Annotated in this window: 56 protein-coding genes, 1 tRNA gene, 1 pseudogene and 1 other annotated feature (1 of these 59 only partly in view); of the genes and pseudogenes, 26 read left to right on the top strand and 32 right to left on the bottom strand. The window is 64.2% G+C overall.

The features are described 5' to 3' along the window. Nucleotides 1-600, top strand: the 3' end of a protein-coding gene (locus tag EH199_RS12430; RefSeq protein WP_190287249.1) for a GMC family oxidoreductase. Its footprint begins 1,026 nt before the window's first position; 600 of the gene's 1,626 nt are visible here — the last part of the coding sequence; its start codon lies off the left edge, out of view; its stop codon occupies nt 598-600. Then, nucleotides 597-2,087, top strand: a complete 1,491-nt coding sequence (locus EH199_RS12425; protein WP_124809608.1) for an aldehyde dehydrogenase — start codon at nt 597-599, stop codon at nt 2,085-2,087. The genes EH199_RS12430 and EH199_RS12425 overlap by 4 nt, the downstream gene beginning before the upstream one ends. A 346-nt stretch (nt 2,088-2,433) precedes the next feature. On the opposite strand, the gene EH199_RS12420 is transcribed toward EH199_RS12425, so the two are convergent. The 4 genes from EH199_RS12420 to EH199_RS12405 form a co-directional block, all read right to left on the bottom strand. Further along, entirely contained in the window at nt 2,434-4,239 is a 1,806-nt protein-coding gene (locus EH199_RS12420; protein ID WP_124809607.1) for an acyl-CoA dehydrogenase C-terminal domain-containing protein, read from the bottom strand. Between the two features lie 10 nt (nt 4,240-4,249). Further along, nucleotides 4,250-4,732, bottom strand: a complete 483-nt coding sequence (locus EH199_RS12415) for a MerR family DNA-binding transcriptional regulator (protein WP_223806641.1) — start codon at nt 4,730-4,732, stop codon at nt 4,250-4,252. 26 nt (nt 4,733-4,758) lie between these two features. Further along, nucleotides 4,759-5,094 (bottom strand): phosphoribosyl-AMP cyclohydrolase, encoded by a 336-nt coding sequence (gene hisI / locus EH199_RS12410; protein ID WP_124809606.1) that lies wholly within the window; start codon nt 5,092-5,094, stop codon nt 4,759-4,761. A 403-nt stretch (nt 5,095-5,497) separates the two neighbouring features. Next, on the bottom strand, nt 5,498-6,298 hold the full coding sequence (locus EH199_RS12405; protein ID WP_124809605.1) for a ComF family protein: 801 nt from the start codon (nt 6,296-6,298) through the stop codon (nt 5,498-5,500). Nucleotides 6,299-6,363: 65 nt separating this feature from the next. Here EH199_RS12405 and EH199_RS12400 point away from each other — a divergent pair, with 65 nt between their 5' ends. Beyond that, nucleotides 6,364-7,170 carry a methyltransferase domain-containing protein gene (locus tag EH199_RS12400; RefSeq protein WP_223806639.1) on the top strand — a complete coding sequence of 269 codons (807 nt, stop codon included), beginning with the start codon at nt 6,364-6,366 and terminating at the stop codon, nt 7,168-7,170. Between the two features lie 105 nt (nt 7,171-7,275). Here EH199_RS12400 and ppdK read toward each other — a convergent pair whose 3' ends face one another. From ppdK to EH199_RS12385, 3 genes are all read right to left on the bottom strand, one after another. Next, on the bottom strand, nt 7,276-9,939 hold the full coding sequence (gene ppdK / locus EH199_RS12395; RefSeq protein ID WP_124809604.1) for a pyruvate, phosphate dikinase: 2,664 nt from the start codon (nt 9,937-9,939) through the stop codon (nt 7,276-7,278). Between the two features lie 78 nt (nt 9,940-10,017). After that, a complete protein-coding gene (gene glyS / locus EH199_RS12390) occupies nt 10,018-12,300 on the bottom strand; it encodes a glycine--tRNA ligase subunit beta (protein WP_124809603.1) in 2,283 nt (760 codons plus the stop codon). 93 nt (nt 12,301-12,393) lie between these two features. Beyond that, on the bottom strand, nt 12,394-13,311 hold the full coding sequence (locus EH199_RS12385) for a glycine--tRNA ligase subunit alpha (protein WP_124809602.1): 918 nt from the start codon (nt 13,309-13,311) through the stop codon (nt 12,394-12,396). A 129-nt stretch (nt 13,312-13,440) separates the two neighbouring features. Between EH199_RS12385 and EH199_RS12380 the strand changes: the two genes are divergently transcribed. From EH199_RS12380 to EH199_RS12360, 5 genes are all read left to right on the top strand, one after another. Then, nucleotides 13,441-14,409, top strand: a complete 969-nt coding sequence (locus EH199_RS12380; RefSeq protein WP_190287248.1) for a TraB/GumN family protein — start codon at nt 13,441-13,443, stop codon at nt 14,407-14,409. Next, on the top strand, nt 14,406-15,323 hold the full coding sequence (locus EH199_RS12375) for a TraB/GumN family protein (RefSeq protein WP_223806638.1): 918 nt from the start codon (nt 14,406-14,408) through the stop codon (nt 15,321-15,323). Before EH199_RS12380 ends, EH199_RS12375 begins: the two co-directional genes overlap by 4 nt. Nucleotides 15,324-15,479: 156 nt before the next feature. After that, on the top strand, nt 15,480-16,088 hold the full coding sequence (locus tag EH199_RS12370) for a 50S ribosomal protein L25/general stress protein Ctc (RefSeq protein WP_124809600.1): 609 nt from the start codon (nt 15,480-15,482) through the stop codon (nt 16,086-16,088). A gap of 179 nt (nt 16,089-16,267) precedes the next feature. Continuing rightward, a complete protein-coding gene (gene pth / locus EH199_RS12365; RefSeq protein WP_124809599.1) occupies nt 16,268-16,837 on the top strand; it encodes an aminoacyl-tRNA hydrolase in 570 nt (189 codons plus the stop codon). 163 nt (nt 16,838-17,000) lie between these two features. After that, a complete protein-coding gene (locus EH199_RS12360) occupies nt 17,001-17,393 on the top strand; it encodes a PEP-CTERM sorting domain-containing protein (protein WP_124809598.1) in 393 nt (130 codons plus the stop codon). A 107-nt stretch (nt 17,394-17,500) separates the two neighbouring features. Here EH199_RS12360 and EH199_RS12355 read toward each other — a convergent pair whose 3' ends face one another. Next, nucleotides 17,501-19,012: a tetratricopeptide repeat protein gene (locus EH199_RS12355; protein ID WP_124809597.1), complete on the bottom strand. Its 1,512-nt coding sequence runs from the start codon at nt 19,010-19,012 to the stop codon at nt 17,501-17,503. 133 nt (nt 19,013-19,145) lie between these two features. On the opposite strand from EH199_RS12355, the gene ychF reads away from it, so the two are divergent. Then, a complete protein-coding gene (gene ychF / locus EH199_RS12350) occupies nt 19,146-20,246 on the top strand; it encodes a redox-regulated ATPase YchF (protein WP_124809596.1) in 1,101 nt (366 codons plus the stop codon). A gap of 60 nt (nt 20,247-20,306) precedes the next feature. Further along, the gene (locus tag EH199_RS12345) at nt 20,307-20,771 is read left to right on the top strand and encodes a MaoC family dehydratase (protein ID WP_124809595.1); all 465 of its coding nucleotides are present in this window, start codon (nt 20,307-20,309) and stop codon (nt 20,769-20,771) included. A gap of 25 nt (nt 20,772-20,796) precedes the next feature. Here EH199_RS12345 and EH199_RS12340 read toward each other — a convergent pair whose 3' ends face one another. Together EH199_RS12340 and mutL are read right to left on the bottom strand one after the other, a co-directional pair. Further along, nucleotides 20,797-21,309: a hypothetical protein gene (locus EH199_RS12340; RefSeq protein WP_124809594.1), complete on the bottom strand. Its 513-nt coding sequence runs from the start codon at nt 21,307-21,309 to the stop codon at nt 20,797-20,799. Further along, the gene (gene mutL / locus EH199_RS12335; protein ID WP_124809593.1) at nt 21,309-23,159 is read right to left on the bottom strand and encodes a DNA mismatch repair endonuclease MutL; all 1,851 of its coding nucleotides are present in this window, start codon (nt 23,157-23,159) and stop codon (nt 21,309-21,311) included. Before mutL ends, EH199_RS12340 begins: the two co-directional genes overlap by 1 nt. A gap of 233 nt (nt 23,160-23,392) precedes the next feature. Here mutL and EH199_RS12330 point away from each other — a divergent pair, with 233 nt between their 5' ends. From EH199_RS12330 to EH199_RS12285, 10 genes and pseudogenes are all read left to right on the top strand, one after another. Continuing rightward, nucleotides 23,393-24,439, top strand: a complete 1,047-nt coding sequence (locus tag EH199_RS12330) for a rod shape-determining protein (protein ID WP_124809592.1) — start codon at nt 23,393-23,395, stop codon at nt 24,437-24,439. 82 nt (nt 24,440-24,521) lie between these two features. Then, entirely contained in the window at nt 24,522-25,430 is a 909-nt protein-coding gene (gene mreC, locus EH199_RS12325; RefSeq protein ID WP_124809591.1) for a rod shape-determining protein MreC, read from the top strand. A 7-nt stretch (nt 25,431-25,437) separates the two neighbouring features. Next, the gene (gene mreD, locus EH199_RS12320) at nt 25,438-25,989 is read left to right on the top strand and encodes a rod shape-determining protein MreD (RefSeq protein WP_124809590.1); all 552 of its coding nucleotides are present in this window, start codon (nt 25,438-25,440) and stop codon (nt 25,987-25,989) included. 23 nt (nt 25,990-26,012) lie between these two features. After that, complete coding sequence (gene mrdA, locus EH199_RS12315) at nt 26,013-28,097, top strand: penicillin-binding protein 2 (protein WP_124809647.1); 2,085 nt, start codon at nt 26,013-26,015, stop codon at nt 28,095-28,097. An 11-nt stretch (nt 28,098-28,108) separates the two neighbouring features. Then, the gene (rodA, locus tag EH199_RS12310; protein ID WP_124809589.1) at nt 28,109-29,224 is read left to right on the top strand and encodes a rod shape-determining protein RodA; all 1,116 of its coding nucleotides are present in this window, start codon (nt 28,109-28,111) and stop codon (nt 29,222-29,224) included. 66 nt (nt 29,225-29,290) lie between these two features. Then, nucleotides 29,291-29,366, top strand: a tRNA-Lys gene (locus EH199_RS12305). Nucleotides 29,367-29,875: 509 nt separating this feature from the next. Then, nucleotides 29,876-29,931 (top strand) — a sequence feature (sul1 is cis-regulatory element that is thought to sense ions involved in sulfur or methionine metabolism; They are found in Alphaproteobacteria). Between the two features lie 62 nt (nt 29,932-29,993). Next, on the top strand, nt 29,994-31,490 hold the full coding sequence (locus tag EH199_RS12300) for a SulP family inorganic anion transporter (protein ID WP_124809588.1): 1,497 nt from the start codon (nt 29,994-29,996) through the stop codon (nt 31,488-31,490). A gap of 215 nt (nt 31,491-31,705) precedes the next feature. After that, a complete protein-coding gene (locus tag EH199_RS12295) occupies nt 31,706-31,909 on the top strand; it encodes a hypothetical protein (protein WP_124809587.1) in 204 nt (67 codons plus the stop codon). Between the two features lie 267 nt (nt 31,910-32,176). Continuing rightward, a pseudogene (locus EH199_RS12290) lies at nt 32,177-32,338 on the top strand (sodium-independent anion transporter); the annotation flags it as partial. A gap of 39 nt (nt 32,339-32,377) precedes the next feature. Further along, nucleotides 32,378-33,178 carry a sulfite exporter TauE/SafE family protein gene (locus tag EH199_RS12285; RefSeq protein WP_124809586.1) on the top strand — a complete coding sequence of 267 codons (801 nt, stop codon included), beginning with the start codon at nt 32,378-32,380 and terminating at the stop codon, nt 33,176-33,178. Here the strand turns inward: EH199_RS12285 and EH199_RS12280 are convergent, their stop codons facing one another. The 9 genes from EH199_RS12280 to pal form a co-directional block, all read right to left on the bottom strand. Then, entirely contained in the window at nt 33,179-33,949 is a 771-nt protein-coding gene (locus tag EH199_RS12280; protein WP_124809585.1) for a sulfite exporter TauE/SafE family protein, read from the bottom strand. A 9-nt stretch (nt 33,950-33,958) separates the two neighbouring features. Continuing rightward, complete coding sequence (locus EH199_RS12275) at nt 33,959-35,053, bottom strand: 2OG-Fe(II) oxygenase (RefSeq protein ID WP_223806637.1); 1,095 nt, start codon at nt 35,051-35,053, stop codon at nt 33,959-33,961. Beyond that, nucleotides 35,050-36,405 (bottom strand): Tol-Pal system beta propeller repeat protein TolB, encoded by a 1,356-nt coding sequence (tolB, locus tag EH199_RS12270; protein ID WP_124809584.1) that lies wholly within the window; start codon nt 36,403-36,405, stop codon nt 35,050-35,052. Before tolB ends, EH199_RS12275 begins: the two co-directional genes overlap by 4 nt. Then, on the bottom strand, nt 36,402-36,701 hold the full coding sequence (locus tag EH199_RS24680; protein WP_223806636.1) for a hypothetical protein: 300 nt from the start codon (nt 36,699-36,701) through the stop codon (nt 36,402-36,404). Before EH199_RS24680 ends, tolB begins: the two co-directional genes overlap by 4 nt. A gap of 809 nt (nt 36,702-37,510) precedes the next feature. After that, a complete protein-coding gene (locus EH199_RS12260; RefSeq protein ID WP_124809583.1) occupies nt 37,511-37,990 on the bottom strand; it encodes an ExbD/TolR family protein in 480 nt (159 codons plus the stop codon). Next, entirely contained in the window at nt 37,990-38,682 is a 693-nt protein-coding gene (tolQ, locus tag EH199_RS12255; protein WP_124809582.1) for a protein TolQ, read from the bottom strand. The genes EH199_RS12260 and tolQ overlap by 1 nt, the downstream gene beginning before the upstream one ends. Before the next feature lie 19 nt (nt 38,683-38,701). After that, the gene (gene nhaA, locus EH199_RS12250) at nt 38,702-39,886 is read right to left on the bottom strand and encodes a Na+/H+ antiporter NhaA (protein WP_124809581.1); all 1,185 of its coding nucleotides are present in this window, start codon (nt 39,884-39,886) and stop codon (nt 38,702-38,704) included. A gap of 44 nt (nt 39,887-39,930) precedes the next feature. Then, nucleotides 39,931-40,206 carry a hypothetical protein gene (locus EH199_RS12245; protein WP_124809580.1) on the bottom strand — a complete coding sequence of 92 codons (276 nt, stop codon included), beginning with the start codon at nt 40,204-40,206 and terminating at the stop codon, nt 39,931-39,933. A gap of 28 nt (nt 40,207-40,234) precedes the next feature. After that, complete coding sequence (gene pal, locus EH199_RS12240; RefSeq protein ID WP_124809578.1) at nt 40,235-40,759, bottom strand: peptidoglycan-associated lipoprotein Pal; 525 nt, start codon at nt 40,757-40,759, stop codon at nt 40,235-40,237. Nucleotides 40,760-40,839: 80 nt separating this feature from the next. On the opposite strand from pal, the gene EH199_RS12235 reads away from it, so the two are divergent. Together EH199_RS12235 and EH199_RS12230 are read left to right on the top strand one after the other, a co-directional pair. Continuing rightward, complete coding sequence (locus EH199_RS12235; protein WP_124809576.1) at nt 40,840-42,417, top strand: ATP-binding protein; 1,578 nt, start codon at nt 40,840-40,842, stop codon at nt 42,415-42,417. Further along, nucleotides 42,414-43,106: a response regulator transcription factor gene (locus EH199_RS12230; RefSeq protein ID WP_124809573.1), complete on the top strand. Its 693-nt coding sequence runs from the start codon at nt 42,414-42,416 to the stop codon at nt 43,104-43,106. Before EH199_RS12235 ends, EH199_RS12230 begins: the two co-directional genes overlap by 4 nt. Here EH199_RS12230 and EH199_RS12225 read toward each other — a convergent pair whose 3' ends face one another. Further along, nucleotides 43,107-44,075 (bottom strand): serine hydrolase, encoded by a 969-nt coding sequence (locus EH199_RS12225; protein WP_124809571.1) that lies wholly within the window; start codon nt 44,073-44,075, stop codon nt 43,107-43,109. It lies immediately after the preceding gene. A gap of 302 nt (nt 44,076-44,377) precedes the next feature. Here EH199_RS12225 and EH199_RS12220 point away from each other — a divergent pair, with 302 nt between their 5' ends. The 3 genes from EH199_RS12220 (at nt 44,378) to EH199_RS24675 (ending at nt 45,929) form a co-directional block, all read left to right on the top strand. Next, nucleotides 44,378-44,860: a hypothetical protein gene (locus tag EH199_RS12220; RefSeq protein WP_124809569.1), complete on the top strand. Its 483-nt coding sequence runs from the start codon at nt 44,378-44,380 to the stop codon at nt 44,858-44,860. A gap of 81 nt (nt 44,861-44,941) precedes the next feature. Continuing rightward, on the top strand, nt 44,942-45,562 hold the full coding sequence (locus EH199_RS12215) for an RNA polymerase sigma factor (RefSeq protein ID WP_190287247.1): 621 nt from the start codon (nt 44,942-44,944) through the stop codon (nt 45,560-45,562). Further along, nucleotides 45,552-45,929, top strand: coding sequence for a DUF6768 family protein (locus EH199_RS24675; RefSeq protein ID WP_223806635.1), 378 nt, complete (start codon nt 45,552-45,554; stop codon nt 45,927-45,929). The genes EH199_RS12215 and EH199_RS24675 overlap by 11 nt, the downstream gene beginning before the upstream one ends. A gap of 34 nt (nt 45,930-45,963) precedes the next feature. On the opposite strand, the gene EH199_RS12205 is transcribed toward EH199_RS24675, so the two are convergent. The 6 genes from EH199_RS12205 to EH199_RS12180 form a co-directional block, all read right to left on the bottom strand. Continuing rightward, entirely contained in the window at nt 45,964-47,439 is a 1,476-nt protein-coding gene (locus EH199_RS12205) for an ADP-ribosylglycohydrolase family protein (protein ID WP_124809563.1), read from the bottom strand. A 45-nt stretch (nt 47,440-47,484) separates the two neighbouring features. Next, nucleotides 47,485-47,850, bottom strand: a complete 366-nt coding sequence (locus EH199_RS12200) for a hypothetical protein (RefSeq protein WP_124809561.1) — start codon at nt 47,848-47,850, stop codon at nt 47,485-47,487. Between the two features lie 114 nt (nt 47,851-47,964). Continuing rightward, entirely contained in the window at nt 47,965-48,819 is an 855-nt protein-coding gene (locus tag EH199_RS12195; RefSeq protein ID WP_124809559.1) for a hypothetical protein, read from the bottom strand. A gap of 242 nt (nt 48,820-49,061) precedes the next feature. Then, nucleotides 49,062-50,000: a hypothetical protein gene (locus tag EH199_RS12190; protein ID WP_124809556.1), complete on the bottom strand. Its 939-nt coding sequence runs from the start codon at nt 49,998-50,000 to the stop codon at nt 49,062-49,064. An 89-nt stretch (nt 50,001-50,089) separates the two neighbouring features. Beyond that, nucleotides 50,090-50,326 (bottom strand): AlpA family transcriptional regulator, encoded by a 237-nt coding sequence (locus tag EH199_RS12185; protein WP_124809555.1) that lies wholly within the window; start codon nt 50,324-50,326, stop codon nt 50,090-50,092. Between the two features lie 45 nt (nt 50,327-50,371). Continuing rightward, the gene (locus EH199_RS12180) at nt 50,372-50,833 is read right to left on the bottom strand and encodes a transcriptional regulator (RefSeq protein WP_124809554.1); all 462 of its coding nucleotides are present in this window, start codon (nt 50,831-50,833) and stop codon (nt 50,372-50,374) included. Nucleotides 50,834-51,401: 568 nt separating this feature from the next. On the opposite strand from EH199_RS12180, the gene EH199_RS12170 reads away from it, so the two are divergent. After that, nucleotides 51,402-51,632, top strand: a complete 231-nt coding sequence (locus EH199_RS12170; protein WP_124809552.1) for a DUF6437 family protein — start codon at nt 51,402-51,404, stop codon at nt 51,630-51,632. Between the two features lie 115 nt (nt 51,633-51,747). On the opposite strand, the gene EH199_RS12165 is transcribed toward EH199_RS12170, so the two are convergent. The 6 genes from EH199_RS12165 to EH199_RS12140 all read right to left on the bottom strand — a co-directional run bounded on the left by EH199_RS12165 (nt 51,748) and on the right by EH199_RS12140 (nt 55,387). After that, nucleotides 51,748-52,137 carry a single-stranded DNA-binding protein gene (locus tag EH199_RS12165; protein ID WP_007688363.1) on the bottom strand — a complete coding sequence of 130 codons (390 nt, stop codon included), beginning with the start codon at nt 52,135-52,137 and terminating at the stop codon, nt 51,748-51,750. 302 nt (nt 52,138-52,439) lie between these two features. Beyond that, a complete protein-coding gene (locus EH199_RS12160) occupies nt 52,440-52,868 on the bottom strand; it encodes a hypothetical protein (RefSeq protein WP_124809551.1) in 429 nt (142 codons plus the stop codon). A 10-nt stretch (nt 52,869-52,878) separates the two neighbouring features. After that, nucleotides 52,879-53,340: a DUF6878 family protein gene (locus EH199_RS12155; RefSeq protein ID WP_124809550.1), complete on the bottom strand. Its 462-nt coding sequence runs from the start codon at nt 53,338-53,340 to the stop codon at nt 52,879-52,881. A gap of 122 nt (nt 53,341-53,462) precedes the next feature. Continuing rightward, the gene (locus tag EH199_RS12150; protein ID WP_124809643.1) at nt 53,463-54,416 is read right to left on the bottom strand and encodes a DUF2493 domain-containing protein; all 954 of its coding nucleotides are present in this window, start codon (nt 54,414-54,416) and stop codon (nt 53,463-53,465) included. Nucleotides 54,417-54,707: 291 nt separating this feature from the next. Then, on the bottom strand, nt 54,708-55,139 hold the full coding sequence (locus EH199_RS12145; RefSeq protein WP_124809549.1) for a hypothetical protein: 432 nt from the start codon (nt 55,137-55,139) through the stop codon (nt 54,708-54,710). An 11-nt stretch (nt 55,140-55,150) separates the two neighbouring features. Beyond that, a complete protein-coding gene (locus EH199_RS12140; RefSeq protein WP_370449687.1) occupies nt 55,151-55,387 on the bottom strand; it encodes a zincin-like metallopeptidase domain-containing protein in 237 nt (78 codons plus the stop codon). Nucleotides 55,388-55,512 lie beyond the last annotated feature (125 nt).

Here is a 55,512-nt window from a genome sequence, read left to right as displayed (position 1 = left end):
ATTCTCGCCCGGTCGGAACCCGATCTCGACCGGCCCGATCTCCAGATCATGTCCAGCCCGGTCAGGGTCGATGCGAACATCTGGTTTCCCGGCTTCGCCAAGCCGAAACAGGATTGCTTCTACAACTCGATCTGCCTGCTGCGCCCCGAAAGCCGCGGTTCGGTTACGCTGCGCGATCGCAACCCGCTATCCGCCCCGCGCATCCAGCTCAACCTGCTGGAACACCCCAACGACTGGGCGACGCTGAAGAAGGGCCTCGCGATCTCGCGCAGGATATTTTCGGGCGGTCCGATCGCCGATTACGTGCTGCGGGAAATCCTGCCCGGCGCGCATGTGCAGGACGATACCCAGCTCGATGCGATGAAGGCCGATCTGGCCGGCGTCGTCCACCATCCCGTCGGCAGTTGCACCATGGGCACCGGACCGGACGCGGTGGTCGATCCGCAACTGCGCGTCCACGGCGTCGAAGGTCTGCGCGTCGTCGATGCCTCGATCATGCCGCTGCTGGTCGGGGCAAACACCAATGCCGCCGCCGTGATGATCGGCGAAAAGGCGGCAGACCTCATTCTTGGCAATCACGCGCCGGAGTCCGTGCAATGACCGAACTTTCCCCTGTCCTCGACCGCGCCGCCGTGCGCATCGGGCAGCTTTCCGGGCACTTCATCAACGGCGCCTGGCAGCGTGGAAACGCCGCCCCGATCGACGTGATCGATCCCGCGACCGAAATGGTGATCGGACAGATCGCGTCCGGCGGCGCGACGGAAGTGGATGCAGCCGTAAACGCCGCGCGCGCCGCCTTCGAACGCCCGGAATGGAGCGCGATGCCCGCTGCCCAGCGCGAAAGGCTGCTGCTCCGCCTCGCCGATATCGTCGAACAGCATCAGGACGAGATCGCCGCGATCGAAACGCTCGACAATGGCATGCCCTATGCCATCGCGCGGCAGATGGCGGTCGGCTCCGCGATCAGTTCGATCCGCTACAACGCCGGCTGGCCGCGCCGCCTGAACGGAGAGACCACGCCCGTCTCGGTACCCGGCAACTGGCACGGCTACACCACGCACGATCCGCTGGGCGTGGCCGCGCTGATCGTGCCGTGGAACGCCCCGTTCGCGATCACCTGCACCAAGGTTTCAGCCGCGCTGGCGGCGGGCTGCACGGTGGTGCTGAAGCCCGCCGAACTTGCGCCGATGTCGGGCCTGCGCCTGGCCGAATTCGTCGCCGAAGCCGGCTTTCCGGATGGAGCGGTCAATGTCGTCACCGGTCTCGGAGCGCAGGCCGGCGCGGCGCTGGTGGCGCATCCGGGCGTGGACAAGATCTCGTTCACCGGCTCGACAGCCACCGGCCAGTCCATCCTGCGCGAAAGCGCGGGTTCGCTGAAGCGCGTCTCGCTCGAACTAGGCGGCAAGTCGGCCTCCATCGTGTTTGCCGACGCCGATCTGGCGAAGGCGATCCCGGGCGTCGCCATGGGCATCTTCGGCAACAGCGGGCAGGTCTGCGCAGCCGGATCGCGCCTGTTCCTGCACGATGCCGTCTATGACCAGTTCCTCGAAGGCCTGGCCGCCTTCGCCGCCAAGCTGGTGGTCGGCCCCGGCACGCGGGATGGCGTCCATCTTGGACCGCTGATCTCGGCAGGGCAAAAAAGCCGGGTCATGGGCTATGTCGAAGCCGGCAAGGCGGAGGGCGCAAGCCTTTTGTTTGGCGGCGATGCGCCAGCCGGCGCAGGCTACTTCGTCAACCCCACCGTCTTCGTCGATGCCCGCCCGGACATGCGCATCATGCGCGAGGAAATCTTCGGGCCGGTGCTCTCGGTCATGCGCTTTTCGGATACGGACAGCCTCGACGACCTCGCCCGCAAGGCCAACGACAGCATTTACGGCCTTTCGGCCTACGTCTGGACGCAGAACCTGGCCGCCGCGCAGGCCATGGCGAAGAAACTGCGCTCCGGCTCGGTCAAGATCAACGGGTCCGGCATGGAATTCGCCCTGCCCTTCGGCGGCTTCCGCCAATCCGGCCTCGGTCGCGAAAACGGGCGCGACGGCGTGGAGGCCTTCACCGAAACCAAGGCCGTGATGGTCGGCTGGTCCTGAAGTCAGGCGCGCCCAAGGCCGGTTGGGCATTGGAACCGCCGCGTCGTTCCGATGCAAGCGCGCGTTGGGCACCGCGTTGCATGACGCAATGCCTGGCACCACTTTGGCAGATATTGGCGGATCATGCGTCTCCATCTTCTACGGCAGTGCGGGCAGGTCGGCGGGTCATGAGCATGGCGGCCCCGGATTGGGAAAGCCGCGCAATGCGCCGAGCCGCAATCCGAGAACCGGGCAACCGCATTCGATCGCAGCGAATTTCAAGCCGGATCGAACGCAGCGACCGACTCACGCCAGGAGGTTTGGCATCGGTTCAAACCCTGCCGCCCCAGCCGATGGCGGGGCACCATCAGGCCGTGGCGAAGGCTTCCACCGGCAGTGCCATCACGGTTTCGCCACCCGCCTCGATCTCGCGCCGCAATGCGCCAGCCTGGGGGATAGAGCGCAGCGCGAAATGCTTCGCGGTGACCAGCTTGGCCTCGTAGAACAGCGTATCGTCCGTTCCCGCCGCCAGCGCCGCAGCCGCCACCTTGGCCATCTTCAGCCACATCAGGCCCAGCGAAACGATGCCCATCAGCGTCATGTAGGCATAGGCGCCCGCGCCCAGCGCGTTGCGGTCGGTCATGTCGTGCTGGAGGAACCACATCGTCGCGGCCTTCAGCTCGCCATTGGCCTTGCCCAGCCGTTCCGCCACCAGCGCTACCGCATCCCCGCTATCGGCGGCGGAAGCGCATTCGTCATCGACCAGCTTGAAGAAGGCCTGCACCGCGCGGCCGCCGTTCATCGGCAGCTTGCGCCCTACGAGATCCATCGCCTGCACGCCGTTCGCGCCTTCATAGATCATGGCGATGCGCGCATCGCGTACGAACTGCTCCATGCCGCTTTCGGCGATATAGCCGTGGCCGCCCCAGATCTGCTGCATGTCGGTGGCGGTCTGGTAGCCCCTGTCGGTGCCGTAGCCCTTGATCACCGGCGTCAGCAGGCTGATCAGGTCATCAGCTTCCTGCCGCTCTTCCGCCGTCGCCGCCTTGTGCGAAAGATCGACCAGCAGACCGCCCCAGCCGGAGAAGGCGCGCATCCCTTCGGTGAAGGCCTTGGCATCCATCAGCATCCGGCGCACATCGGGGTGGACGAACAGCGGATCGGCCTTCTGATCGGGCTCGGCGGGGCCGGTCAGCGCGCGGCCCTGCCGGCGCTCCTGCGCATAGAGCACCGAGTTCTGGTACGCGGCTTCCGCCTGCCCCAGCCCCTGGATGCCCACGCCCAGACGGGCCGCGTTCATCATCACGAACATCGCGGCAAGGCCCTTGTTCTCCTCGCCGACGATCCAGCCCTTCGCGTCCTCGTAGTTCATCACGCAGGTGGCGTTGCCGTGGATGCCCATCTTGTGCTCGATCGAGCCGACCGACACGGCATTCTTCGCGCCCAGCGAGCCGTCGTCGTTCACCAGGAACTTGGGCACGATGAACAGGGAGATGCCCTTGCTCGATTCCGGCGCGCCCGGCGTCTTGGCCAGCACCAGGTGGATAATGTTCTCGGTCAGGTCATGGTCACCCGCCGAAATGAAGATCTTGGTGCCGGTGATGGCATAGGAGCCATCGGCCTGCGGTTCGGCGCGGGTACGGATCAAGCCCAGATCGGTGCCGCAGTGCGGCTCGGTCAGGTTCATCGTGCCAAGCCATTCGCCGGAGACCATCTTGGGCAGATACTTCGCCTGCTGTTCGGGCGAACCCTTCGAGAGGATCGCGGAAATCGCGCCATTGGCAAGGCCTGGATACATCGCGAAGGCGTGGTTCGCGCTGCACATGTATTCTTCCATGACGAAGCCGATCACGTGCGGCAAACCCTGTCCGCCGAACGCCTCCGGCCCGACGAGCGTGGGCCAGCCGCCCTCTACGTACTGGCGATAGGCTTCCTTGAACCCGGTCGGCGTCGTCACCGAAGCGTCGGGGTGGCGGGTGCAGCCCTCGATATCGCCCACGCGGTTGAGCGGCGCGACCACCTCGGAAACGAAGCGCCCCGCTTCCTCGATCACCGCGTCCGTCATGTCCTGCGTCGCGTTCTCGAACCCGGCCAGATGAGTATAGTCGGCCACGCGGACGACTTCGTTGACGATGAAACGCGTGTCCCGCGTTGGAGCCTTGTAGATCGGCATTGCTTGGTCCTCAGGAGTTGTGCGACCCGCCGGTTTCGGGATTGCGCCCTTCCAGACGCTCCCGCTTCACCAGAAGGTCGACGAAGCTGGTCAGTTCATCAATGGTGTCGGTGATGTCCGCCTGCTGGCGGCGCAAGTTGTCGATCCGTTCGCGGCACTTGGCGATGGTGACGCGGCGCTGTTCGGCACGCCCGTCGCCCAGATCGTAAAGATCGATCATATCGCGGATTTCGGCGAGGCTGAAACCCACGTTCTTGGCGCGCATGATCCATGCCAGCCGCGCCCGGTCGCGCTTGCTGTAGATGCGCGACAGGCCCAGCCGCGTCGGCGCGATCAGGCCCTCGTCCTCATAGAAGCGCAAGGCGCGAGCGGTAACGCCGAACTCGTTGGAGAGATCGGAAATCGTATACTGATCGCGTGCGCTCGCGTCAGGATGGTCGAGATGGCCGGTGTGGTCACGATTTGCGGCGGCGGACTGAGCGGGCATGCTCATAGAGCTACCTACCCTTTACGTAAGCGTCAATCCACGATCCGCACAAGTTCGCCGTTATTATCGATCCGCCGGTAGAAACAGGTCCGCGCCAGCGTGTGGCAGGCCGGCCCCGCTGCCTCGACTCTCAATTCCAGCGCATCCTGATCGCAATCCACGCGAATCTCGACGACCTTGAGCGTATGCCCCGAGCTTTCGCCCTTCATCCACAGGCGCCCGCGCGACCGGGAATGGAAATGGGCGAATCCCGTCTCGCGCGTCTTCGCGATGGCTTCAGCGTCCATATGTGCCAGCATCAGCAATTCGCCGGTACGATGATCCACCGCCACCGCCGTCACCAGCCCGGCGGCATCGAACCTGGGCATGAAAACCCGCCCCTGTTCGCGCAATTCGGAGGAATCATCCTGTGAAATGGTAAGGACCTTTCTCTGCAACCCGTATCAAATGAGGATTTGTTGCAGGATAACCACAGATGGGTCGCAAAATCCATCCAAACGCAACAATGGACTTTCGTCGGGGCGACCAATCGCGGATGAAGAATGCGCGGTTTGAGGGAACCGCATTCTGGACCGCCGAAAGGCGGCGCAAAAGCGCCAAAGTTCAGGGAAAAAGAGGGGCGGCTTCAGGTGCCGGAGACAGCGGAGGCTGGATCGGTATCTGGCCGGATGATGAGGGACCTAGAGCGGAGCGACAACAGGGGGCTGTCGTTGTAACGCTTGCAATTTCGTCACGAGGACGCCCGGAATCGCAAGATTCCGGGCGTTTCTTTTATGGCCCCGTGTCCGTGCCGTCCAGGGATGTTCCAGACCGATCGGCTGCATCCAGCGCCTCATCCAGCACGCGGGCGAAACACGCGATGCGAATCCGGGCCGCCCCGGCTTTGCGCAGCGCGCGCAGGCACGCGTCGGTCGTCGCGCCACTCGTCATGACGTCATCCACCAGCAGCACGTTTGTGCCTTTCAACCTGCTTGCCCAGCGCGGCGACGCAGCAATCGCGCCTGAGAGCGCCACCGCCCGCGCGCGGCGGTTCAATCCCCCCAGCGGTGGCGTCTGCTTGACGCGAACGAGCGCATCGACGGCCAGCGCCTGCCCCGTGACCCGCGCGATCCGCGCTGCCAGCAGCGCGGACTGGTTGAACCCGCGCCGCCACAAACGCCAACGGTGGAGCGGCACCGGCACGACCAACCACTCCCCGTCCAGCTCCGGCAGACGCGGCACGATCAATTGCGCCAGCAAGCCGGCAAGGCCAACGCGGCGCCCGTGCTTGAACGCCAGCACCAGATCGCGCGAGGCATCGTTGTAAAGCGTCGCCGCCGTGATCCCTTCATGCTTCGGTGGACTGGCCAGACAGGGCGCGCAGATCAGATGCCCGTCATCGCCATGCTCTTCGCCCAAGGGGCGCTGGCAGAGCGCGCAGGCGGGATCGCCGGGAATGGCGAGCCTGCCCCAGCAGGCCACGCACAACCCGCCCTGCCGCGCCAGCGGATCGCCGCACAGCGGGCAGCGGGGCGGAAAGACCAGGTCGATCACCGGGGCCGTCACGGCGGCGAGGGAAGCAGACCGGAGCATGAACCGAGTTGTCCGCCCGGAACGGGGGCTTGGCAAGAGCATCCCGAACGGGCAGGCAGCCGCGCATGGCTTCCGCGCTTCCCCCCGCCCCCGCACCGCCCGCGTCACCGCCGACCATCTTCTCACCCGCTCGCCGCGCCGCGCTCCGCGCGCGGATGCGCCGGCTGCAGCAGCGCCCCGACGCGGCGCGCTACGTGATGGACGACATGGTGGAGGACGTGCTCGACCGCCTGTCGTTCCTGCGCCACACCCCGGCCCGGGCGCTGGTGATCGGCGACTGGACCGGCACGCTCGCCACGGCGCTGGCCGCGCAGGGCTGCGCCGTCACCCGCGCCGATCCGGTCCCCGGCCCCGGCGAAACGCCGATCGACGAGGAAAACCCGATCCCGGCGGGCGAAGGCTTCGACCTCGTCGCCAGCCTCGGCACGCTCGACACCGTCAACGATCTGCCCGGCGCGCTGCTGCACTTGCGCCGCGCGCTGGCCCCCGATGGCCTCGCGATCATGAGCTTCAGCGGCGCGGGCAGCCTCCCTGCCCTGCGCGCGATCATGCTCGCGGCCGACGGCGACCGCCCCGCCCCGCGCATCCATCCGCAAGTGGACGTGCGCGCCGGCGGGCAACTGCTCCAGCGCTGCGGCTTCGCAGCCCCGGTGATCGACAGCCGCTCGCTGCCGGTGCGCTTCGGCAGCCTGGAACGGCTGGTGGGCGACGTGCGGGCGCAGGGGCTGAGCAACTGCCTCGCCCGCTCCGGCCCGGCGCTGGGCAAGGCGGCGCTGGCTAGGGCACGGGCCGCTTTCGCCGGACAAGCCGACGCGGAAGGCCGCGTGACCGAGACGTTCGAAATTCTGACGCTCAGCGGCTGGCGGGGGTAGCGCCCAAAAACCCACCCCCAGCCCCTCCTGCAAGCGGGAGGGGAGCGAGACTTGCGCCGCCGCAGGCGGCGTTAGTCGCAGCGGGGTGGGCTACGCCCTCGCGTATTACCCCAAGGCGGCCTGCGCCGCCGCCAGGCGGGCGATCGGCACGCGATAGGGGCTGGCGGACACGTAATCGAGGCCGGTCTTTTCGCAGAACGCGATCGAGGCCGGATCGCCGCCGTGTTCACCGCAGATGCCCAGCTTGATGTCGGACCGGGTCTTGCGCCCGCGTTCCGCCGCCAGTTCGACCAGCTGGCCCACGCCCTCGATGTCGAGGCTGACGAACGGATCGCGCGGGTAGATGCCCTGATCGACATAGGGATTGAGGAAGCGCGCGGCGTCGTCGCGGCTGACGCCCAGCGTGGTCTGGGTCAGGTCGTTGGTGCCGAACGAGAAGAACTTGGCTTCCTCGGCGATCTCGCCCGCCATCAGCGCGGCGCGCGGCAGTTCGATCATCGTGCCGACGAGGTAATCGAGCGTGTAACCCTTTTCGGCGAAGACCTCCGCCGCCACGCGATCGACCAGCGCCTTCAGGATTTCGAGTTCCTTCCGGGTCGCGACCAGCGGGATCATCACTTCGGGCACGACCGCCTCGCCCGATTTCGCCGCCACGTCGCAGGCCGCCTCGAAAATGGCGCGGGCCTGCATTTCGTAGATTTCGGGGAAGGTGATGCCAAGGCGGCAGCCACGATGGCCGAGCATCGGGTTGAACTCGTGCAGTTCGCCCGCGCGGCGCTTCAGGTGATCGACGCCCAGGCCGGTGACTTCCGCCAGTTCGGCGAATTCCGCATCGCCGTGGGGCAGGAATTCATGGAGCGGCGGATCGAGCAGGCGGATGGTGACCGGCAGGCCCGCCATCACCTCGAAGATCGAGGTGAAATCGGCGCGCTGTTCGGGCAGCAGCTTGGCCAGCGCGGCGCGGCGGCCGGCTTCGTCCTCGGCCAGGATCATCTGGCGCACGGCCGAGATACGGCTGGCGTCGAAGAACATGTGCTCGGTGCGGCACAGGCCGATGCCTTCCGCACCGAACTGCCGCGCGACCTGGCAGTCGAGCGGCGTTTCGGCATTGGTGCGCACCTTCATGCGGCGGTGCTTGTCGGCCCAGGCCATCAGCGTGCCGAAATCGCCGACGAGTTCGGGCTCCACGGTGGGCACCTTGCCCGCCATGACATCGCCGTTCGATCCATCGAGCGTAATGACATCGCCTTCACGAATATCGCGGTTGCCGATCTTCGCGGTGCGCGCCGCCATGTCGATCGACAGCGCCGACGCGCCCGAAACGCACGGACGGCCCATGCCGCGCGCCACCACGGCGGCGTGGCTGGTCATGCCGCCGCGCGCGGTGAGGATGCCCTTGGCGGCGTGCATGCCGTGAATGTCCTCGGGGCTGGTTTCCACGCGCACGAGGATCACCGCATCGCCGCGTTCGGCCAGCGTCTGCGCGGTGTCGGCATCGAACACCACCGCGCCCGAAGCCGCGCCGGGGCTGGCCGGCAACCCGCGCGTCAACACGTCGCGCGGCGCCTTGGGATCGAGCGTGGGGTGCAGCAGCTGGTCCAGCGCCATGGGATCGATGCGGCGGATCGCGGTGGCCTCGTCGATCAGCCCTTCGCCCACCATGTCCACCGCCATCTTCAGCGCGGCCTTGGCGGTGCGCTTGCCCGAACGCGTCTGGAGCATCCACAGCTTGTTCTTTTCGACGGTGAACTCGATGTCCTGCATGTCCTTGTAGTGCTTTTCGAGCAGTTCAAAGACAGCGGCGAGTTCGGCGTAAGCCTGCGGCATCGCCTCTTCCATCGACAGCGGCTTGGCCCCTGCCGCCTCGCGCGCGCGCCGGGTCAGATACTGCGGCGTGCGGATGCCGGCCACGACGTCCTCACCCTGCGCGTTGACCAGCCATTCGCCGTAGTAGGCCTTCTCGCCAGTCGCCGGATCGCGGGTGAAGGCGACGCCCGTGGCCGAGGTATCGCCCATGTTGCCGAAGACCATCGCCTGCACGTTGACGGCGGTGCCCCACGACTGCGGAATATCGTTCAGGCGGCGATAGACCTTGGCACGGTCCGATTCCCACGAATCGAACACCGCGCCCACCGCGCCCCACAGCTGTTCGTGCACGTCCTGCGGGAACGGACGGCCGAGTTCTTCCTCGACGATCGCCTTGTATTCCTTGACGAGAGCCTGCCAATGTTCGGCACCCATCTCGACATCGGCGTAGAAACCGTTGTCTTCCTTGGCGATTTCCAGCGCATCCTCGAACCGGTGATGGTCGAGGCCCAGCACCACGTCGGAATACATCTGAATGAACCGGCGGTAGCTGTCCCAGGCGAAGCGGGCATCGCCCGATCCCGCCGCCAGCCCTTCCACCGTGGCGTCGTTGAGCCCCAGGTTGAGCACGGTGTCCATCATGCCCGGCATCGAAACGCGCGCGCCCGAACGGACCGAGACAAGCAGCGGATTGGCGGGATCGCCGAACACGCGGCCCGTCGCCACCTCGATATGCGCGACGCCGGCGGCGACGCCGGCCTTGATATCCTCGTCAAAAGTCTTGCCGGCTTCGTTGTAGAACGCGCAGACTTCGGTGCTGATGGTGAAGCCGGGCGGCACCGGCAGGCCAATGCCCGCCATCTCCGCCAGATTGGCGCCCTTGCCGCCGGTGATCGTCTTGTCGCGCGAACGGGGATCGTCGCTGCGGGCACCACCGCCGAAGTGGAATACGTATGCGCTCATCGTAAAAAGCCGTTCCCTGACGAAGTTGACGAAGCTGGTTGTCGTTGCTCGCGGGGGACGAACTAGCGCCCCCGCTCCTTATCCTTCGATGCGCCCGAAATCGGCGACCTTGTGCACTGCAGCACGGAAGCGGTCAAGCAAACCCAAGCGATTCGCACGCTTGTTCGCATCCGCATCGTTGACCGTAACTGCCTCAAAGAAGGAATCGATCGGCGCGCGCAGCGTGGCGAGAGCCGCCATGGCGCCGGTGAAATCCTCCGCCCCGACCGCCGCTTCGGCGCGTGGGCTGGCGACGGCCAGCGCCTCGATCAGCGCCTGTTCGGCGGGTTCGGGCGTATAGGCGAGCACGGTGGGTGAATGCGCCATCTGGTCGGCGATGCCCTCGAACGCGGGATCGTCCACCATCACCAGCGGGTCTTCCTCGCCATCGGGCGGGATGATGTCCGCGGCGGAGAAGCCTTCCTTCTTCAGGATGTTCGCCGCGCGCTTGTACCCGGCCAGCAGGTTCGCCCCATCCTCGGTGCCGATGAACGCCTGCAACGCATGGACGCGCGCCAGCAGGCGGACGAGATCGTCCTCTTTGCCGAGCGCAAACACCGCATCGATCAGGTCGTGGCGGACACCGGCTTCGCGTTGCTGGACCTTGAGGCGGTCGGCGAAGAAATCGAGGAGGTCCCTTGGTGCGCGACCAAGCGCGTCCATCAGGCCCTCCGGACGATCACCCGCCCGCTCGCACATTTGCTCACCGACCGAAACGCTGGCGGTTCCGAACTCAAGGAATAGATGCAGGCGCAGGCCGTTAGCTTGTATGATCCGGATAACTGCCAATGCCGCGCGACGCAGCGCGAAAGGATCCTTGGACCCCGTCGGTTTCTCATCAATCACAAAGAAGCTGGCCAATGTATCCAGCTTGTCCGCCAGCGCCACGGCCACCGTGACCGGCGCGGTGGGTACGTCGTCGCTCTGCCCGACCGGCTTGTAGTGATCGCGGATCGCATCGGCCACGGCATCGGGCAGACCTTCGGCGCGGGCGTAGTATCCGCCCATAAGGCCCTGAAGTTCAGGAAATTCCCCGACCATCTCGGTGACGAGATCGGCCTTGCACAGCCGCGCGGCGAGCTCGGCCTGGTCGGCCAGACTCCCCTCCCGCTCGCGGGAGGGGTTGGGGGTGGGCCGGGCTTGGGTGGGCGCCTCGTCAGGCCCACCCCCGGCCCCTCCCGCATGCGGGAGGGGGGATTCCTTGACGAGGCCCTCTTCCACCAGCAAGCGGGCGAGCGTCGCCACGCGCTCCGCCTTGTCGACCACGGTGCCGAGCTTTTCGTGGAAAGTGATCCGCGCCAGCTTCTTCGCCTGTTCGGCCAGCGGCACCTTGCGATCCTGCTGCCAGAAGAAGCGCGCGTCCGAAAGGCGCGCGGCCAGCACCTTGCGGTTGCCGGCCACGATCTCCGCCCCGCCATCGCTCGGCACGATGTTGGCGGTGCAGACGAAGGCATTGGCGAGCTGGCCATCGGCATCGCGGCAGATGAAATATTTCTGGTTCGTCCGCGCGGTTAGCTGGATGACTTCAGGTGGAACCTCAAGATATTCCGCGTCGAAGCGGCCCAGCAGCGGCACCGGCCATTCGGTGAGGCCGGCGTTTTCGACAACCAGCCCTTCATCCTCCACCAGCGTCAGCCCGGCGGCGTTGGCCACGGCGCGGGCCTGTTCGCGCACGATCGCCTCGCGCTCCGCGTGATCCACCAGCACGTGCGCCTCGCGCAGCTTGGCCGCGTAATCGTCCACGCCATCAATCGCGATCTCGCCCGGGGCATGAAAGCGGTGGCCGCGCGTGATCCGCCCGGCGCGGATGCCGCCAACCTCGCAATCGACCACTTCGCCATCGAGCAGCGCCACGATCGCGGAGAGCGGGCGCACCCAGCGCAGGCTTTCGGTGGACAGCGAGGCCGCGCCCCAGCGCTGGCTCTTGGGCCAGGGGAACGCGCGGACGATGGCGGGGATCGCCTCGGCCAGCACATCGGCGGTGGCGCGGCCGGGCTTCTCGCTGACCGCGAACCACACGCCGTCGCGCTCGGTCAACTGGTCCTTGGTCAGTCCGGTCTTGCGCAGGAAGCCTTCGAGCGCCTGTTCGGGCGCGGAGGTGCGCGGCCCCTTCACTTCCTCGCTCACCGCCTCGGTCGCGGCGGGCAGGCCACGCGCGATCAGCGCAAGACGGCGCGGCGTGGTCCAGATGGTAAGGTCGCCCACCGAGAGGCCGGCAGCGGCAAGATGATCGCGGAACAGCTTTTCCAGCGAGGCGCGCGCACCGGCCTGCATCCGCGCGGGGATTTCCTCGCAGCGCAGTTCAAGGAGAAATTCAGTCATGATTTTCTCCGCAGCCCGCGCGAAAGCGGGGGCCTCGTGCCCCAGGGAAAGCGATCCCAGCTTGCGCTGGGATGACGCGGTCATACGCATCCATCATGCCGTCCACCCCGGATAGGCCTGCGCCCATTCGTCCTTGAATTTGTCCATGTAGGCCTCGCACGATCCCCGCGCGAGATCGCGCACGCGGCCCATGTAGCTGGCGCGTTCCTGCACCGAGATCACGCCGCGCGCCTGCAGCAGATTGAACAGGTGGCTGGCCTCGATCGCCTGTTCGTAGGCCGCGATCGGCACGCCGGCATCGAGCGAGCGGCGGCATTCCTCCTCGGCGCGGCGGAAGCCTTCGAACAGGCTGTCGGTATCGGCCACCTCGAAGTTCCACTTCGACATCTCGCGCTCGTTCTCAAGAAACACGTCGCCATACGAGACGCCGTGATTGTTGAACGCGAGGTCGTAAACGTTGTCGACGCCCTGGATGTACATCGCCAGGCGTTCCAGCCCGTAGGTCAGCTCGCCCGCCACCGGCTTGCAATCGAACCCGCCCATTTGCTGGAAATAAGTGAACTGGGTGACTTCCATTCCGTCGCACCAGACTTCCCAGCCCAGGCCCCACGCGCCCAGCGTCGGCGATTCCCAATCGTCCTCCACGAAGCGGATATCGTGCAACAGCGGATCGACACCGATCGTGCGCAGGCTTTCGAGATAAAGCTCCTGCAGGTTTTCCGGGCTGGGCTTCAGGATCACCTGATACTGGTAGTAATGCTGAAGCCGGTTCGGGTTCTCGCCATAGCGCCCGTCGGTGGGCCGGCGGCAGGGCTGCACGAACGCGGCGTTCCACGGCTGCGGACCCAGCGCGCGCAGCGTGGTGGCGGGATGGAACGTACCCGCGCCCATGCGCATGTCGTAAGGCTGGAGGATCAGGCAGCCCTGTTCGCTCCAGAACGCGTGAAGGCGCAGGATAATATCCTGCAGGCTGAGCGGCCCCGTGGGGGATGCTTGGGTATGATCGGCCATGGCCCGCGCCTTTGGCCGATGGAGGCCCGCAAATCAACTTTGCCGTGCGGCGTGCGGTGCGATTTTGCCGGGCGATTGCATCGCGGCAATAGTTCGTTCATCGCGCCGGGGTAGGCAGGAGCGATGTCGATGACCGCATTTTTCCGAACCGCGCCGCTCCGCCGGCTGACCAAACCGCTTGCCGCGCTGGCGCTGGCGGGCCTGTTCGCCGGGCCGGCGCTGGCGCGCGAACCGGTGGCACCCGCCCCGGCGGCGCCGGTTGCTGCCCCTGTCGCCGCGCCCGCTCCGGCGCCGCAGGTGGTCCATCCGGCGCTGTGGAAAGTGGCGGACGCGGATACCACGATCTACCTGTTCGGCACCGTCCACGTGCTCAAGCCCGGCTACGACTGGCTCAACGGGCCGCTGAAGCAGGCGCTCGACGGATCGGACGAACTGGTGACCGAAGTGCTCGATCCGGTGGGCGGCGAAGCGCAGGCGGCGCTGCTTTCGCGCGCGACCTTGCCCGAAGGCCAGACGCTGCGCGGGTTGATGGACGCGCCCCAACGGACCGCCTTTGAAGCGCTGCTGGGCCGCGTGGGCATACCGGCGCCGGCCTTCGACCAGTTCAAGCCGTGGTACGCCGCGGTCGTGCTCTCCTCGCTGCCGATGATCAGCCAGGGACTCAGCCCCAAGGACGGCGCCGAAGCCACGCTCAACGCCTATCCGGGCGGCAAGGCGCGGACGCGTGCGGGGCTGGAGACGATCGACTACCAGCTTGGCCTGTTCGATACGCTGCCGCCCGATGCCCAGCTTGCCTACCTGGGCAACGTGGTGCGCGATTACGACAAGATCGGGCCGGAGATCGACAGCCTGATCGTCGCCTGGGGCAAGGGCGATGCCGAGGCGCTGGCCACGATCATGAACGCCGACATGGACGATCCGCGCCTCACCGAAACGCTGCTGGTCGGCCGCAACCGCCACTGGGCGCAATGGATCAAGGCGCGGCTGGACAAGCCTGGCACGGTGTTCGTGGCGGTGGGCGCCGGGCATCTCGCCGGCAAGGGCAGCGTGCAGGAACAACTCGCCGCGCTCGGCCTCGCCACGCAGCAGGTGCAATGAACCGGATGAAGACCGGGACCTGGAGGAAGGCCTGTGCGGGCATCGCGCTGGCGGCGGGTCTGCTGCTGGGCGCGTGCCGGAGCGAGCCGCAGCCCGCTGCCCCGGCGGCGGAATCGCGCGTGGCGCTATGGGAAGTGACCGGCCCCGGCGGCGCGCGGGGCTGGCTGTTCGGCACCGTTCACGCCCTGCCCGAAGGCACGCGCTGGTCACGCCCCGCGATCGCGCAGGCGCTGGGCGCGGCGGACCGGCTGGTGTTCGAGATCGGCGAACCGCTGGACGCGAAGATCGCGGGCGAAGCGCTGGGCCGGCTGGCCTTCACCCGGGGGTTGCCGCCGCCGTCCGAACGGATCGACCCCGCCTATCGCGGCAAGCTGGCGGCCGTGTACAAGGACCTTGCGCTGACCGACGCGCAATTCCGCGACGAGGAATCGTGGGCTGTGGCGCTCCAGATTTCTGCCATCGCCGGGCAGAAGCACGGGATGAGCCCGGACAACGGCGTGGAGCCCGAGCTACGGCGCATGGCGAAGGGCAAACTCGTCACCGGCCTTGAAACCATTGACAGCCAGTTCGGCATCTTCGACCGGCTGGGCGACCGGGAACAGAAAGTGCTGCTGGAACAGGTGGCCGAGGAAGCATCGAGCGGCAAGGATGACGAGCAGGACATCCTGAAGCTGTGGCTGCGCGGTGATGACCTGGGCATCGCGAAGGAAAGTGAGACCGGCTTTCTGGCCGATCCCGGTCTGCACGAAGCGCTGTTGGCCGCGCGCAACCGCAACTGGACAGGACAGATCGACGCCATGCTGAAAGCCGGCGCGCATCCCTTCGTGGCGGTGGGCGCCGCGCACGTTTCGGGCACGGACGGCCTGCCCCGGATGCTGGCCGAACGTGGCTGGACGGTGCGGCGCGTGCAATAGCGCACGGGGCCAGGCCAGAAAGTCTGGCCAGAAAGGCCGGCAACGCTTGCTTTTTCCGTCCGATCCGCTAAGGGCCGCCGCTTCCCCGGCATGGTCATCCCTGGAGGCGTGCGGGCGGAAACGTGTTCAATACAGCATTTTCGGAAGGTACAGACAATGAGCGAGACGCTTACGCTGTCGGCCGAGACGCGCGATCGGGCTGGCAAGGGAGCCTCCCGTGCACTGCGTCGCGAAGGCCGCACCCCCGCCGTGATCTACGGCGGCAACGAGGATCCGGCCGCGATCCACGTCGGGGAAAAGGAACTGGTCAAGGCGCTTGGCACCGGCCACTTCTTCAACTCGATCGTCGAGCTCACCGTCGGCGGCAAGACCGTCCGCACGCTGCCCAAGGACGTTGCGTTCCACCCGGTTTCGGACCGTCCGCTGCATGCCGACTTCCTGCGCCTTTCGGCCGACCACGCCGTTCACGTGAACGTGCCGGTGGTCTTCGCCAACGAAGAGAAGTCGCCCGGCCTGAAGAAGGGCGGCGTTCTCAACGTGGTCCGTCACGAACTCGAACTGGTCTGCGCGCCGGATTCGATCCCCGATGACATCGTGGTCGACGTGACCGGCTTCGAAGTGGGCGATTCGATCCACATCAGCTCGGTGACGCTGCCGGCTGGCGTGAAGACGGCGATCACCGATCGCGATTTCACCATCGCCACGATCGTTGCCCCCTCCTCGCTCAAGAGCGAAGAAGGCGATACGACCAAGACCGAAGCCTGATCTTCAGGCAAGCGTTTCCGCCGTCCCTCTATCAAGAGGCCGACGGCGGAGCCGGAAAGAAGCCCCCTTCCGCCCCGCGCGGGAGGGGTTCTTTTTTGCCTGGCGGTTGTTTTCACATGCCGTCTGGCCTGATGCGCCCGACACTGTAAACGGGCGCAAAGCGAAGGAGCATCACCGCCATGCAAGTCTGGGTCGGGCTGGGCAATCCGGGGCCGCAATATGCGCTGCACCGCCACAATGTCGGCTTCATGGCGCTCGACACCATCGCCGAAGTGCACTCCTTTGGTCCGGTGCAGAAGAAGTTCCAGGGCTGGGTGCAGGAAGGCCGGATCGGCGGGGCGAAAGTGCTGCTGCTGAAGCCGGCGACCTTCATGAACGAAAGCGGCCGCGCGGTGGGCGAAGCGCTGCGCTTCTACAAGCTTGGCACCGACGCGCTGACCGTGTTCCACGACGAGCTCGATCTCGCCCCGTTCAAGGTGAAGGTGAAGACCGGCGGCGGCACCGCCGGGCATAATGGCCTGCGCTCCATCGACAAGCATCTCGGCCCGGATTTCCGCCGGGTGCGGCTGGGCATCGGGCACCCTGGCCACAAGGATCGCGTGACCGGGTACGTTCTCGGCACCTTCGCCAAGGCGGAGCAGGACGATCTCGTCGACATGCTCGGTGCGATCGCTTCGGAAGCGGAGTGGCTGGCCAAGGGGGACGACGTGCGCTTCATGAGCGATGTGGCGTTGAGGCAAGCCGGGTAATCATTCCTAACGCGATTTAACCATCTGAACTGTTGGGCAAATTTACAGATCGGGCCTTTCAAAACCTTCGTTAACCAGCGTACCCCGCAGGATTTCCCGTTTGGCACGGCAATTGCGAAGAATGGCGTGAACCATTCGTACCGCTTTCAAAGGGGGCCAAACCATGAAGCGTTCTACTGTCATCCTCGCCGCGCTGGCGACGTCCGCGATGTTCGCCACGCCGGCGCACGCGACCTTCGGCCACACCCACTATTGCAACTGTGGCCACAGCGGCGGCTCCAAGTCGTGCGGCGGTTCGTCGTCGTCCTCGTCGACGTCGTCGACCAGCGGCGGCAGCACGTCGTCCGGCGGCAGCACCTCCTCGGGTGGCAGCACCTCCACCTCTTCTGGCGGCGGCACCTCAACCTCGTCGACCTCCACCGGCGGCAGCACGTCCTCGGGCGGTGGCAGCACCTCGTCCGGCGGCACGGCGGTTCCCGAACCCGGCATGCTGGGCATGATGGCCATGGGCCTGATCGGCCTGGGCTTCGCGCGCCGTCAGCGCCGCAAGGGCTGATCGCTCCGAATTAGGGCACGCCCCACGGGTTCGGCCGCGCCGGACCCGGCCCCGGGGCAAACGTCAGCGGACGAAGCCGTCTTGCGGGACGGCGCATCGCGATCCGCTCAGCCCGCCACTTGCGCGCGGGCGAGATCGTTCCGGAACAGGCGATTGGCGGGGTCTGCCCGCAAAGCCTGTTCGAGATAGGCCACCGCCTTGTCGCGGTCCGTCCCGGCCCTGAACCGCACCAGCCCCGCCATGTGGATCATGTCGGCGTTGGAGGGCTGCAGCGCCAGCGCCTTGTCCGCAAACCCGATCGCTTCGGCGTTTCGTCCGGCCTGCGAGGCCGCGAACGCCAGCCGCTTCAACACATCGGCATCGGACTGATAGCCGGAGACCTGCTGGTACGCCGCGATCGCCGCGTTCCAGTCTCCCCGCGCCATCGCCGCTTGCCCGGCGGCGGCCAGTTGCTGCGTCCGCCGCAAATCCCCGGACTGCAGGCGCGCCTTCAGCGTATCCGCCGCCGGATCGCCAGCCCCGCGCGCCGCCTTTTCCGCAAGCTCCAGTTCGCGCGGCCCGGCCATGGCGCTGTCCGCCAGCGGTTTGACCGTGGCATAGGCCGTCGCCGCATCGCCGGTCGCCAGTTGCGCTTCGGCCAGCATCAGCCGGGCGAACGGATTTTGCGGGGAAAGCAGCAAGGCCTTGGCGTAGATCGCCCGCGCCTGCTCGGCCCGCCCGAGGCGGAGCAAGGCTTCGGCATAGGCCAGCCCTTCCGGCGAGCGCGGCTCCAGGCTGCTTTCGCGCGGGGCGAGCGTGCTGCGCACTTTCTCCCAATCGCCCTTTTCGGCGGCGATCTGAATGCGCATCCGCAGCACATCGCCACTTTCCGGCGCGACATCGGTGGCACGGGCCACCAACGCCTCGGCCTCGTCCAGCTTGCCCTGCTGGTCGGCCGCATCGGCCTGCGCAAGCAAAGGCTCGGGCCGCGTGGGATAAAGCGACTGCGCCCGCTTGTACGCGGCCAGAGCGCCGTCCCAACGGTTCGCCTGCGCATCGATATCGCCCGCCAGCATCAGCGTGTCGAGCGCATCGGGGCTGCGACGGCGCAGATCGGCCAGTTGCGCCTCGGCCCCGGCAATGTCCTGCGAATCCAGGAGGAACCGCGCGTAGTCGCGCACCAGCCGCGCGTCCCCGCCGGCCGCAAGCCCCTTGCGATAGGCTTCGAGCGCGCCGGCCTCGTCCTTGTTCGCGAGCAGGGCCGAGGCGCGGATGCGCCATGCCTCGGGATGACTATCGTTGCCCAGCAGCGAGAGCGCTTCGTTGGCCTGCCCGCGCAGCAAGGCAGCGTCCGCCTTCATCCGCGCGATCTCAAGCCCCTTGCCACCCGCCGCTTCAAGGCGCGCGAGCGTGGCCTGCGCGCCCTCGCCATCGCCCAGGCGCAATTGCACCCGCGCCAGCAGATCGAGAATCCGGGCATCCTCGGGCGCGGCCGAAACCGCTTCGCCCAGTTCCTTGCGGGCCGTGCGATAGTCCTCCGCCTTGAAGGCGGCTTGCGCGCGGTCCAGATGCTGTTGCGGCGTTTCCGAACCGCAGGCGGCAAGGACAAGCAGGGCGGGCAGTATCAGCGCTTTCTTCATGCCCGCGTGATGACACGAACGCCTGAAATTTTGGTGAAACTGGCCAAACCGTGCCGCCCCCGCTATGGGCCGCGCGAAAGGCTTGGGCGCAAGAGCCGCGCGGGCCGCATCCAGATCACTTGTGGAGCATCAAATGGGTTTTCGTTGCGGGATCGTCGGTCTGCCAAACGTCGGCAAGTCGACGCTGTTCAATGCGCTGACCGAGACGCAGGCGGCGCAGGCGGCGAACTATCCGTTCTGCACCATCGAGCCGAACGTGGGCAACGTGGGCGTGCCCGATCCCCGGCTGGATGAACTGGCCAAGATCGCCGGAAGCCAGAAGATCATTCCCACGCAACTGGGCTTCGTGGACATCGCCGGGCTGGTGCGCGGCGCGTCCAAGGGCGAAGGGCTGGGCAACCAGTTCCTGGGCAACATCCGCGAGGTGGACGCCATCGTCCACGTCCTGCGCTGCTTCGAGAACGACGACATCCAGCATGTCGACAACAAGGTCGATCCGATTTCGGATGCCGACACGGTCGAGACCGAACTGATGCTTTCGGACCTCGAAAGCCTGGAAAAGCGCGTGCCCGCCGCGCAGAAGAAGGCGGCGCAGGGCGACAAGGAAGCGAAGCTCATCGCCTCGGTGCTGGGCCAGGCGCTCGACCTGCTGCGCGAAGGCAAGCCCGCGCGCCTGACCAGGCCGAAGGACGAGGAAGAAGCCCGCGTGTTCCGGCAGGCGCAGCTGCTCACCGCCAAGCCGGTGCTCTACGTGTGCAACGTGGAGGAAGGCGCGGCGGCCGAAGGCAACGCCTTTTCCGCCCGCGTGTTCGAGAAGGCGAAGGCCGAAGGCGCCAACGCCGTGATCGTCTCGGCCGCGATCGAGGCCGAACTGGTCGGCATGGAGCAGGACGAACGGCTGGTGTTCCTGGAGGAAATGGGCCTGCACGAAACCGGCCTCGCCCGTGTGATCCGCGCCGGCTACGATCTGCTGCACCTCATCACCTTCTTCACCGTCGGCCCCAAGGAAGCGCGCGCCTGGACCGTGCATCAGGGTGCCAAGGCCCCGGACGCGGCGGGCGAAATCCACTCCGACATGCAGCGCGGCTTCATCCGCGCCGAAACCATCGCCTATGCCGACTATGTCGCGCTGGGCGGCGAGAACGGCGCCAAGGAATCCGGCAAGCTGCGCCAGGAAGGCAAGGAATACGTGGTGCACGATGGCGACGTGATGCACTTCAAGTTCAACGTGTGAGGCCGCACGCCGGTTAACCGATCGATTGACAGCGCGGCCGGCACGGGCAAAATCCCGCCCATGCAATATTTCGAAGACCTTGAGCCCGGCACCGTCGACCGTTTCGGACACTACCAGGTCACCCGCGAGGAAGTGATCGGCTTCGCCTCGCGCTATGATCCGCAGCCGTTCCATCTCGATGACGAGGCGGCGGCGCAGACCCATTTCGGCCGCCTCTCGGCCAGCGGCTGGCACACTTGCGCCATGGTGATGGCGATGGTGGTGAAGAACCTGAAGGCGCGCCAGCAGGCTGGGCTGGGGTCTCCCGGCGTGGACGAGCTGCGCTGGCACAAGCCGGTCTATCCCGGCGACACGCTGCGCTGCGAAACCCAGTTGCTCGAGAAAAAGCGCAGCCGCTCGCGCCCGGAAATGGGCAGCTTCCGATCCACCATGCGCGTGTTCAACCAGAACGACGATCTGGTGATGAGCTTCACCTCGATCGGGTTGATCCGCGTGCGCGATCCGGAAACCGCATCGACCGACTAAGCGCGCGCGGGAGCGGGCGGTGTTGTTACATCGGCTTGCACTGGACGTTGCCGCGCGCCTTGTAGACTACCCGGTCGAACGGATCGGTCACCACCACCTGCCCGCTGAACAGATCGACAAGGCCGTTCTTCACCGCCTTGCCATCGTCGATGCGGGTCAGCGTGAGGGCATATTCCTTCCCCGAATAGCGCGACCAGGCGCCCTGCGGCAGTTGCGTGCTGCCCTTGTCGGACGCGAAGACTACCAGCTTGCCGTCGAGCTTCATCACGCCGCGTTCATCCTGCGCCAGCAGGATCGCGCCCATGCCGCCGCCATCGGCCACGAAGTTGCAGCCGGTGCCGGTCAGCTTGCCGTCGCGGATGTCGAAGAACATGATCGGTTGCGGATCGATCGGCTTCACCGGCGGCTGGCCATTGCGCTGCGCCGCTTCCACCTGGGCAATGGCCCGCGCATCCTCGGCCGCCTTTTCCGCCGGCGTCTGGCTGGAGCAGGCAGCCAGCAGAACGAGCACTGCCGCTCCGGCAACGATCCCGCGCATCACTTTCTCCCGAACAGTTTCTCGATATCGCCATGGGCAAGCTTCACCCACGTCGGCCGCCCATGATTGCACTGGCCGGAGCGCGGCGTCACTTCCATTTCGCGCAACAATGCGTTCATTTCGGCGACGGACAGGACGCGCCCGGCGCGGACCGAGCCATGGCAGGCCATCGTCGCCAGCACGAGGTCGAGCCGTTCGCCCAGCAGCAGGGCGTCTCCATTTTGGGCAAGGTCATCGGCCACGTCGCGCACCAGGGCTTCGGGATTGCCCTTGGCAAGCGCTGCCGGCACCGCGCGGACCAGCACGGCACCCGGACCGAAGCGTTCGAGCGCGAGACCATATTCAGCCAGCTTCGACGCGGCTTCCTCCAGCCGATCGCAATCGGTTTCCTCAAGCTCGACCACTTCGGGGATCAGCAGCGCCTGGCTGGGCGCACTGCCCTCCCCCGCACTGGCCCCCGCTCCCGCCGCGCGCAGGCGTTCCAGCACCAACCGTTCGTGCGCCGCGTGCTGATCGACGATCACCAGCCCGTCCGCCGCCTCCGCAACGATATAGGTGTTGGCGACCTGCCCGCGCGCCACACCCAGCGGGTGCTCGGCCGGCTCCGGCACGGCATCCTCGGCGGCTTCGGCGCGGGCGACAGGCGGGGCCATGACCGTGGCCTCGTACCCGCGCCACGCCTGCCCGGCATCGCTGACCCGCGGTTCCGGCCGCCATGCCGGGGAGGCGAAGATGCTGCCTTGCCGTTCGGCCGGGGCGGGAAACAGCGGCTCCGGCCCTAGTGCCGCCCCCGGGAGCGCGGCAATCGGTTCGGCCTGCCAGGCACGCATCGCGGTTTCGGAAGGGGCCTGCGCGGAGCGCTGGTCCCCGCTTGCCAGCGCCGTGCGCAGGCCGGTCACCACCATCCCCCGCACCAGCGCGGGATCGCGAAAGCGAACCTCGGTCTTGGCCGGGTGGACGTTCACGTCGACCTCGGTCGGCGGCACGTCGAGAAACAGCGCCAGCACCGCGTGCCGGTCGCGCGCCAGCATGTCGGCATAGGCGCCGCGCACCGCGCCGATCAGCAGGCGGTCCTTCACCGGGCGGCCGTTGACGAACAGATACTGGTGATCGGCCACGCCGCGGTTGTAGGTCGGCAGGCCGGCCACACCGGTCAGGTGGAAATCGCCGCGCACCAGATCGACCGTCACCGCGTTGCCGGCCAGCTCGCGCGCAACCAGCTGCGCAACGCGCGCCTCGAGCGAATCGCCCGGCTGCACCTGCAGCGCGCGGCGGCCGTCGTGCTCCAGCGTGAAGCCCACTTCCGGGCGTGCCATGGCCAGCCGGCGCACGACATCGAGCGAAGCCGCCCATTCGGCCCGTGCCGAGCGCAAGAACTTGCGCCGCGCCGGAATCTTGCCGAACAGGTCTTCCACCCGCACGCGCGTTCCGGGCGGCAGCGCGGCAGGGCCATCGGACACCAGCGCCCCGTGATCGACCACGCGTTTCCACGCCTCGCCGGTCTCTCGCGCGCGGCTCTCGACGGTGACGCGCGCGACGCTGGCGATGGAAGGCAGCGCCTCTCCCCGGAAGCCCAGCGTTTCGACCAGTTCGATCGATTCGTCGGGCAGCTTGGACGTGGCGTGGCGCTCCAGCGCCAGCGCAATCTCGTCCGCGCGCATCCCGCAGCCATCGTCCGTCACCTCGATCAGCGAAAGCCCGCCCTCGCCCAGCCGGACATGGACTTGCGTGGCGCCCGCATCGATGGCGTTTTCGACCAGTTCCTTGAGCGCGCTGGCCGGCCGTTCCACCACTTCGCCAGCGGCGATGCGGTTGACCAGAGTATCGGGAAGGCGGCGGATCGTGGGCATCGTCAAAGCTTTGTTCAGGGCCGTGCCAGCGTCGGGATTCCGGCACGCCCAGACATTACTAGCGATGGACCCGCGCTTTTTCGAGCCAAGTGGAGAAGTTATCCCGCAAACGCAGCATAAACCTATGGGTTTTGCGCAAATCATGCGCTAATGAGCCGGGCTTCCCGGGCACTCATTTGGTTGGGGTTGGCGCGTGCCCGCGTTCCAACCCGCAGATTCATACGGATTTCCTGATGGCTTCGATGCTTTCCCGATTCTTCAAGTTCGGTTTCCAGAACATCGCGATCGACCTCGGAACGGCGAATACGCTGGTCTACGTACAGGATCGCGGGATCGTGCTGAACGAGCCTTCCGTCGTCGCGATCGAGACGATCAACGGCGTCAAGAAGGTGAAGGCCGTCGGCGATGACGCGAAGATGATGATGGGCAAGACGCCGGACAACATCGAGGCGATCCGTCCGATGCGCGATGGCGTGATCGCAGACATCGAAGTGGCCGAAGCCATGATCAAGCACTTCATCCAGAAGGTGCACGGCAAGAAGAGCCTGCTGCGCTATCCGGAAATCGTGATCTGCGTGCCTTCGGGCTCGACCTCGGTCGAACGCCGCGCGATTCGCGATGCCGCTTCCAACGCCGGCGCCAGCCAGGTGTTCCTGATCCTGGAACCGATGGCGGCCGCGATCGGCGCGGACATGCCGGTGACCGAGCCGGTCGGTTCGATGGTGGTCGATATCGGCGGCGGCACCACGGAAGTCGCCGTGCTTTCGCTGCGCGGCCTTGCCTATACGACCAGCGTGCGCGTGGGTGGCGACAAGATGGACGAAGCCATCGTCAGCTATGTCCGCCGCCACCACAACCTGCTGATCGGTGAAGCCACGGCCGAACGGATCAAGAAGGATTACGGCATCGCCACGATCCCGGCCGATGGCGTGGGCGAAACCATCCACATCAAGGGCCGCGATCTCGTCAACGGTGTGCCCAAGGAAATCACGATCACCCAGGCCAACGTGGCCGAAGCGCTGTCCGAACCGATTGGCGCGATCGTCGAAGGCGTGCGCATCGCGCTGGAAAACACCGCGCCGGAACTCGCAGCGGACATCGTCGATCAGGGCATCGTGCTGACCGGCGGCGGCGCGCTGATCCGCGGGCTGGACGAGCATCTGCGCGAGGAAACCGGCCTGCCGGTGAGCGTCGCCGAAGACCCGCTGTCCTGCGTGGCGCTGGGCACCGGCCGCGCGATGGAAGATCCGATCTATCGCGGCGTGCTGATGACCGCGTAATGGCAGGTTCATCCCGTTGCTGCATGGAAGCAAGCCGGCACCGGCCGGCGGACAGCGGCGGGAACGGTAGGGAATAACGGACATGGCGCGGTCACAGGACCGGCGCCCGGGCTTTTCGCGCAGGGCGCAGTACGGGATCTTCACAGGCTACGTCGTCGCCATTCTTGGCGTCGTGGTCGGCGCCGTGCTGCTCATCGTATCGTTGTTCAACCCCGAGGCTTTTGCCTTTGCGCGATCGGGCGCGAGCGAGATAGCGCGGCCGATCGGGCAGGCTAGCGCCGAATCCCGCGCGACCGGCCAGGGCGTGTTTGCCGCCGTCGGCGCCTATTTCAACGCCGGAAGGCAGAACGCCGCGCTGCGGCGCGAGGTGGAAGCCGCGCGCGCCGACGCGGTGACCATGCGCGCGGTGCAAACAGAAAACGCGCGTCTGAAAGCGCTGCTCGGCATCGTCGATCCCCAGGTGCGGCCGATTGCCGCCGGCCGCCTTATCGGCTCCACCGCGGCCAGCGCACGGCGCTTCGCCGTGCTGTCGATCGGCTCCTCGACCGGGCTGCGCCCCGGGATGCCCGTGCGATCTTCCACCGGATTGATCGGCCGGATTGTCGAAACCGGGCGCGATACGGCGCGCGTTCTGCTCGTGACAGACCCGGACAACGTCGTGCCCGTGCGCCGCGCCACCGATGGTCTGCCGGCCTTCGTGCAGGGCGCCGCCAACGGCCGCATCGAAATCCGCTTGATCAATTCAGGCGTAAACCCCGTTCACAAAGGCGACGTTTTCGTAACCTCCGGATCGGGCGGCCTCTATCCCCCCAACATTCCGGTCGCGATCGCCACCGATCCGCATCATGACGGGGCGGTCGGCCACCTTGCCAGCGATCCTGCGGACGTGGACTACGTGCTGGTGTTCCCGAGCTTTCAGCCTGCCGCCCAGGCAGCGCTGAGCGAAAGCGAGAAAGCCGCTGGCCCGCCACGCGACCCGGGCGACCAGTAAGCCGGTGATGCTGCCCCGCTTTCCCGCCCGCGCCGAGGACATCGTGCGCAACCGCATCAACCGCGCGCCATCGCCGGTCCTTGCGGTGGGCATTCCGTGGGCGTCGATCATCCTGGCCTCGATGGCAACCTTTTCCCCGGTGATCGCGTCCGCGCCCCTGCTCCCGCCATTTTCCTACATGATGCTGCTGGCCTGGCGCATGCTGCGGCCCGGCATGCTGCCGGTGTGGGTCGGCTTGCCACTGGGCGCCATCGACGATTTGTTCAGCGGACAACCGTTCGGCAGCGCGATCATCCTGTGGTCGCTGACCATGCTGGCGATGGAAGTGATCGACGAACGGTTCCTCTGGCGGGGCTTTCTGCAGGACTGGCTCGCGGGCAGCGCGCTGCTGGCCGGCTATCTGTTTCTTGCCGCCAGTTTCGCGGGCTTTGCAGCCGGCTATCCGCTGCCCCTTTCGATCGGCCCGCAGTTGCTGCTGAGCGTGTTCCTGTTCCCCGTCATCACCCGGGTCGTCGCCCTGCTCGACCGGGTGCGCCTGCTGCCGCTGCGGAGAATCTGAGCGTGGCGAGACAGCAACTGCCGATGAGTTCGGCCCGGCTGACCGACACCTTCAACCGCCGCACCTTCGTGCTCGGATCGGCCATGGGCGGCATCGGCGTGCTGCTCGCGATGCGGCTCGGCTACCTCTCGATCGCGCAGAACGAGAAGTACAAGGCGGCATCGGAAAGCAACCGCGTCAACCTGACGCTGATTCCGCCGCGGCGCGGCTGGATTCTCGATCGCAACGGCGCGGCGCTGGCATCGAACCGCGCCGACTTCCGCGTCGACCTGATTCCCGACCGGGTCGTGGACGCGGACAAGACGCTGGCCACGCTCGCCTCGCTGCTCGACCTTTCGCCCGACAAGGTGGGCGACATCCACGACAAGCTGGACAAATCGCGCGGGTTTCAGCCCGTCGAAGTCGCGGCCAATCTCAACTGGGACAAATTCGCCGCCGTCAGCGTGCGCCTGCCCGAACTGCCGGGCGTGGTGCCGCAACGCGGCTATTCGCGGTTCTATCCCACCGGCGCGACCGTGGGGCATCTGGTCGGCTATGTCGGCCCCGCTTCGGCCGAGGACTACGAGCGTGAACGCAACCCGCTGCTGATCACGCCCGGCTTCAAGATCGGCAAGGACGCGCTGGAGAAGTATTTCGAGACGCGCCTGCGCGGCGTGCCCGGCGCGCGGCGCGTGGAAGCCACCGCCAGCGGGCGCGTGGTGCGCGATCTGGGCACGCGCGAAGACGTGCCGGGCAAGCCGATCCAGCTCACCATCAACGGCCCGTTGCAGGACTATGCCTCGCGCCGCATCGGCCTGGAATCCGGGTCGGTCGTGGTGATCGACTGCCTGACCGGCGATGTGCTGGCCATGGCCTCGATGCCCAGCTTCGATCCCAACAGCTTCTCCGACGGCATCGGGCGCATCGAATGGAAGATGCTGTCGGACGACGACCATGTGCCCTTGCGCAACAAGGTTCTGCGCGGGCTTTATCCGCCGGGCTCGACCGTGAAGCCGATGGTTGCGCTGTCGTTCCTCGAAGCGGGGCTCGATCCCAATGCCTCGGTCAACTGCGCGGGCGGCCTGCGCGTGGGCAACCGCGTGTTCCACTGCTGGAACCACCGAGGCCACGGCGCTACCAACATGGCCAAGGGCATCTACCAGTCGTGCGACGTGTACTTCTATCACTTCGCGCAACAGATGGGCATGGACGTGATCGCGGCGATGGCGAAGCGGCTGGGGCTGGGACAGGAATTTCCGCTGCCCGTCGCCGGGCAATCCTATGGCACGGTGCCCGATCCCGCGTGGAAGCTGCGCAAGTACAAGCAACCCTGGGCGATCTACGACACGGTGAACGCCACCATCGGGCAGGGATACATGCTGGTGAACCCGCTGCAGCAGGCGGTCATGGCCTCGCGCATCGCCTCCGGCCTCGAACTGATGCCGCGCCTGCTGCTCGACCGGCACGCGCCTCAACCCAAGTCCATGGGCTTCAAGCAGGAACACCTCGATTACATCCACGCGGCGATGAACGAAGTCGTCAACGGGCGTGGCACCGCCGGCAAGGCGCGCCTGCCGATTCCCAACGTGCAGATGGCGGGCAAGACCGGCACGGCGCAGGTCGTCGGCCTCAACATCGGCAACGGCAAGGGCGGGCTGTGGAAGCACCGTGACCACGGCCATTTCATCTGCTTCGCCCCGTTCGACAAGCCGCGCTATGCCTGCGCCGTCGCCATCGAGCACGGCGGTGGTTCGGGCGCGGCCTATCCCATCGCGCGCGACGTGATGACGTTCCTGTTCGATCCGGGCAAGGCGCTGGAAGTGCTCGAAGGCTTCGAAAAGCAGTGGGGCGGCAACGTGCAACAGCGCATGGCGGCCCGGTACGACGCCTATGCCGCGCAGTACGGCGCTTCCGCACCCAAGGCGGCGGACGACGCGCAAGTGGCGCAGGAAGTCGCCGCCGAAAACAAGCCGGTGCCCGAACCGACCGCCGCGCAGACCGACGCCGCGCCGCCTCCGCCCGAGCCGACGACGCCCGAACCGGGCACGCCGGCGCCGGGCGCATCGCCGCGGCCGGCACCGGGCACTGCTCCGGCACCCGCCACTCCCGCCACGTCCGGCGCGCAATAGAGGCCCCGCCGATGCCCCGCGCCTATGTTCCCGCCGCCATCGCCCGCCAGCCCTGGCGCGTGCTGCTGCCGCTGGCGATGCTGGTCGTGTTCGGCGGCTTCGTGCTCTATTCGGCGGCAGGTGGGCATCTCCAGCCCTGGGCACTGACCCACGTGCTGCGCTTCTGCGTGTTCCTGGCGCTCGCCATGCTGATCGCGCGGGTGCCGCAGGACTGGTTCAAACGCGCCGCCTTGCCGATCTATGCCGGCCTGTGCGTGCTGCTGGTGCTGGTGGAACTGATCGGCGGGATCGGCGGCGGCAGCCAGCGCTGGCTCAATCTGGGCTTCATGACGCTCCAGCCGTCCGAACTGATGAAACCGGGTATCGTGCTGGTGCTGGCCTGGTTCTACAGCGTGCTGCCGGTGGGCGAAACGCGCGGCTGGCGCGCGGTGGCGCCGGCGGCGGTGCTGCTGGGCATTCCCGCCGGCCTCGTCATGCTCCAGCCAGACCTTGGTACCGGGCTGGCCATCAGCTTCGGCGCGGTCGTCACCATGTTCCTTGCCGGCCTGCCGCTTCGCCTGTTCCTGGGCGGCGTCGGCGCCGGGCTGATCGTCGCGCCGCTGGCGTTCTTCACGCTGCTGCACGATTACCAGCGCAAGCGCGTGCTGGTGTTCATGGACCCGGAAAACGATCCGCTGGGATCGGGCTATCACATCACCCAGTCGAAAATCGCGATCGGATCGGGCGGGCTTTTCGGCAAGGGCTTCGGCCACGGTTCGCAAAGCCACCTCGATTACTTGCCCGAAGCGCAGACCGACTTCGTCTTCGCGACGATGGCCGAGGAATGGGGCATGGTGGGCGGCCTGTTCGTGCTGGCGATCTTCGCCGTGGTGCTGCGCTGGGGCCTGAAAGTGGCGATGAACGCACCCGACCGCTTCTCGCGCCTGCTGGCGGCGGGCATGACCACCACGATCTTCTTCTATGCCTGCATCAACCTGATGATGGTGATGGGCCTTGCGCCGGTGGTGGGCATCCCCCTGCCCTTCATGAGCCACGGCGGATCGTCGATGATGACCAACATGATCTGTATCGGAACGATCATGGCGGTGGACCGCTGGAGCCGCCGAAGCGGCAGCGGGCTCGCCTGAAAAACACCATTTCAGGGCTTGGCAGCGCGGCAGAAATCGCTATGGGAGCGCTTCCCACACGGGAATGGACGCATAGCTCAGTTGGTAGAGCAGCTGACTCTTAATCAGCGGGTCCTAGGTTCGAGCCCTAGTGCGTCCACCAAATTCTCCATATCTGTCAATGCATTACGGGTATCCCACGGGGTATCTGGAGGCAGCAGCTTCGCGCTAGGTAGCTCTCTAGGTAGCTGCGGCGTTCGGCAGGTTTTTTGCGTTCAGAATGAAATTCGCCGGCAAGAGGCATGGGGCGACACCTTGAGGTAGAAACTCCGAGCGGGACACAAGCCGAATCGGTGGGCCAAGACAGGTGCGATCTCCACAAGGATCTTTGAAGACAGGTAGCGAGCGGTGCGTGCGCCCCAATCAACGCTGGCTGGGGTGAACTCCCGTTATGGCCAACGAGAGAGGTGCCTCCTTGATTGAACGATGGCCTCCTGAGAAACACCAGCCATCTGTCCCGACAACATCCAGCCACTACAGATGTATAACTGCCGGATGTATCCTGGCCTCGAATGCCTCACAGCCAGACGCTTCCCCGCCCCCACCCAGAACTTGTTCCGATGCCGCGGGGTTGAATGCGGCGGCAAATAAAGTTATCGCCCTCCCCAACCGCAAGGACCCGGTGCAACACCGGGTGGCTATTCCGGCCGCCGATCCGCCGGACAACATCATGCACGAACGTCGATCCAGCGCGCCTCCTGTGTGCGCCTCGTGCTTATGTGGAATTCTCATGACTAAAACTCTTGAAAGCTACCGCCGCGAGTGGTTCGCGGGCGGAACAGGTCTGCGGGCTGATGTGCTTGCCGGCATGGTCGTTGCGCTGGCCCTCATTCCCGAAGCCATCGGCTTCTCGATCATCGCAGGCGTGGATCCGCGGGTTGGTCTCTATGCTTCAGTCGCCATTGCCATCGTCATCTCACTGATTGGCGGGCGGCCCGGCATGATTTCGGCCGCTACGGCGGCCGTCGCCGTTGTGGTGATCCCGTTGGTGCGCGATCACGGGGTGGAATATCTTTTCGCGGCCACCATCCTGATGGGTGTGATACAGGCTGTTGCCGGGCTTCTGCGCCTTGATCTGATGATGCAGTTCGTATCGCGCTCGGTGATCACGGGTTTCGTCAACGCGCTCGCCATCCTGATCTTCATGGCTCAGCTTCCGCAGCTCACGGGCGTGAGCTGGGAGACCTATGCGATGGTCGCGGCAGGCCTCGCCATCATCTACCTCTTCCCGCGAGTGACCACTGCCGTTCCTTCGCCGCTTGTCGCGATCCTCGTGTTGACCACCGTTAGCATCGCCCTCGGCCTGCCGGTCAACACCGTCGGCGACATGGGCAAGCTTCCGGAAGGGCTGCCCAGCCTAGCTCTGCCCGGCGTACCGCTGACCTGGGAGACGCTCCGGATCATTGCGCCCTATTCGCTGACCATGGCGGCGGTCGGCCTACTGGAATCGCTGCTCACCGCTCAGATTGTCGATGACATGACCCATACCGACAGCGACAAGCGCCGCGAATGCATGGGCCAAGGCGGCGCCAACGTCGTTGCCGCACTGTTCGGTGGCATGGGCGGCTGCGCCATGATCGGCCAGTCGGTCATCAACGTGACCTCTGGCGGACGCAGGCGGCTTTCCACCTTCGTGGCGGGCGCATTCCTGCTGTTCCTGCTTGCCGTGCTGGGGCCCTTGGTAGGCCGTGTACCGATGCCTGCCCTGGTAGCGGTCATGATCATGGTCTCGATCGGCACCTTCTCATGGAACTCGATCCCCAATCTCCGGCGCCATCCGCCCACCTCATCGGTCGTCATGCTAGTGACAGTCGCCGTGGTAGTCACAACCCATGATTTGTCGCTCGGCGTGCTCGCAGGAGTGCTGCTCTCGGGCATCTTCTTTGCCAGCAAGGTGCAACGCATGTTCGCCATCGAGCGCGAAGTCTCAGCCGACGGGCGCGCGGCGACCTACCGCGTACGCGGGGAGATATTCTTCGCCTCGGTCGAGCGCTTCACACGCGCCTTCCATGCCGAAGACAGTGCCGCGAATGTCGCCATCGACGTTTCCCGCGCTCATTTCTGGGACATCTCGGCTGTGGGTGCGCTCGACAAGATTGTGGCCCGCTTGCGCCGTGAAGGGCGCGAGGTTGAAGTCATCGGCTACAATGAAGCCAGTGCCGATATTGTCGATCGCTTCGCGTTGCATGACAAAACGGGGGTCGAATTGGGCGCCGTGCCGCATTGATCCTCTGCCGGGTGGCGTGAGACAGGGTGAACAGAGCAGATGACTTCTCCTGCCTCAATTGAAGCAAGCTGCCCGGCTGCCTTGGGACCAGCCGAGCCACGGGCGTCATCTGGCGACCGCATTTTCTACTATGACATTTTTAGGTGCCAGACCGAAAGTCCCCGGCTAATTCTCCACGCGACGGATCGAAAACAAACTGGAGAGGGGTAAGCCGAATGAAAGTTGTCACAAAGAGCATCATGATCGCAGGCGTTGCGGCCCTCGGACTGAGCCTTGCGGCTTGCAAGAAAGACACCACGGCAGAACCGCAGTCTGATGAAGCGAGCGAGGTCGCATCCGACGCTGCTTCAGATGCTATGGTCGCACCGGTTGGCGCATCCAGTGAAGCCAAGGCTGCTCCGCGCGCAGAAAAGAAATAGAAATTCGGGTTGCGCAGCGAAGGCCGACTCCCGGCAGGGGGTCGGCCTTTTCGCGTGCTGGTGGTGACCAACAGCGAAGGAAGTTTTATGCTTTCCTCTCGTTTTGTCGCAATTCTTTGCTCGGTCACGATCGCCACGGTGCCTGTCGAAGTCATCGCAGAGGTCAATCACAATTCGGCGCATTCGGGCCGAAAGGGTGATCAATAATAGCAGGCCCAGGAGGACTTGCTGCGGCAATCATTCTCAGGACCACTCTCCCTCGGCAATGACATCTCGGCTGTGGGTACGTTCGACAAGATCGTGGACCGCTTGCGCCGTGATGGGCACGAGGTTGAAGTCATCGGCTACAATGATGCCAGCGCCGATATCGTCGACCGCTTCGCGCTCCATGATATGACGGGGTTCGAACTGGGCGTTGTGCCTCATTGATTTTTTGCCGGGCGGCATGAACAAAGGCAAAAAGGACGAATGGTTGAAACCGCACCAAATAAACCAAGCCGCCCCGCAGCCTTTGCCAGCGGTGCCGTGATCGGCACTTTGGGCGGGCTGGTCGGTCTGGGTGGGGCAGAGTTTCGCCTGCCGATCCTGCTTGGGGCTTTCCACTTTGCCGCCCTGGAAGCAGTTATTCTCAACAAGGCCATGAGCCTTATCGTCGTCGCCACGGCGCTGCCTTTTCGTGCCCAGACAATCCCTTACTCCTACATTACCGCGCACTGGTCGATTGTGGTCAACCTGTTGGCGGGAAGCCTCGCGGGCGCGTGGTTTGGCGCTGGCTGGGCGACCCGCCTGAAATCCGAAACGTTGTACAAGGTCATTGCTGCCATCCTTTTCGCAATCGCGGTTGTGCTGGTTTTCGGCCATGGTACCGGTGCAGGCCATGCGCTGCTCACCGGCACCGCGCAGTGGCTGGCAGGTATCGGTGCCGGTGTGGTGATCGGCATTGTCGCTTCACTGCTCGGCGTCGCTGGCGGCGAACTGCTGATCCCAACCCTGGTCCTGCTGTTCGGCACAGACATCAAACTCGCCGGAAGCCTTTCACTGGCAGTCAGCCTGCCAACGATGATAGTCGGCTTCAGCCGCTATAGCCGGGACCAGAGTTTTCGCGTCCTCGGGCGCAACAAGATATTCGTGTTGGTCATGGCCGCCGGGTCCGTTGTCGGCACCTTTCTTGGCGGACAACTCCTGGGACTTGTGCCGAGCGAAATTCTGCTACCAGGACTTGCCGCCATCCTGTTCGTGTCGGCAGTGAAGGTTTGGAGCCACAGCTAGTCATCCCGACATGAGCACACGGGTCACGCTGAACACACTCGTCGTGACAAGGACGACGCCGACCATTCCCAACAGCCACTTTGCGGAAACGCGCTTTACGAGCAGAGCCCCGATCGGCGCCGCTAGCAACCCGCCGATGATCAAGCCGATCGTCGCCTTGGTGAAAGCTTCCGCGCCGAGCGCTACAAGAAACGTCGCAGAGATCGTGAGCGTCAAAACGAATTCGGACGCATTGACTGTGCCAATGGTCCGCCGAGGTTCACTGCCTTGGACCAGAAGGTTGGACGTGACGACTGGTCCCCAGCCACCGCCGCCTGCTGCATCGAGAAATCCACCGATCATGCCGAGCGGTGCGATGTATCGGGGCGCCTTGTGCACATGATGATGCCCCATCTCCCAGGCTCGCCAGATCAGATAGACTCCGATGCAGGCGAGGTACGCCATCACGAAAGGTCTCGCGACTCCCGCATCGATGCTGGACAAAAGGTATGCGGCGGCGATTCCGCCAATAGTGCCCGGAACCACGAGCCGCCCAAAGAGGCGCCAATCCACGTTGCCATGAGCAATGTGGCTGATTCCGGAGGCCGCAGTGGTGAAGCACTCGACGATATGCACGCTGGCCGACGCTCGGGCGGGTGCAACACCGAGCACACTGATCAGCAGCGTATTGGTGATGACCCCGAAAGCCATGCCGAGCGCGCCGTCCACGAGTTGGGCCAGAAACCCGACGGCAACGAAGGGGAGGATGCTCTCGACCAGTTGGAGATCCATGCCGTTACCTCAACATTCATCGCGTGAATAGGCGCCGACATTCTCAGCGAGATAAACGTTGTTTTGCTCGCGAATGGCGGCTGCGGCGTCATCATAAAGGAATGGCAGGAAGGCGAAACGCCGCCCCCTGGTCACCGGTCGCGCCTCATGCAATAGCGAACAGGAAAATACGACGGCACCTCCCGTAGGCGGGCGATAGAGGCGTTGCCCAAATTCGGGGAAGCACAGATCGCCGCCCTCGAAATCCTCGGCATTCAGATTGATTGACACCGCGAAACGGCGGTGCGCCGTGCCCTTGGTGGTATTGTCGCGGTGCGCCCGGAAATGGCCGCCGGCTGCGCTGTCGTAGCAGGCGACGATGTATCGCTCCATGCGGGTAGCGCGGAACTGAAAGGCTCGCTGGATCATGGGTGCCAGCCGGTTGTGCACCCGGACCATCAACGCCCGGCGCAGTTCTTCGTCTTCGATGGTCAGGTCGGACCGGTGTTTGTGCGACGGATCGACAACTCCCACGGTCTTGCCATCGATCTCGCGCATGAAGCCGGATTCTTCGCCGCCTCTCGCATCATACAAATCGATCAGGTGGCGGCAGAGTTCAGGTTCAAGCACGCGCGGTACGAGCAGAACCGGTGCCCACGTCGGGACGACATCGTCACCGCCCAAAGCAGATAGGCAGGACATGGCCTGGCTCGCGTCGGGGAGCGCAAACCGGCCAGCCACCCGCAATTGCCGGTCGAGAACCAGCCAGAACGGTGTGTATGCGTCACCCTCACTGGCGCCGAACATCCTTGAAATCTCGCGATCATAGTCGAGGAAGAAGCGAATTCCCGGCAACTGCTGGGCAATGCGCCCCTGCGCTTCATCGGCGGGGTCAATCGTGACACCAAAAAAACACCCGTTCGCGTCGTCAAACAGGGCGCGGTTGGCGAGAACCTGCTGAAGCGCCCGAGCACAAACCGGCTGTGCTGCAGACCCGAAGAAGAGCAGAAGGATAGGCCGCCCCGCAGCCGTGTCAAAGGCATAGGACGGGTTGCCAGACAAAGCATGCGCCTTGAACCAGGGCGCAGGCTCACCCCAAACCGGTAGGTTCGGCGACGCAATCACGGCAGCAGTGGTCCCCAGGCCGGGTCAGAGCCATCCCCCGGCGTCGACAGTCGACGCTCATTGCGCCCGGTCAGGTCGACCTGCCAGATGCTGGCCTTGCCCGAATTCGGTTCAGTCCGGAAGAACTGGATGATGCGGCCATTCGGCGACCAACTCGGCGCTTCGTCCTGCCAGCTGTCGGTGAGGTAGCGGAGTTCCCCGCCCCCCGGGCTCATGACCGCGATGCGGAAGTTTCCTGCGATATGCGTAAAGGCGATCTGGTCACCGCGCGGGCTCCATTCCGGCGTTGCGCCGCGCCCACCGAAGAAGCTGATCCGCTGCTGGTTGGTGCCATCCGCGTTCATCACATAGATCTGCTGGGCTCCCGAACGATCGCTTTCAAACACGATCTTGGAGCCGTCTGGTGAGAAACTGCCACCGACATCAATGCCGGGTGTATCGGTCAGCCGCTGGCTCGTTCCGCCAGAGGCAGGTACTTTGTAGATATCCGTGTTGCCGGCTGTGGCCATCGAATAGAGGATCCACTTACCATCGGGCGACCAGCGCGGAGCGAAGGTTGGCCCCTGGGTTTCAGTGACGAGGCGCTGGGTGCCAGTGACAAGATCGTAGATATAGATGCGTGGGCGACCGTTGAGATAGGACAGATAGAGGATCGACTTGTAATCGGGAGAGAACCGCGGGGTGAGCGCGGTGGCCTGTCCAGTCGTCAGATAACGATGGTTGGCACCGTCCGAGTCCATGACGGCAAGCCGCTTCATTCGGCGATCCTTCGGACCGGACTCGGCAATATAGGCTATCCGGCTATCGAAAAACGGGCTTTCCCCCGACAGGCGAGCATAGACCATGTCAGCGCATTTGTGCGCCGCTCGGCGCCAATCGCCAGGGGCGACGGTCCATCCTGCCTTTACGAGCTGCTGCTTCAGCGCAACGTCGTAGAGGTAGCAGCCCACAGTGAGCTGCCCGTCGCCATTGGCGCGGACGTAGCCCTGAACGAGCATTTCGGCGCTCCGCCCCGACCAGACGCCGAAGTCTGGTGCCGGTACCTGCTCGAATCCGGGGCGCGGCAGTCCGTCAGGACCGACCGGCTTGAACAACCCGTTATTGCGAAGATCGGCGGTGATGATCTGCGCCAGAGCTTGGCCTAGGGCTGCAGTCGAGCCCGCGCTAGTCGTAGTGGGAACATCGGCATTAGTCGCGAAAGCCGGAATGGCGATACCGAGATCCTGCCACTCGCTATCATCGGATACTGCGCCGGAGAGACCGCCATCTTCGGTCGGCGGTGCAGGCACCTGCTGAGCCTGGAGCGGTGCTGCGGCCAGAAGGGCGAGGATGAGCAAGAGGCGCGATTTCATTGCGACAATTTCCTGTCAAAACGGAACGTGGCGACGCGCTTCCACGAGTCATAGTATTCGGTGGGCAGATTGAAGGGAGCCGCCAGCTGGACGGCCCTGATCGCCTGCTCGGCGTGCCTGGCGGCCTGGGCGCGGTTGGCGGCGGTTATCCCCTCCTGCCGAACGACCTGCGGCGGCCCGGCGAGGCTCCCGTCACGGTTGAGACTCCACGACAGGATCGTCACCAGCGCTTCGGCATCGGCGCCTTGCGGCACCACCCAATGCGGCTTGAGCTGACGGGAAATCGATCCTGCCAAGGCAGACTGCACCGCAGGCCCGATTACGGTAGCAGGCGGCGAGCGGGAGGTGCCGGTGGCAGGAGCGCCAGCAACGCCCTTAAGAAAATCGTCGCCCAGGCGGCTCCCCCCGACTGGCGCACTGGCAGTTCGGGACGGTTGGCTTCCGGACCGTGCCGCAGGGATGCCCTTGAGAAAGTCGCCGCCGATCCGGCTCGTGGAAGGGGCTGGCCGAGCGGGCGCGGTGGCGGGGGTTGCCGCCGGCGATGCCCGGGTGGGTTGCGCCGCCACAGCTGGTCGCACAGGTACGGGAGCCGGCCTGATTGGAGCGACGGATGTGGCAGGTCGCGGCTCGGGCACCGCAGTTGGACGCGGTGCAGGCTGAGGCTGCGCGCGCGCCACGGGACGTGGCGCAGGTGCGGGCTTTGCCATAGGTGCAGGCGCGGCCTTGTGCGGCGGCGGTGCGGGTTCCACTTTGGGGGCGGGCGTGGGAGGCGGAGCCGGCATTGCCTTGGGCGGGCTGGGTTCGGCAGGCTCCGGCAACCGCGCCGGTTTTTGCTCGACAAGGGGTGCCATTTGCGCCGGTGGTGCCGCTTCCCCAAGCGCGGGCGCCACGTCAGCCGCTGCCTCGGACTTCGGTTCGGGTGCGGTCGAAGTTAGCCCGACCGAGTCAGTAAGTGTCACGGTCATGCGCTCGGGCGGCGGGGCCAGCGTGACCGAGGGCGGGCTCCAAGCCAACCAGGCGATCAGCAAAGCATGGAGAGTGGCGGCGACCAGGATCCCCACGTGCTCATCGTGGGCCTTTCGAACTTCCAGAAAAGCAGGCGTGCTCAACGCTTCTGCCTTTCACGCCCCTCCGCAGCGCTGTCGCCAGCTGCCAGCGTGACGAGAGAAATCGAATTGAAGCCTGCGCGGTTGAGCTCGCCCATGACTTCCATGATCCTGCCATAGTCGAGCGCGCGATCGGCCCGCAGGGTTACCAGCGGCGGTTCACCGGAGCCGTTCCGCGGGAGTCCCGCAAGCCTGTCGGACAGTTCGCCCGCAGCCACCATTTCATCGTCCAGATAGACGCTGCCGTCACGAGACATGCTCAGCGTGACCTGATCCTTGTCCTCACCCAGAGCTTTGGCCTTGCTCTCAGGCAGGTTGACGGGAACACCGGCTTTCAGCAGCGGCGCCGTCACCATAAATATGATGAGCAGCACCAGCATGACGTCCACCAGAGGCGTTACGTTTATTTCCGCCATCGGGCTGCGCCCGCCGAAACTCTTGCGCCCACGGCCGCCGCCACTGGAGAGATTAACGGCCATCAGAGAGCATCCAACTCGCGGCTGAGGTTTCCGCGCAGGTAGCGGGCGAACCGGACGAGGCGCGCTTCAAACCGGTTAATGGCATGGCCAAAGCGGTTGTAGGCGATGACCGCAGGGATCGCGGCAAAAAGGCCGATAGCAGTCGCCATCAACGCTTCAGCGATGCCCGGCGCCACCACCGAGAGTGCCGTATTCTGCGACGCCGCGATCGAGGTGAAACTGCGCATGATCCCCCAAACCGTGCCGAACAGGCCGACGAAGGGGGCGATCGAGCCGATCGTCGCCAGATAGTTGAGCCGCTCGGACAGCCGATCGACCTCGCTCTCGATCGCACCTTCGAGTACGTCGGCAATCCGCTCGCGCGCCGCGTCCTTGTCGAGACTGGCCCGGACGCGCACCGATTTGCTCCATTCAGCCATCGCAGCCTTGAACAAGGTCGCTGCCGGTGAGGTGTCGATTGCGAGATGTTTGGTTCCATTGCCGTTTATGCCGGCTTCGTTGACCTCGGCCTCAAAACGATCGCTTGCCGCATGGGCGCGACGGTTCTTGAGTATCTGCGCGACGATGATTGCCCAGGTCCAGATGCTGGCAGCCAGGAGACCGAGCATGATTACTTTGACGACGATGTCCGCCTGCAGGAACAGGGTAATCGGGGAAAAATCGGTTGCAGCGGAAACAGCGTTCGTGGGCATGAGCAGGGAAAACCTCGGATCAAAGGGTTGAAGCAGGCCGCTGCGCGAAGCGCAGGACCAGGAAGCCGGCAAAAGCGGAGACGAGCGAACCGGCCAGAATGCCGATCTTCGTTGCATCGCCAAAGGCAGAGCCTTCCCCGAACGCAAGCAGGCCAATGAACAGACTCATCGTGAAACCGATGCCGCAGAGGCAGGCCAGACCGAAGACCTGAGGCCAGCTCGCGCCGCGTGGCCGCCGAGCCCAACCAGCAGCGCAGGCGAGACGGATCGCACCGAAAATGCCGATGATCTTGCCAAGGACGAGGGCAATGCCGATGCCCAGCGCAACGTCGCGCGTTTCACCCACCAGCGAGATGCCCGAGAGGGATACGCCGGCATTGGCAAAGCCGAACAGCGGAATGATCAGCCATGCAACCCACGGGTGCAGGCCGTGCTCCAGCCTGTGGAGCAGCGCCGGTTCATCGGCAGACTTGGGCGACAAGGCCTTCCGGGGAATGACGAGGGCGACGAGAACCCCGGCTATCGTGGCGTGAACGCCCGAAGCATGGATTCCTGACCAGACCGCAACAGCCAGCACAAGGCGCAGCGTCAGCGACCCGATGCGCAGCCAGTTCAGCAGGATCATGACGGCCAGCACCGCGAAGGCCCCGGCCAGTGGGAGCAAATCGATGCTGCCGCTGTAGAACACGGCGATTATCAGGACGGCGATCAGGTCATCGATGACCGCAACGGCGGTCAACAGGATCTTGAGCGAAGCGGGCGCACGGCTCCCGACAAGTGCGAGGATCGCCAGCGCGAAAGCGATGTCGGTGGCCGTGGGGATTGCCCACCCGGCATGCGCCGCCGGATTGTTCCGGTTGAACAGCGTATAGATCAAGGCAGGGACGAGAACGCCGCAGATCGCGGCAAGGCCGGGTAGTCGGCGCTCCTGCCAGCTAGACAGCTCGCCCTCGAGCAGCTCGCGTTTCACCTCAAGGCCGACCAGCAGGAAGAACAGCGCCATAAGCGCATCGTTAATCCAGTGGCCGATGCTCAGTGGTCCAAGCTTGTGATGAATAATCCCGAAGTAACCCGCAGCCAGCGGGCTGTTCGCCAGGACCATGGCCGCTATTGCGGCAGCAATCAGCACGATGCCGCCAGCAGCTTCGGTCGCGAAGAACGCGCGCGCTGCCTGGACGGGACCGATAAGCAGGCGCTGCTTCATTGTGTACTTCCCGATTATTCCAGCCCTTGCCGGTAGCCGTAGGGCTAGTGGCGCAGACTCACGTAAATGCCCATCGCGATGCTGAATGCGAGCAACACGACCAGGGTAATGAAGATTGGCATGGCAGGGCGCCGGGTATGCCAATCGTATGCCTTCAGAGCCCGGCGATGCTCGGGATCCTGGGTCAGGGCCATGAACTGGGTCCCGCTCACCTCGTCCAGAAGTGTCTCAAGCTCCTCGCACTCCGCCGTAGTGAGCGCGCCTTCCTTGCGCAGGATTTCTCTTGCCCTCTGGAAGGCGCGCTCGGTGCTGCTGTTCATCGCCATAGCCATGCGCAGCCTGGCGATTTCAGCGGATCACCATGGTGACAGCCCGGCGGTTCTGTGCCCACGACTGCTCGTCCGAACCCAGCGCCTCGGGGCGCTCCTTGCCGTAGGAAACGACCGACATGCGGCTCGGAGACACCCCCAGGGAAGCGAGATAGTTCTTGGCCGCGTTGGCCCGGCGCTCGCCGAGCGCAAGATTGTATTCGCGGGTGCCGCGCTCGTCACAGTGGCCTTCGATCGTCACGTTGACGCTCGAATACTGCGCCAGCCAGGCTGCCTGACGGCGCAGCGTTTCCTTGTCGGAATCATCGAGACCGTAAGAATCGAGATCGAAGAAGACGCGGTCATTGCCCGCCGACCGGCGCAGGTCAGTCTGGCTGCCAGGACCAATGTAGTTGCCGTTAGCGTCGTAGTCGCCATTGTTGCCCGCCATGGGCGTCTCGGCGCCGGGCTGCGGCGGCAGCGATTCAGGTGCGCGCTTCTGACCGCAAGCCGAAAGGGCAAGGGCACTCGAGGCAAGCAGGGCAAAGGCAACTGTACGGTTCATGGGGGTGGATCTCCTGTCCGTGAATTGTACGCAGCACTAGCCCGGTTTATGGGAACCCGGGTATTATAGGTTTTTTATGCATGGACGCCGGCGCGAAGCGCAGCGCACAAGAGCATGAGTTTGCAAAGGTTCTCGAAAACCAAGTCGCTATGCAGGTCCTGACCGAACCCAGTTTCCGTGACGAATTACGCCGCAGTGCGATCCGGCAAGCTGGCTCATGGCGCGCGCCCGCAATCATTTTCATCGTCACGTCTATTCTCGCCGTGGTGCTTAAGCCGTTGCTTGACGGCGAAGTATCGTCCGGTCTGATCTTCGTCCTGGGAATAACCCTGGTCGGCGCAAACGCCGGCCTGACACCGGCGCTCATCGCATCGGTCCTGGCCGCGGCGATCTTCAATTTCTTCCTCGCCGATCCCGTCCTGACCTTTCGCATGTCGACTGGCGATGATCTGGCACCCCCACTTATTTTCACGGCCTGCGCGGTTGTGTCGGGGCTGTTGGCCGGCCGACTTAAAGACAAGACATTCCAGCTGGGCCGCACAAACCTCCAGCTAGAAAGCCTGCTCGAAACAAGTCGCATGTTGCAGGCAGCACCCGATGTTGCCGCAATCGATGCAGCGCTTGCCTCGACCGTACCAGGACGGCTCGGCTTCCGGCTCTCTCTCTACGGCATCAAGGATGGCGCAGCTCACGCACTTGCCGCTTCGGACCCGAGCCCTGCCGCGCTGGCGCTCGCGCGCCGGGCGATAGAAGGTGAAAGCGTCGTTCACGATGGTCAATCCGTGACTTTCCGGCTCGATGGCAGCCGCTCGTGCGTCGGTGCGCTCGTCATCGAAAATGTGAGCGGTGCCCGGGTTGACCCCGCTTTTCTTGAAGCGCTGGCAAGCCTCGTCGGATTGGCGCTCGAACGAGCGCAGTTCGCATCCCTCATTGCCGAGGCCCAGGCCAACGTACGCACAGAAGAGCTGAAGTCGGCGTTGCTGTCTTCGGTGAGCCACGACTTGCGAACGCCCCTCGGCGCGATCAGCGCATCGGCGTCGAGCCTCATCGAATTTGGTAGCCGACTGGACAACGATACTTCGCAGACTCTCCTGCGCGGCATTGTCGATGAATGCGACCGCCTCAATCGGTTTACTGCCAACCTGCTCGAACTGAGTCGTCTGCAAGCTGGCGGTTCGAGCATTGCCGGTCAGGTGTTGTCCGTTAACGACGTCGTCCGCTCGGTGGTGCAACGCTTGCGAGCCCGGATCGGGACAAGGGATATCACCGTTACGGCGACGGCGCCCGAAATCCTGGTCAATGCGGACACAGCCTTGTTCGAACTTGCCCTCACCAACGTCATCCAGAACGCGGTGATTTACAGTGCCCCGGCAACCCCAATCCTTGTGCAAGGCTACAGCGACCGCGATCATTGCATACTCACGGTCACCGACCAGGGATGCGGGATACCCGAGGGTGAGCAATCGCGGGTCTTTGAACGGTTCTACCGGGTTAAACGGATGGAAAGTTCGCCTCAGGGCAGCGGGCTTGGTCTTGCGATCGCCAAGGGTTTCGTTGAAGCCTTTGACGGATCGATTGCAATCACCTCACCAGTACTCGGCGGGAAAGGAACGACAGTGACCATCACCTTGCCGCTCGTCAAAGAGGCGGCAGCATGATCCAAGGCCACGTCTTGCTGGTCGATGACGAGCCCGCACTCGTCTCGGTGCTGCAGCCCGTATTGAAGGCCGCAGGCTATACCGTCACCGTCGCGCCTGACGGCAATGCCGCGATCAGCGGCGTGGTCGCCCATGATCCCGACGTCGTTCTCCTCGACCTCGGCCTGCCGGATATGGACGGCAAGGAAGTGATCCGGATCATTCGCGAATCCAGCACCGTGCCGATCATCGTGATCTCGGCGCGCCACCAGGAAGCCGAAAAGATCGCCGCGCTCGACGAAGGGGCCGACGACTACGTTAACAAACCCTTCGAAATCGGCGAACTCATGGCCCGCATCCGGGCCGCAGTGAGGCGGCTGCAGTCGCAAGCCGCGAGTGCGGCCGTCTTCGAGGGAGGAGACTTGCGAGTCGACTTCGGGAAACGCGAGGTCGAACTGCTCGGCGAGACCGTCAAGCTCTCGCCGAAGGAATACATGTTGCTGCACGCCCTTGCCCGCAACGCCGGACAGGTCGTCACCCACAAACGCCTGCTGACAGCCGGATGGGGCAATTCCACCTCGGACTTGCAATATCTGCGTGTCTACATCGGATTGCTTCGTCAGAAGCTTGAAGAAAATCCGTCCGAGCCCGAACTGATCGTGACAGAGCCGGGTGTTGGCTATCGACTGATGGTGCGCGATCCCGCCTGATTACCGACCTACCCGTCGCTCCAGAGCGGAAACAGCGTCGGATAGCAGTCGGTCTCGATTGGCCTCCGGATTCCCTGCGCCAGAAGAAAAAACCACAATCGCGTACCGCTGACCGGCGCGCGAGCGGATCACCGCCACCGCACTTGCCGAAGTAACCGGCCCATTTGCAGGCGATGATCCGACCAAGTGCAAGACCTGCCATCCCGAAGCTGTCGCACTCCTGGACTCTGGTCCACCGGTGAAATGATCAAACAGAAGCTGCGTGGATGCCGCCTTGAGCGCGCGACCGGCAAAGATCTCGCCCAGCGCGAAGGCAATGCCGTCCGGTGTTGCGCCATCCGTGACTGCTGTGGGTGCTGGCTTGCGCCTGGCCATCTCCCGGTACGAAGAACCGAACGCAATTTCATCGAAACCGCGCTCTTCGAGCCAGCCTGCCATGCCTGCCGGCCCTGTCAGACCCTCGAGAATATGGTCCTGTGCCGCCTGGTCATCATCGGAAATCGCCCGCTTCAGCAAAGCGCGCAAGACCTCGGTGCGCCCTGCACCGCTTCGTCCTGCTGACAACAGGGGAACCCGCTGGTCAAGCGAGAGCTCGCCGTGGTCGACGGCATCAAGCAGCGCGGCGCCTAGCCAGAGCCTGCGGAGGCTACCTTGAGGATAGGTTGTCGCGCCCCGATAGCCCGCCGTCCAGCGCTCATCGATGGACCTTACCAGTAACGCGTTCTTGCCCGGCATCCTGCGAGCAAGCTGCTCAAGATCGGTCTGTAGCCCGGGCGGGACTTCTGCAGGTTCTGTACTGGTCTGCACGACCGGAACCGCGTCTTCGACGGGCGACCTCAGATTCTGGCTTGTACTACCGAAAACGGAATGGGCAACAATGGCAAGCGCAAGCCCGATCAAGCCGATCACCCAGATCAGGACAGGCTTTCTGTCCGCCTGTGTCTTGGGCGATGATTTCTTCCAGAACATGTTTAACGGGTGCCGTGCTTCAACATGGCGCCCTAATCGGCCCGATTGCGCGTAGGCGTTACTATGAGCTTTTTAGGTGTCCTGCTGCCGTACCTGCGTTACGACAGGCATGCTCAGGGAGGACAACCATAACTGGGCACGTTGCTATCCTGCCGATGCAACGATCAAACTCATAATCGATGGTCGGCTCCATCCCCCCTACGATCCCTTCAGTATGGATGCCGGCCATCGAATTTTGCAGGTCGTTGAGGTAGGGAGTACTGAAGCAGGATCGCGGCGGCATGTTCAGGGAGACCAGTGCAATGAGGATTGCCTATTTTTTCTCCGCTCTCCTTGTTCTGACGGGGTCGTCCGCGAACGCACAGTCAACTTTGTCTAACGCGGACAAGACTGCGGCATTCCGCGCGGCCGGATACAAGCGGGTCGGGGCGCAATGGCGAAAATGCGATGATCCGGGGACTGCCAGCTACACTCCGGGTGCAATCGAGCAAGCCAAGGACCTCAACGGCGACGGCCGCCCCGAGGCAGTGATCACCGAAGGCAGCTCTTTCTGTTTCGGGATGACGGGAACGGGCTTCGATTTAGTGAGCAAACAGGCAGACGGCACCTGGAAGCTCATGGTCTCGCGCACCGGCATGGCTTCTTTTCTGTCGACCAAAGGCACCGGGGGCTGGCCTGATATCGAAGTTGGTGGGCCGGGCTTCTGTTTTCCTGTCGAGCGATGGGATGGCCGCGAATATCGCCTCCATCGGCGCCAGTACGAAGGACGACCCTGCCGTCGCTGACTGGGCTTGCGACATCGAACCCGCCCAGCCAATCCTATTACATGAGGCATAACCGAGGAATTTATGCCTCATGGAGTCCTCATGACGGCAGGTTTGAACCGTTACGACATTTCTGCCCACCTTAAGGGCATGAAGCAGGTATCACCCATGACCCGCGTCACGCATGACGAGGGTACTCGTCTGGCAACGCTTGCCAGTGCCGGATGCCGGGCTTCATTCGAGAAGCTCGCGCGCTATTGGCACCCAAGACTGGTCGCTCACGCCTTCCGCTTGCTCGGCCATCGCGAACAAGCGCTGGACGCGGCGCAGTCCGCCTGGGTGGAGATTGCGAGAGGCATCCGGCAACTCCGTGACCCTCGCGCCTTCCCGGCATGGTCCTACCGCATTGTGACGCGGCGTTGTGCGCAGCACATATCAGGACTTCAAGCCGACCGGTCTCTGGCCTTCAGCCTGCAAATGGATGATGTCACCGATCATGGAATGGCGGATGGCTTTGCATCCGATATCGCAGATTTGCAAAGCGCCGTCGCCAAACTGCCCGCAACGCAAAGAGCGGCGGTCGCGCTCTTCTACCACGAGGGATTGAGCGTGGCCGAAACTGCGGTTGCGCTCGATGTCCCGGCGGGAACCGTCAAGACCAGACTGATGCACGCCCGGCACAAGCTGGCGCAATTTCTCCAAGGAGATGAAGATGTCCGATAACGAACGCGCCATAGATGCCGCGATTGCCGCCGAGGAGGATGCCTTGCTCCGCAGCTTCAGCGAGGAGCCACCCTACATGGAGCAATTGCTCGAGATTTTCTCTGGCAAGACGGGATGGGTTAGCCTGGTCATGATGGTGGCACAGCTGGTTCTGTTTGGCTTCGGCACATGGGCTGCCATCCACTTCTTCGCCGCAGCTGACCCGCTTACAGCGCTCAAATGGGGATTACCTGCTGCAATGCTGCTGATAATGTCGCTGATGCTCAAACTAGCGCTATGGCCCGTGATCCACGTTAACAGGCTGATCGGCCAAATCCACAAGCTTGAATTAACAGCGTTGCAGGCGCGGGAGCGGAACCTGTTATAGGCTTGATCAAAGCAGGGACTAACTGCTCAGTCCTTCAGCGAAATGCATAGCCTAACCGCGAAGCAGTCGGGAAAGCCAAGCGGCGAGCGAGATCCTCAATCTCATCGCGCCAGGCCAGATTGTCGAGCCAAGTCTGCCGAATTGAAGATGCGCCATAAATCGCACCGGCCAACTGGCCGGCGATGGCAGCAGTGGTATCGGCATCATCACCGAGGTTAGCTGCCAACAGCACGGCTTCATCGAAGCTCGTGGTATTGGCAACGGACCAGATCGCTGCTTCGAGGCTGTGCGCCACGAAGCCGCTGCTTGAAATCTGATCCCGCGTTTTCCCACGCCAGCTACCGGCCATGATTGGGCCGATCTCAGGTCCATATCGGCCCGCTGGAACCGCCAGGGCCGCATCAAAGTCGGCGCCTAGGATCGCCGCCCTCAAGACGAGAGCATACGCTTCACAAGCGTCGAGGCACGCCTCTGCAGCGTGCGTGGTCATGCTCTGTCGGCGGGCCACTCGCGTTACGACCGCAGGATCCCGCCGGATTCCCCAAATCGCAACAGGCGCAAGCCTCATGAGTGAGCCGTTTCCTGCTGAATACGGATCGGTCGAGCCGGCAATCGGGTCACCAGTTTCCTCGAAGCGAGCAAGGGCTTGGCAGGTGGCAATGCCAATATCGAAGCAGCTGCCCATGGGGCTGAAAGCGCCGTTCCGCCACCAGTTGACGAACCGCCGTTGTGCTTCTTCCGGTTCGAAGACCGAGCCCTTTGCTGCGCTGGCAAGCAGAGCCTCACCAAGCGCAAGGCCCATAGACGTATCATCAGTCCAAGTCCCCGCGTCCAAGCCGAACGGCCCTCCCCCGACCATATCTGTGATGTGGGGATAGGTGTCCCGCGGCTTGAACTCGAGGGTCGTGCCCAAAGCATCACCGACCGCTAGACCAATGAGACATCCAATGGACCGATCGTAAATGCGCTCGATCGCTCGAAGGTGATCTTCCTGCGCTCTCGTCTCGATAGCGCCCGGCCTAACCTGTCGTACTTTGGCGATTGCGGTATCGGCGCCTGTGATGCCGAGTTCGATGAGCAGTCTCGCTGCCACTGTGCCGGCCCGGCCCAACCCTCCCCGGCAATGGATAAAGATGCCCTCCCCGTTGTTGAGAAGACTGCGCAGCTGGGCTCCGGACTGGTGCCATTGTTGCTCGAATTCCTCCCCAGGCGCCGTGACGTCGGGGATCGGGAGATGAAACCATTCCATCCCGCGAGCAGCAACCGCAGTCTCCAGATCTGCGACCCCCAGCAGCTCGATTTCGTGCTTTTCAATAAGAGAGACGACAGCGGCGGCCCCCCACTCACGCACCGCGTCCAGATCCGCCGCAAGGTCACGCTTCCACTCAAAGCCAGCGAGCGCAGGCCCTTGCTTACCGGGACAAAAGGAGATGCCGATGCGTCCTGACGCGGCCGAAAGGGTTGGGATCTGGATCGGATCAGTGGTGCTTGTTCGAAGATTTCTGCTCATGGCGCTTTGATATGAGCCATGTACGACATTATCGGTCGCACGTGCTTAAGGGCATCCTACAGGCATTGGTTGGCGCAAAGGGGCTGTATCGTCGGAGTACTCGAACAGAGCCCGTGCCAGCTCAGCTGGTTCTCCTTCCCCGCGCAGCAGTTCCCGAAATCGCTGGAATTCATCGAGGATGATGAGGTCGGGCTTGAGGGCGCTGACACAGGCGTGCGATAGTTTGCCCCTCAGCGCCCCGATCACGTCATTGCGCTTCCATCGCTTTTCATCAGGGTAAGTGGGCTGTCGGCGGGGAAACAGCGAAATCATTTCCTCGATCGCAGATGTCAGAGCCAAATCAGCGCGAACTGCCTCCTGAAAGTTCGCAATGATCGTCGGATCAATGCCTTGAAGTGACATGCCGCTCACACAGGCATCCCACCGACTATTCCCAGCGTCCACTTGAAGCGCGTTCCTAAGCGGTGTGAACGGGTAGCGAGCTGTCTCGACTGGTGGTAGATGGTCCTCCGCCGAAATTCACCGCTAACCGTTCTGCTGTCCAAGCAATTCCGTAATGCGGCTGCGAAGGGCGCGCGAGCGATCCTGCACTTTCCCACAGCCCACATTTTTTGCGCAGTCAGCATGATCGACCCGGTCCAGCTGACAATTGTGCCGATTCCATTGCTCGCCAGAGGGATGGTTCAGGCCAGAGAGAATTCGGGCTTTGTCGACGATGCCTCGCTTGCCAAGATCATGGAGCACGGCGGCGGGCGTCGGCCCGAACGGGACGATCCAGGCTCTCTTGAAGCAATTGAGCTCGGGGATGAGATATTCCTCCACGAAGCGCACCAATAGCGGGTTGGCTCTCGATTTTGGGTTTTCGCCACCGGAGTAGTTACGCCATTGGTGGCCCTTCTCCTTCAAAACCGGGTAGCGGTACACCGACGTATAATGGGCGCGATTTGCAGCCGTTCCAAACAACTCCGCTGTAGTTTCCAGGTTGAAGAGCTTGTTGAACCCGAAATGATCCATAAGCTGCGCGGCGATGCTCCGCATTGGGCCTTCGAACGATGCGGCCTTCTTCGCATCGCTTAGTGCGCTGGCCATGGCCTGATCATCGAGCCGGGATCCAAGGAGCTTTTGGCGAAGCCGCAAAAGCGCAGTCTCCGCCTGGCGCATGCCCGGCGTTATGCCAACGATGACGATATCAGCATCGGTGTTGATCCAGTCGAACGGTGAGTAGAATGCGCCAAGCTCACCATGCCTACCGCGACCGAAATGCTGGTCGGAAACGAATGACCCATTTTCGACGCCGCGCGTGACTTGGTCGGTTTTCATTGCCGCCAAGAAGTCAGCGATCTGCCGAGCCGCAACTATCGCCTTCTGATTGAGAGACATTGGGCTGGTGGCACCATCGGGGAGAGATTGCCGGTACATATCGGAGAGACTTTCGCTGATCGTGGAGGCAAACGGAGCCCTCCAGCAATGGATGGGATGCCGTCTCTCCGGCTGTCACGCGTGTCCCCGCGTTCAGGGAAACCGGGCTCGGGAAAGGTGAACCGACCTGGTTTCATCCGGCGCGAAGCGTGTCGCCGGCCGCACGGGCGCTCGTAAGGGCGCCATCCCGATCGCCCCTCCGGCTATTCAGCTGGGGCGGTGTTGGACAATCGGGCTCTGTCGAAGCTCGTGACGTAGGTTACGACTGGATCGATGGCGGCGAGCGGTCCGTTGCCGTCCGCCAGCAGCTTTAGATCAGCCAGGGCGCAGCCCGTTTCATTGGAGATCAGCTCAAGCCTCTGACCAAGAGCCATTCCCGCAATCAACGCTGCGCGAGTTCGCGTGGCCGGGTCGGAGATTTGCTCTAGCCGAGATGCCAGTAGGCCAGGGCGGAGGCTTCCAAGCGTGAAACCGCGACGCGACAGAAGCCAATCGATCGCATCGAAGCGATTGATGGCAACAAAGCCCCGCTGAGAGACAGCACTTTTTCGCTGTCGATACTGCTCGACCGACCGCAGCGGACCGTTCTTTCCGACCCGATTGCGCAGCGACCGCTCTTCTATCCCGGCAAGGTTTGCAACATCGGTGACAGTCAATGGTTCGCTAGTAAAGTCGCCCTGCGACCCGGCATCGAGTGCCTCGAGGAGATGATGCCAAGCCTTCCCCAGGTGGAGGAGCTGTTTGAGCGGGCCATTGCGGCTCGAAGTCCAATCATATGCGGCTAACGCGACATGCGACAGCGATGAAAGAAACTGTTCGATCGGATCGAGAGCTTCCTGTTCGATCTCATTGCAGGAGAGCCACCCATCGCCAACACGCATTCCCAAGGACCGGGCAAGTAGTCGGTCGTGGAGATCTCGGACGCAAGCCGTGATGGCGAGGCGGTCTAAGTCGATGCGGGCCAACTGGACATCGCTTGCAAACCAATCCGTCGGAACGCCGCTTACGTCATTCACCCCCGTTAACTCGGCGACCAACCGTGCGCCGACTTCACCGCCCGCGAGTACAGCGAGCTCTTCCGCCTTGAGTACGAGTGTCTCGCGCAAGTTATGCTCAAGCGCCTCGATTGAGGGAATGTCCATGCCGATCTCCTATGGAAATGATATGTGACCTATCATGACCAAAGAGTCAAGCGAAACGTGATAGGTTACCTATCATGACAAATCCACGCCTACCGCGTGTCAGCGATCGATGCGATCCAAGCGTCAATTTCTGCCTCAACCCAAACTGCGCATTTGGGGCCGAGCGATCGCGACCTTGGGAAGCGCCCTTCGCTCATACGCTGGTAGATGGCGGAGCGGCGTAGTCCGACGCGGGCGATAACCTCCGGCAGGCGTAAAAGCCGTGCCGGCGGCAACACTTCGGGCGGTTGAGGCGTTTGCGTTTCATCTTGTGTTGCATGCGGCATTGCTGGTCTCATTCGCAAGGTTCGGTCCCCTCCGAACTCAAGGATTTACCGGGACAGCGACATTGCGATGTCGCGGCCCACAAAATCATCGATGTGCTTGGCCAGCATTCGCGCCACGAGCTGTGAGGTGCCGTTAGCCCACCGCGGCCGCAGATCCTCAATCCGGCGTCCCAGCGTCCGCTGCAGATGGAGGGGCAGGCTGGTGAAGAACTCTTCGAGAAATTCGCCCATCTCGCCATGCATCCACTCGCAAGCGAGATCTTCCTGCCCGGCGAGCGCGAGAATCATCGATGCGCGGGGGTGCGCTCCACAGGCGGAGAGCACACGTGCTGCTTCGTCGAGCCCGATAGGCCGCTCGCCGCGCGCAAGGCGAAGCAGGGTCTCGCGATGCATGCCGCATTCATTGGCAATCCTGTGGCGGGGTTTGCCGGCGGCTTCGATCGCATGGGCAAGAACGCGGGCCAGGCTTTCATTGGCTGGTCTGGCGGCGGCGGTTGGATGGTACATGGTTGTCTCCTAGCTTCTGCACTGGTGCGACTCGCAGGCATAACGCGAAGCATCCCATGTAGGAAAATTAAAAGAACAGACGCGGAACATCTCGTTTTGAGGCAACTCGGTTCCTCTACCCGAGTCGTCGCCGAATCCCGTCAGTTGCGACGGTATTTACCGACATAAAATTTCAGGTTTAGCGTCTTTATCGCTGGTTTGGAGCGTCGGACTGCAAAAGATGCGTCCGCATCCTTCCACATCAAGGCGGGATTCCCGCTCGACACTTTCCTACGACCATTTCCTAGATGCATGTGGAACACACAGCGAACGCAAGAACGCTGTGACAACCCCTCCAACCGGAGCTTCACATGCAGTCTCTCACCCTCCCCCGGCGCGCCAGCGTCAAGGGTCTCGGCAAGACCCTCAACATTGCCATCCCGGTCGCAATCGCGGCGCTTGCGGCGAGCGCCGCCTATGCCGGCGCTGACACGACCTTCACCCCTGCCCTCACGAAGTTCACCTACATGCCCTCGCAGTGCCAGGATCGAGAGCGGAGGGGACCAACGGCCAGCAAGAAGGAAGCACTATGGCCAGGTCCAAACCCACTGCCCGCGATGCGCTGAAGAAGCTGCGTGAACAGCGTGCCCAACTCGAGAACGAGGAAGCTCGTCTCCGCGAAGAAGCAGCGACCGAACTCGGAAAGCTGCTGATCGAGTGCGGCGCGGAGACGATCGAACCGGTACAGTTACGCCAGATCGTTCGCGCATCGATGGCGCTCGGGATCGAGGAAACGCTGAAGCGGATTGCTCCCGCGTAAGGCCCATCCCGCGGCGGCAAGGGGTTCGATGCCCCGCGCCGCCGCATCGCAGGCCTATAAAAGAAAAGGCCCCGATGGCGTCTGCCACCGGGGCCTTGTCGTGAGGCAAGGACATTCAGTCCTCGTCGATATCGGGAGCACCTTCGTTGCTGCCTGAGCGGCCCTTGGTGAGGAAGTCGACCTTGTCGGCGATGATCTCGCAGCCGTAGCGCTTGGTGCCGCTCTGATCTTCCCACTGGGTGTAGTGGATGCGCCCTTCGACCGTCACGAGCTGACCCTTGGTGCAATACTTGGCGACGTTCTGGCCCAGGCCGTTGAAGCAGGTGATCCGGTGGAATTCGCTGTCTTTGGCGGTGTAGCCGTTTTCGTCCTTGTAGGTCTTGCCATCCTTGCGGGCGGGACGGTCCGTCACGACGGAAATCGAGGTGATGCTGGTTCCACCCTGGGTGGTGCGGGTTTCGGGGTCGCGAGCGATGCGGCCAACGAGGATAACGAGATTGGTCATGGGCTTTCTCCTGATCGAGCAATCCGGGTCCATCCCGGCTGCAAACCCGAGCAGAAGCGCCCCATGGCGAAGCGCACCGAAGGGGAACCCGGAACTGGTTCGGGTGGTGCGGGCAGCCGGGCACAGCCCGGCAACTCGGCCGGACCTGATCCGGGTTGCGCGTTTCGACGGGGGGTGATTCAGGGACAGGTTTGCATCGAAGCCGGATGGAGCTGGATGCCTTGAACAGGTTTGCCCTGCCTCGTTTCCATCCGGTCTTGGCTGTATCATCCCTGCCCGACCTTCCACGGGAGAACCCCTTCCTAGATCGCGATACTGACCGATCCTCCAACCGGTGGCTCATTCCTGGACGAAGATGCTTCGTCGGGGAGAGGCATATCGATCGTCACCCCTTCAGCGCCGTCTAGAGGGTTGCCTCGAAGCATCCAGGTCTGCGGCGTGATCAAGCGCGCCCAATCAGCAAAGGAGGGGATCGAGCCCAGGTCTTCGCGTACGTGCTGTTCGCCGACCAGACGCACCGGAACGACCCGGCCGTCGGCGTTGACGAGGGTCTCGCCAAAGATCGTTTCGAGCATGAATATCCCCTCGGCATGGTGCCGTAGCGCGCGGTGCCGGGGGTCGGCGAGGATTGCCTTCGACTGGTCGAACCATTGGTGCAGCGGGAGATAGTCATCGACCGTGCCGCCCCATTTTCGGACCGACGAGAGGGCGTGGTAGTAGCAGTGGGCCATGCCTGGTCTCCTAGAGCTCGGTCGAGTGATCATCGGTCGCGGTGAAACGCAGGCTGCAGTCGAGCACGAAGGTCGCTTCAGCCACATCGATCACAAGCTCGCCGTAGGCACCATCGTTGATCTCCCAGCCAGGATGATGACGTTCGAGGGCCAGATAGGTCAGCTGCTCGAGGGCCTGCCCAAGCGATTGCTGCTCTTCGGAACCGGTACAATCAAGGCTGTCTGCTTCGCCTTCCATGAGGTAGACTTCCGGGCACGGGATCGCTGCGCCGGCTGCATCGAGGCATGCACATTCTTCAACTGCCCCGCTGTCGCCGCATCCGTCAAAGCGGATCTCGACGCGGGCGATGCCAGCTTGCTGCAAGCGCGGAAGAATGGCTGACTTGAGCTGCTGGATTTCTTCGGTCACTTGCACTTGCCGCTCGGCCTGGCGAACGGCAAAGTCAGCCATCACAGCCTCGATATCGATCATGGAATGCCTCCTGGTAACTGAAGCCAACGGCCATTCGCTGGCTCCAATCGACAGGCGCGCGCCTTTCCTCTGACGGACGACGCCAGCGCCGACCCGGCGCTGGCGCGAGGACCGGCATGACCTCAGTCAGTGCCTGCCGAAGTGCTCTTCGGATTGGTGCCCAGGGGCCCGCGCCGATCGACCACGGTGATACGCCGGGCCTTGGCTTCGATGACCAGACGTTCGAGCACGCCATTGCCCGGAAAGGCGATGATGTAACGCGGATCGAGGGAGAGCATACGCTCGTTGCGCTTGAATCCGGCACGGGCACCCAGGCGCATATCGAGCGAGAACGTGACCTGTGGGATGCCGCGCCGTTCGGCCCAGCTCGATGCCAGGCGGTCGACGCCCTTGGTGTCGCCGCCATGGATGAGCACCATGTCGGGCACGCGGTCGCGGACCTTGTCGAGCGTTGCCCAGACGTTGTTGCCGAAGGTCAGTGCATCGTCTTCGGTCGCATGACGGGTGCGCCCGCCAGCGAACACGACAGGGGTTCCTTCGGGCACTGCCGCACGGCGCTTGGCCTCGGCACGGGCGCGCAGGAAGTCGCGCCCTTCGACGAGTGCGGAAGTCAGCATGACGCTGTGGTTGAAGCGAGAACTGGAGACCGGCTTCCAGGAGGAACCGAACTCGTTGAGGTACAAGGCTGCGGCGACCTCGCGCATCTCTTCAAGCGCCAGCATCGCGCTTTCGGCACATTGCGCCCGCTCGACCTGGGTCTCGAGTTCATGTGTGTGAACCTCGGAGCCATCGGCCGTCGCAATCAGCGCACGGACCTCGTCGGTCGCCCGGTCGAGAGCCGATGATTTGCGTTCCGCCGAACGATGGAAGATGTTGACGAAGGCCCAGCCAAGATCCTCGGCGTCGGCTTCAAGAGCGGTCCCGGACACCATGGCGAAAAGATCGGACCAGACCGCTTCGAGGGTTTGGACAACCGCCTCCCGGACCGGGAAATCGCTTGTCGATAGCGGAGCGGGTCCAATTGAGAAGCCGGCGAGATCGAGCCCGGCGAGTTGATCGGTAAATGACGTGTGCATGGGGAAGTCCTCCTGACTGGTGTGAGGCCGACGCACCCGTTCATGGCTGCGCCAGCGAGAGCCCGTCAGGGCCAGCTTCAGGCAGGATTGCGCACCCGCGAGGGGAAACCCGGCTTGGCGGGCTGGCGCGGGCAGGCCTTGAGCCCGAAGGGCGAAGGCCAACACGGGCCCGCCCAAGCCGGGTTGCGCAAGACTGGCGGCTGGCCCAGGGCCTCTCTCGCATGGCGACAGACCATGAGCGGCCGGCAAAGTGCAGTCAGGGATGGCAACCCAGCGCCGCGACCAACCAACTCACAGGCCGCAAGCTGCGCGTTTGGTGTAGACCCCCTCGCCGTTCGACATGTGCCCGAGGCAGTCATAGTCGCCAAACATGGCATCGAAGCGGGATGCGATCTGGGACAGCCAGCGCTGTGCCCGTGGTGACCGGGCTGTGCGCCAATCGGCGTCCCAATAGGCGCCGTCATCGCGTTCCGCTATCCAGACAGCCACTAGCCCGCCATAGACCGATACACCGAAATCCGCATAGGCATTGCGCATGAGGATCCGGTCCTCGCGTCCGCGCCAGCCGTCGTGCGGGATCAGCGACGGGAAGGCTTTGGCGGCCCGCTCGCACAGATCGTCACGCAGCCATTCGTACTCGAATTCCCAGTCGTCCTCGGCTTCGACCTCAAGCACTGTGAAGGCGACGATTGCGCCGCTGGGATAGCTGACCGATCGGCCCATGATATCCTCCCTCAGGCCGCGAGCGCAGCGTCGTCTGACGCGTCGTCGAACTGCGCGAGGGTGACCCTGCCGCCGAGCTTCAGCAGCAGGCTCGCGGCTTCTTCGGCCTTGGCTGCAGCGGTCAGGATGGCGCGGTCGTTATCCTTTAGAAGCTTGAGCCAATGCTCGATATAGCTTGCGTGGCTATCGAGGTGCGTGACCGGCAGCCCCAGCTCGGCGCCCAGCATGGCGCTTGCGAGTTCGGCCACATATCCTGACAGTCCAGCCCTAATGTGACTTCCACCGCAAATTTTCGGGGCGCGGATCATGCGGCGATCTCCTCAGGCTGGGGCTGCTGGGCGTGCATCCAGTCGGCGGCCGCCTGCGCCTTGCT

Source organism: Novosphingobium sp. LASN5T (assembly GCF_003856955.1).
In the GTDB taxonomy this organism is placed as follows: Bacteria; Pseudomonadota; Alphaproteobacteria; order Sphingomonadales; family Sphingomonadaceae; genus Novosphingobium.
The sequence above is the reverse complement of the archived record's forward strand: the minus strand, read 5'-3'. Positions and strand labels throughout refer to the sequence as shown.

Bases quoted from the DNA above. Each gene is read 5' to 3' on its own strand.
- nhaA (WP_124809581.1), bottom strand. From the start codon at position 39,886: ATGAAGCAGCGCCTGCTTATCGGTCCCGTCCAGGCAGCGCGCGCGTTC.
- EH199_RS12355 (WP_124809597.1), bottom strand. From the start codon at position 19,012: ATGAAGAAAGCGCTGATACTGCCCGCCCTGCTTGTCCTTGCCGCCTGC.
- mrdA (WP_124809647.1), top strand. From the start codon at position 26,013: ATGAGTTCGGCCCGGCTGACCGACACCTTCAACCGCCGCACCTTCGTG.
- tolB (WP_124809584.1), bottom strand. From the start codon at position 36,405: ATGAAATCGCGCCTCTTGCTCATCCTCGCCCTTCTGGCCGCAGCACCG.
- EH199_RS12215 (WP_190287247.1), top strand. From the start codon at position 44,942: ATGACGGCAGGTTTGAACCGTTACGACATTTCTGCCCACCTTAAGGGC.
- EH199_RS12405 (WP_124809605.1), bottom strand. From the start codon at position 6,298: ATGCTCCGGTCTGCTTCCCTCGCCGCCGTGACGGCCCCGGTGATCGAC.
- tolQ (WP_124809582.1), bottom strand. From the start codon at position 38,682: ATGCCCACGAACGCTGTTTCCGCTGCAACCGATTTTTCCCCGATTACC.
- mreC (WP_124809591.1), top strand. From the start codon at position 24,522: ATGGCGCGGTCACAGGACCGGCGCCCGGGCTTTTCGCGCAGGGCGCAG.
- EH199_RS12170 (WP_124809552.1), top strand. From the start codon at position 51,402: ATGGCCAGGTCCAAACCCACTGCCCGCGATGCGCTGAAGAAGCTGCGT.
- EH199_RS12145 (WP_124809549.1), bottom strand. From the start codon at position 55,139: ATGGGCCGATCGGTCAGCTATCCCAGCGGCGCAATCGTCGCCTTCACA.
- EH199_RS12165 (WP_007688363.1), bottom strand. From the start codon at position 52,137: ATGACCAATCTCGTTATCCTCGTTGGCCGCATCGCTCGCGACCCCGAA.
- EH199_RS12185 (WP_124809555.1), bottom strand. From the start codon at position 50,326: ATGCCGCATGCAACACAAGATGAAACGCAAACGCCTCAACCGCCCGAA.
- EH199_RS12225 (WP_124809571.1), bottom strand. From the start codon at position 44,075: ATGTTCTGGAAGAAATCATCGCCCAAGACACAGGCGGACAGAAAGCCT.
- EH199_RS12380 (WP_190287248.1), top strand. From the start codon at position 13,441: ATGACCGCATTTTTCCGAACCGCGCCGCTCCGCCGGCTGACCAAACCG.
- EH199_RS12195 (WP_124809559.1), bottom strand. From the start codon at position 48,819: ATGTCTCTCAATCAGAAGGCGATAGTTGCGGCTCGGCAGATCGCTGAC.
- EH199_RS12245 (WP_124809580.1), bottom strand. From the start codon at position 40,206: ATGAACAGCAGCACCGAGCGCGCCTTCCAGAGGGCAAGAGAAATCCTG.
- EH199_RS12220 (WP_124809569.1), top strand. From the start codon at position 44,378: ATGAGGATTGCCTATTTTTTCTCCGCTCTCCTTGTTCTGACGGGGTCG.
- EH199_RS24675 (WP_223806635.1), top strand. From the start codon at position 45,552: ATGTCCGATAACGAACGCGCCATAGATGCCGCGATTGCCGCCGAGGAG.
- EH199_RS12280 (WP_124809585.1), bottom strand. From the start codon at position 33,949: ATGGATCTCCAACTGGTCGAGAGCATCCTCCCCTTCGTTGCCGTCGGG.
- pal (WP_124809578.1), bottom strand. From the start codon at position 40,759: ATGAACCGTACAGTTGCCTTTGCCCTGCTTGCCTCGAGTGCCCTTGCC.
- EH199_RS12285 (WP_124809586.1), top strand. From the start codon at position 32,378: ATGGTTGAAACCGCACCAAATAAACCAAGCCGCCCCGCAGCCTTTGCC.
- hisI (WP_124809606.1), bottom strand. From the start codon at position 5,094: ATGCCCAGGTTCGATGCCGCCGGGCTGGTGACGGCGGTGGCGGTGGAT.
- EH199_RS12415 (WP_223806641.1), bottom strand. From the start codon at position 4,732: ATGAGCATGCCCGCTCAGTCCGCCGCCGCAAATCGTGACCACACCGGC.
- EH199_RS12205 (WP_124809563.1), bottom strand. From the start codon at position 47,439: ATGAGCAGAAATCTTCGAACAAGCACCACTGATCCGATCCAGATCCCA.
- EH199_RS12190 (WP_124809556.1), bottom strand. From the start codon at position 50,000: ATGGACATTCCCTCAATCGAGGCGCTTGAGCATAACTTGCGCGAGACA.
- EH199_RS12340 (WP_124809594.1), bottom strand. From the start codon at position 21,309: ATGCGCGGGATCGTTGCCGGAGCGGCAGTGCTCGTTCTGCTGGCTGCC.
- EH199_RS12375 (WP_223806638.1), top strand. From the start codon at position 14,406: ATGAACCGGATGAAGACCGGGACCTGGAGGAAGGCCTGTGCGGGCATC.
- EH199_RS12330 (WP_124809592.1), top strand. From the start codon at position 23,393: ATGGCTTCGATGCTTTCCCGATTCTTCAAGTTCGGTTTCCAGAACATC.
- ppdK (WP_124809604.1), bottom strand. From the start codon at position 9,939: ATGAGCGCATACGTATTCCACTTCGGCGGTGGTGCCCGCAGCGACGAT.
- EH199_RS12155 (WP_124809550.1), bottom strand. From the start codon at position 53,340: ATGATCGATATCGAGGCTGTGATGGCTGACTTTGCCGTTCGCCAGGCC.
- pth (WP_124809599.1), top strand. From the start codon at position 16,268: ATGCAAGTCTGGGTCGGGCTGGGCAATCCGGGGCCGCAATATGCGCTG.
- EH199_RS12300 (WP_124809588.1), top strand. From the start codon at position 29,994: ATGACTAAAACTCTTGAAAGCTACCGCCGCGAGTGGTTCGCGGGCGGA.
- glyS (WP_124809603.1), bottom strand. From the start codon at position 12,300: ATGACTGAATTTCTCCTTGAACTGCGCTGCGAGGAAATCCCCGCGCGG.
- EH199_RS12150 (WP_124809643.1), bottom strand. From the start codon at position 54,416: ATGCACACGTCATTTACCGATCAACTCGCCGGGCTCGATCTCGCCGGC.
- EH199_RS12260 (WP_124809583.1), bottom strand. From the start codon at position 37,990: ATGGCCGTTAATCTCTCCAGTGGCGGCGGCCGTGGGCGCAAGAGTTTC.
- EH199_RS12370 (WP_124809600.1), top strand. From the start codon at position 15,480: ATGAGCGAGACGCTTACGCTGTCGGCCGAGACGCGCGATCGGGCTGGC.
- EH199_RS12345 (WP_124809595.1), top strand. From the start codon at position 20,307: ATGCAATATTTCGAAGACCTTGAGCCCGGCACCGTCGACCGTTTCGGA.
- EH199_RS12180 (WP_124809554.1), bottom strand. From the start codon at position 50,833: ATGTACCATCCAACCGCCGCCGCCAGACCAGCCAATGAAAGCCTGGCC.
- EH199_RS12230 (WP_124809573.1), top strand. From the start codon at position 42,414: ATGATCCAAGGCCACGTCTTGCTGGTCGATGACGAGCCCGCACTCGTC.
- EH199_RS12235 (WP_124809576.1), top strand. From the start codon at position 40,840: ATGGACGCCGGCGCGAAGCGCAGCGCACAAGAGCATGAGTTTGCAAAG.
- mreD (WP_124809590.1), top strand. From the start codon at position 25,438: ATGCTGCCCCGCTTTCCCGCCCGCGCCGAGGACATCGTGCGCAACCGC.
- EH199_RS12420 (WP_124809607.1), bottom strand. From the start codon at position 4,239: ATGCCGATCTACAAGGCTCCAACGCGGGACACGCGTTTCATCGTCAAC.
- EH199_RS12400 (WP_223806639.1), top strand. From the start codon at position 6,364: ATGGCTTCCGCGCTTCCCCCCGCCCCCGCACCGCCCGCGTCACCGCCG.
- EH199_RS12360 (WP_124809598.1), top strand. From the start codon at position 17,001: ATGAAGCGTTCTACTGTCATCCTCGCCGCGCTGGCGACGTCCGCGATG.
- ychF (WP_124809596.1), top strand. From the start codon at position 19,146: ATGGGTTTTCGTTGCGGGATCGTCGGTCTGCCAAACGTCGGCAAGTCG.
- rodA (WP_124809589.1), top strand. From the start codon at position 28,109: ATGCCCCGCGCCTATGTTCCCGCCGCCATCGCCCGCCAGCCCTGGCGC.
- EH199_RS12160 (WP_124809551.1), bottom strand. From the start codon at position 52,868: ATGGCCCACTGCTACTACCACGCCCTCTCGTCGGTCCGAAAATGGGGC.
- mutL (WP_124809593.1), bottom strand. From the start codon at position 23,159: ATGCCCACGATCCGCCGCCTTCCCGATACTCTGGTCAACCGCATCGCC.
- EH199_RS12295 (WP_124809587.1), top strand. From the start codon at position 31,706: ATGAAAGTTGTCACAAAGAGCATCATGATCGCAGGCGTTGCGGCCCTC.
- EH199_RS12425 (WP_124809608.1), top strand. From the start codon at position 597: ATGACCGAACTTTCCCCTGTCCTCGACCGCGCCGCCGTGCGCATCGGG.
- EH199_RS12385 (WP_124809602.1), bottom strand. From the start codon at position 13,311: ATGGCCGATCATACCCAAGCATCCCCCACGGGGCCGCTCAGCCTGCAG.